The sequence below is a fragment of the Kitasatospora sp. NPDC058170 genome (genome assembly GCF_042883905.1).
In the GTDB taxonomy this organism is placed as follows: Bacteria; Actinomycetota; Actinomycetes; order Streptomycetales; family Streptomycetaceae; genus Kitasatospora.
The window spans coordinates 172476-230146 of the sequence record NZ_JBHVUV010000011.1 but is presented as its reverse complement, the minus strand read 5'-3'; the positions used below and the strand labels follow the sequence as shown (position 1 = coordinate 230146).

Sequence of the window (57671 nt, the reverse complement as noted above, 5' to 3'; positions counted from 1 at the left end):
GGTACAGGCTCTGCTCGGGCTCGTTCGGGACCCAGTTCTGCTCCTGCTGGACGAGCAGCTCGACCGCCTCGACGAAGGTCTCGACCGGCAGCTCGGGCATCGCCAGGCGGCGGGCGGAGGCCTGGAAGCGGGCGGCGTTGGCCTCCGGGCGGAAGGTCGCGATCGAGCCGTCGGTCTGGCGGTACGCCTTGAGGCCCTCGAAGATCGACTGCCCGTAGTGCAGCGTCATGTTCGCCGGGTCGATCTCCAGCGGCGCGTACGGCGTGAGCTGCGCGTCGTGCCAGCCCAGGCCCTCGGTCCAGCGGATGGTGACCATGTGGTCGGTGAAGATCCGCCCGAAGCCGGGGTTGGCCAGCCGGGCCTCGCGCTCCGCGTCGGACAGCGGGTGGGCGGAGGGCTTGAGGTCGAACGGGATGGGCGCCTGGGTGGGCGTGCTCATGGCTGTGTGTCCTTCACCGTGGGGTTGGTCCGGGCCGCCCCCGTCGGAGATTCGTTTCGGCGAACGAACGCACGACGGCACGGCCCACTGTCGATACTCGCATCCAGAGGGCCGTGCCGAACAGCCGTCGGCTCCTTGGGGAGCTGCAAGCTGCGGTTATGCGGTCCGGCCCTGACGGCCGGAACAGCTGTTCCCGGCCGTCAGCCGGATACTCGGGCGGCGAGCGCGTCGCCGACCTGGGACGTCGTACGGGTACCGGTGCGCTCGGTCAGGTCCGCGGCGACCGCGGCCTCGACCACGGCGGCCTCGGCGGCGAAGCCGAGGTGCTCCAGCAGCATGGCGACCGACAGCACGGTGGCGGTCGGGTCGGCCTTGCCCTGGCCCGCGATGTCGGGCGCCGAGCCGTGCACGGGCTCGAACATCGACGGGAAGGCGCCGCTCGGGTTGATGTTGCCGCTGGCGGCCAGGCCGATCCCGCCGGTGACGGCGGCGGCCAGGTCGGTCAGGATGTCGCCGAACAGGTTGTCCGTGACGATCACGTCGAACCGCTCGGGCTGGGTGACGAAGAAGATCGTCGCCGCGTCGACGTGCAGGTAGTCGGTGGTGACCTCGGGGAACTCCCGGCCGACCTGCTCGAAGATCCGGGTCCACAGGTGGCCGGCGTGCACCAGCACGTTGTTCTTGTGGACGAGGGTGAGCTTCTTGCGCGGGCGCGCCTGGGCCCGGGCGTAGGCGTCCCGGACGACCCGCTCGATGCCGTACGCGGTGTTGAGGCTGACCTCGGTGGCCACCTCGTGCTCGGTGCCGGTGCGCAGCGAGCCGCCGTTGCCGACGTACGGGCCCTCGGTGCCCTCGCGGACGACCACGAAGTCGATCTGCGGGTCACCCGCCAGCGGGGACTTCACGCCGGGGAAGAGCCGGCCCGGGCGCAGGTTGATGTGGTGGTCGAAGGCGAAGCGCAGCTTCAGCAGCAGCCCGCGCTCCAGGACGCCGGACGGCACGCTCGGGTCGCCGATGGCGCCGAGCAGGATCGCGTCGTGGGTCTTCAGCTCGTCGAGCACGCTGTCCGGCAGCGTCTCACCGGTCCGGTGGTAGCGCCGGGCGCCGAGGTCGTACTCGGTGGTCTCCAGCTTCACGTCGGCGGGCAGCGCGGCGCCCAGGACCTTGAGGCCTTCGGCCACGACTTCCTGGCCGATGCCGTCGCCGGGGACAACTGCGAGACGAATGGTGCGAGACATGGTCGGACCCTACTCCGGCGTCCCAGGGGCTGACACCTGGCGTCCACTATCCGGACGGGGGATCAGGTGAGGTCGATGTCGACCGGGAACGGGCGGTCGACCTTCATCCGATCGTGGAAGACCGCGCTGGGGATGTACCTGCTGGAGGCCGTGTCCAGTTCGTAGGTGTAGACGACCGGGCGGCCTTCGTCGCACTCCACGCGCCAGAAGTGGGGGATACCCGCTGCCGCGTACTTGCGGGGCTTGATCGCGCGATCTCGATCGCGGGACTCCTGTGAGACGACCTCCACCGCGAGCACCACGTCGTCGGCCGAGAAGCTCGTCTGGAGGTAGCCCGTGTCCGAGCCCCCGCGGACCACGACGATGTCGGGTTCCGGCCGATTCCGGTGGTCCAGTGTCACCGTCATCTCCGGCCAGACCTCCCAGTCGTCCGGAACCGCCAGTTCCAGCGCACGTTCGAGCAGGCGCTTCGTCCTCACATGGAACTTCGTCTGCGGACTCACGAAGATCAGGCTCCCGTCGAGCAGCTGGGTGTGCGGCGGGAGATCAGGCAGCCGGTCGAGGTCCTCGGCGGTGTAGCCGCCGACGGGGGGCCGAAGCCAGTCGGGGTACGGCGCGATGCTCATGGTTCCTCCCATAGGGGAATCCTGGCGGCTGCTCTCAGGCTACTCGGCGCAATCCTCCCGGACGCCACTCGCACGAGGGAGCGCGCGCGTCGCAATTCCACGCCGGGGGCGCGCTTATGCTCGCTGGGTTCCGGTCCGGAAATCCTCGCAGAACGGGGTGAATCGTCCATGGGCTCGCGATGGCGGGAGGCGCGGGTCTGCGCGGTGTCGGGCGGGGCGGCGATGGCCGGGTACACCCTCGCCGCCGGGCTGCGCGGGGCCTGGCCGCCCGGGGCGGCGCAGACCGCGGTGCCGTTCCACGCCCAGCTGTGGGACCTCGCGCACGGGCGTTCGACCGGGGATCTGCTGTTCAACTGGAACAGCGGGTACGGGGCGCCGTTCCTGGCGGACTTCTTCGCCTACCTGATGAACCCGTTCTCCTGGCCGACGCTGCTGCTGCCGCGCTCCCAGGGGCAGCTCGCGGTCTTCCTGGTCGCGCTGCTCAGCATCGGGCTCGGTACCGGCCTGATGGCGCACGTCCTGGGCCGGCTGCACGCCGGGCCGCACTGGCTGCGGGCGGTGACGGCGGTCGGCTACGGGCTCTGCGCCTGGGTGGCGGACAACGGCGGCACCTCGCCGACGTGGCTCTGGGGGCTGGTCTCGCTGCCGCTGCTCTGCCTGGCCGGCGACTGGTGCCTGCACGAGCGGCGCTGGGTGGCCGGCACGCTGTGCGTGACCCTCGCCTGGGCCGGCAACCTGTACACCGCCGCGATGGCCACCATCACGGCCGGCCTGGTGCTGGCCGTGCGGCTGGCGGCAGCGCGGCGGCCGTTCAGACAGCTGGTCCGGGTGACCGGACGGGCGGTGACCACCGCCGCCGTCGGGATCGGGCTGGCCGGGCCGGTGCTGTTCGTCGGGATCCGGGCCGCGCAGGGCGCCCAGCCGGAGTCCCCGCTGTACCCGTTCGGCCCGGCCGGCCTCGGCGAACACCTGGCGCAGCTGCTGCCCGGCCCCCACACCGGCCGGCCCCTGCCGGACGTCTCGGTCGGACTGCTCGGCCTGCTGCTGGTGGCCGGGCTGCCGTTCAACCGGCGGGTGCGGGTGCGCGAGCGGGTCGCCTGGGGCGGGCTGCTGGTGCTGGTGGTGCTGAGCTTCGTCTGGACGCCGACCGTACTGGTCTGGCACGGCCTGGCGATCCCGGCCGGCGGCCCCTACCGGGTGGCGTTCGCCCTCAGCGGCCTGCTGGTGCTGGCCGGCTGGGTCTCGCTGGCGCACCGGCCCGACCCGCTCACCCTGGCCGGCGGTGCGGGCGTGGTGCTGCTGGTGGCGGGCCTCGCCGCGGGCCGGCCGTCCGTGCACGCCTCCACCTGGGTGCTGCTGGCGGTCGGCGGCGCCGTGCTGCTCGCCGCGCTGTGGACGCTTGACCACCGGCACACCGACCGGCGGGCGGGGGCCGCCGCCACCCTGGTGCTGGGCGGCGCGGTGTTCGGCGGCGCGGTCTGGTCCGCGTACGCGGCGATGGGCACCCCCTCCCCCGGCACCGCCTCCGGGCCGCCCGTCCGGGCCGCGTACGCCACGCTGCGGCAGGCCGCGCAGTGGCCGCAGGGCCGGACCGACCCCGGCCCGCACGCCTTCACCCCGAACGACCCGATGCTGCTCGGCGGCCAGGGCGGCGGCTACTCCAGCGGCTACCTGCCCACCGTCACCGCCCTGCTGCTGCACGACCTCGGCGCGGGCTGGACGGCCGGCGGACGGGAGACCGCGAGCGTCACCGACCCGGTCGGGCGGGCGCTGTTCGCCGTCCGGACCTACCTGGACGACGGGCCGCCGCCGGACGGCTTCACACCCGGCCGGACCGTCGGCGCGCCACCGCTGGTGACCGTGCTGCCGCCCGGCGCCGCCACGGACACCTCCTCCGTCTGGTCGCGGCAGGAGTCGCTGCTCGGCGGCCGGGTCTACGACGTCCCCGAGCCCGCCCCGGGCGGCGACCCGCTGCCGACGCTGCACGGCACGAGCGGCTGGTCCGTCCCGGCCACCCCGGCGGGGGCGGCGGGCACCGTGTTCACGGCGGCCTGCACCCCGGGCGGCACGGCCTACTTCCACGGGGTCTGGTTCGCCGGCACGGTGAGCGTCCCCGGCGGCGGCCCCGGCTACCGCAGCGACGGCGCGCAGCCCACCACGGCGGTGCCGATCCACCTGCTGGGGGAGGTGCCGGCCGACGGCCTGGTCCGGGTGGTGCTGCGCGCGGACGCCGTCACCCAGGTGCCGGCCCGGCCGATCGGCTGCCTGCGGCCGGGCGCCCTGGCCGCGGAGCTCGCCCGGCTCGGCGCGACCGGGGCCACCCGGGTCTCGGTCGGCGGGCACACCCTCGCGGCCGACCTGCCGCCGGGCAGCACGGGCACCGCGCTGCTCTCGGCCCCCGCCACCGCGGGCTGGACCTGCTCGGCCGGCGGCGGCCCGTCCGTGGTGCCGGGGTCGGTGCTGGGCATGATCGGCGTCCCGCTCGGCGCCGGCGCGGACCGGGTCGGCTGCTCGTTCCGCCCGCCCGGCCTCACCGAGGGGCTGACCGTCGCCCTGGCGGCCGCCGCCACCACCGTCCTCGTGGTCGTCTTCGGCCACCTGCGCCACCGCCCGGCCCGCCGCCCCCGCTCGGCCCGCCGCGCGGCACAGACCGGGCGGCGCTGGCCCGGGTGGCACGCGTGACCGACGGCACGCACGAACGGGTGGCGCGCATGAGCGAGGGGCCGCCGGCCGGAGTGCTGCTCCGGGCGGCGGCCCCTCGGGCCGGTCCCCTCAGGGGAGGGTGACGATCTGGGCGCGCCGGGCGCCCGGGTTCAGGTGGTGCAGGAGCAGGAGCCGGCTGGTGTCGCCGGCGGCCCGGCGGACGTCCAGCGCGGTGCCCGGCCGGGCGGGGGCCGCGATGGCGGCGGGGCCGCCGGGGGCCGCCCGGACGTCCAGGGCGGGATGCAGGACGTCGATGGCGAGGGTGGGTCGGGTGCCGCGCAGGCCGACGGCGGAGAACGCCTCGGCCGGGTCGGGCTTGCCGGCGGTCGCGATGCCCGTCCAGAGGCCGTAGCGGACGGTGCTGCGGCCCTCCTTCACCCCCGGCAGGGCGCTCAGCCGCACCGGCAGGACCAGCGCCTCGCTGTCCAGCAGGGCGGTGTCGGTGTCGCCCCAGCGCGCGTTGAGCGGCTGGACGTCCAGCTCGGCGCCGGTCCGGGCGTCCACCGTCCGCGCCACCAGGACGTCGCTGCCGCGCTGGCGGTCCGCCTTGACGAAGGCGTCGGTGACGCCGTCCCCGTCGGTGTCCAGCGAGGCCCGGACGGCGAACAGGCCGACCGGGGTGGCGGCGGGGGCCCAGACCTGGGCGGCGAGGTAGAGCATGCCCTGCCCCTCGGCCGCGGCGGGCGCGTCCGAGGCCGCGCCGACCGCCCGCAGGTTGGCGGCCCGGTCGCCGGGTCGTTCCACGCAGACGTCCTGCGGGGCCTGCGGCTCGGTGGCCTCCTCCGGCAGGATGCCCGCGCCGGGGCCGACCGCGGCGCCGCTGCCGGGCGGGCAGTCGGCCCAGCGGGCGCCCTCCCCGCCGAGTGCGAAGGCGCTGACCAGGCCCGGCTGGTCCCCGGGCGCGGCGGCGCCGTCGAGCACGACCAGCGCACCAGCCTGCGGGGTCCGGGCCTGGACGCCCGCGCCCAGGTCGGACGCCGGGCGCGGGGCGGCGAACACCGGGACCCTCAGCTCGGGCAGCGCGGTGTCCTCCGCGGGGGTGAGCAGCAGCCGTCCGGAGAGCTCGCCGCGGTAGCTGCGGGCCCGGCCCCCCTGCCGGGTGTCGATGGTCGGGTCGGGGGTGCGGCCGAGCTGCCCGGGCACGGCCAGGGTGACCTGGACCCGCGCGGTGGCGCCGGCCGGGACGGCGATCCGGTCGGGCGTCACCCGGAAGCCGGCGCCCGGGAGTTCGGTGGCCGCCTGGTAGCCGGTGCGGTAGACCAGGTCCGTACCGGACAGGTTGCGCACCTCGACCTCCCGGGTCGCGGTGAACGGCCCGCCCACCTCGACCGGGCCGAAGGACACCCCGACGGCGCCCTCGACCGCGCCCGCCCCGGCCGCGTACGCGACGGCGGGGGTGCGCACGGCGCGGTCGGCCTGGGCCCGGCCGGCGCCGGTGCGCTCCGGCCCGTAGACCGGGCCGGTGCCGCCGTCCCCGAGCCAGGTGTCCCCGGCGGTGTTCATCAGCGCGGCCTTGACCTGCTCGACCGTCCAGTCCCGGTGGGCGCCGCGGACCAGTGCGGCGAGGCCGACCACGTGCGGGGTGGCCATCGAGGTGCCGTCCTCGCGCTGGCCGCCGCTGCCGCTGCCCACCTTGGCGGACCAGATGGTCTCGCCGGGGGCGGCGAGGTCCGGCTTGACCACGCCGGGCACGCCGATGCCGCGCGAGGTGAAGTCGGTGAGGGTGTCGGTGCGCCGGGGCTGGTCCTGGGCGACGACGCCGTGCAGCGGGTTGCCGGGCTCGGCCAGCCGGACCCGGACCGGGCCGGCGGCGGCGCCGGCCCGGAGCCGTTCGCCGTCGGCGCGGGCGAGCAGGGCGACCGGGACGCGGTCGTTGCCGGAGATCTCGGCGAGGTGGTCGTCGTCGGCGGCGAGCAGGGCGCCGATCGCCCCGGTGTCGGCGACGTGGTCGGCGCGCGGGCCGGAGCCGCAGGCGCGCTCGGACTCCCGGGTGCTCCAGGCGAGGACGGCGATCTTCCCGGTGATCCGCTGCCGGTCGGCCTCGGTGAAGGCCGTGCAGCCGTCCTTCTGGTCGACCGGCAGGGCGAGCTCGCCGGCGACGTCGCCGGTGGCCCAGCCCTGGTAGCGGGCGCTCCAGTGGGCGGGGACCACGGCGGCGAGCGGCTCGGGCGCGAGCACCCGGATGCCGTCGGCGTCGCTGTGCGGGTCGACGGAGGCGGCGACGGCGATCGCCCGGGCGGCGGTGCCGGGGCTGCCGCCGATGCCGTACACGTCGCCCTCGTTGCCGGCCGCGGCGACCACCACGGTGCCGAGTTCGGAGAGGTGGTCGACGGCGATCGCGTCGGCGTCGTCGGTGGCACCGAAGCGGCTGCCGAGCGAGAGGTTGACGACATCGAGGCGGTCGGCGAGGTCGCCGTCGCCGTCGGGGTCGGCGGCCAGGTCGAGGGCCTGGGCGAGCTGGTCGGTGGCGCCCTCGCAGCCGAACACCCGGATCCCGTACAGCTGGGCGCCGGGCGCGGCGCCGGGGCCGACCCGGAAGCCGGCCGGGTCGAGGCCGGGCCGGTACGGGCCGGTGTAGGTGCGGCCGTCGGCGGTGACGCCGAGGCCGGCGGCGGTGCCGGCCACGTGGGTGCCGTGGCCGTTGACCGCGCAGTCGATCGGGTTGTCGTCCGGGTGCGGCACGGGCTGGTGGTGCGGGGCGGCCGGGTCCGGGTTGTAGTCGTCGCCGACCAGGTCGCGGCCGCCGACGACCTTGGCGTTGGGGAAGAGCCCGGCGGGGGCGGGCTTGGCGCCGTCCACCGCCCTGAACGCCTCCTCGGTGCCGGGGCCGCCGAAGTCCGCGTGGGTGTAGTCGATACCGCTGTCGATGATGCCGATCCGCACGCCCTCGCCGGTGGTCCCGCCGCCGCCGTCGCCGGACGGGCCGGCCCAGACCTGCGGGGCGCCGGTGAGCGGGACGGAGTGGGCGTTGTCCCGCTGCTTGCGGACGATCGGGTGGACCGCCCGGACTCCGGGCAGCGCGCGCAGCGCGGGCAGCCGGTCGGCGGGCACGGTGACGGCGAGGCCGGTGAGCAGGGTGCGGGTGCGGTAGAGCTCCCGGGCGGTGGGCGCGGCGCCGTGCACGGCCTCGGCCAGCCGGTCGAGCGCGTCGGCGCCGCGGGCCCGCTGGTCGGCGCCGGCCCGGGCCGCCTCGCGGCGGACGGCCTCCGGCGAGCGCTGGGCCCGCCGGGCCTCGGCGGCGGCGCGCCGCCAGGCGGGACCGGCGGCCTCGGTGCCGAGCTCCAGCAGGACGGAGGCCTCGCGGCCGGGCGGCGCCGTCGGTGGACTGCCGGCCGCCGGGGCGGCGGCGAGCACGACGGGCCCGGCCAGCAGGGCCAGGGTGAGGCCGATCCGGGCGATCGGACGACGGACGGGTGGCTGACGCACTGGGCCCTCTCCCCCGGGAAGGGGGACTGATCCGCACGCCGTGCCGCTGACGCCCGCCCGTGCGGCCGTCGATCACCCCTCCGGTGGCCCCAAATTAGGATGATCGCGCCGGACAGCGCGAGCAACTTCCCTCGGACGGGGGCTACTTGCACTCTCCGGAGTGACTTTGCGTCAGGCCGGGCGGCCTATTCGGCGGATGAACGCCACCGCCCGGCAGCGGACCCTCAGGAGAACGGGGGCGACCATCAGTGGTGGCCCGTCGCGCCGCCGTTGTCACGGCGGTCCAGCGCGCGCTGCAGGGCGGCGGCGGCGAAGGGGCTCCGCTCGGTCGCCCGGCGGCGGCGCGGGCCGCGGACGGGGGTGGCGGCGGGGGCGGGAGTGGCGTGGCGGTCTGCGGTGGGGGGCATACCGGGCTCCTTGGGACAGCGCGCGCAGGCGCGAAGAGGGTGGGGAGGGGTACACGGGGCGGGGATCGCCTGCCCTCGACGCGTACGGGCGCACACGGGCCGCACACCCTGGCTACAGGGGCGGCACACCGTCTGGCCCTTCCACCGTACGACCCGGGCCCTGCCCTGTCTGCACGAATACTTGGATTTCCTAGTATCTGAGACGGGAGTCGCCCGGAGGGCCGAACGGGACTCGAACACGGCAGGGCCCGGACCACCGGGAGTCGGTGGTCCGGGCCCTGCCGGATGCTGCCGGACGCGCCTGACGCGCGCCCCGGGGGCTCAGGCGCCCAGGTCGACCGAACGGGCGAAGCGGGCGCCGATCTCGGCGGCGATCGCGGTCAGCACGTCCTGCGGGATCTGGGTGTCCACGGTGAGGGAGGCGAGCGCGCCGCTGCCGTCCCGGGCCACCTGCATGCCGGCGATGTTGATGCCGGCGTCGCCGAGGTGGCGGCCGAGGACGCCGACCACGCCCGGGCGGTCCTCGTACTTGAAGAACGCCATGTGGTTCGTCAGCGCCACGTCGACGTCGAAGGCGTCCACGCCGACGATCTTCTGGGTCTGCTTCGGGCCGGCCAGCGTGCCGGAGATGGCGATCTCGCTGCCGTCCGCCAGGGTGCCGCGCACGGTGATGACGTTGCGGTGCTCAAGGCTCTCGCTGGAGGTGGTCAGGCGCACCTCGACACCGCGCTCCTGGGCGAACAGCGGGGCGTTGACGTAGGACACCGTCTCGGCCACCACGTCCTCGAACACGCCCTTGAGGGCCGACAGTTCGAGCACCTTGACGTCGTGCTGGGTGATCTCGCCGCGGACCTCGACGTCGAGCCGGACGGCCACCTCGCCGGCCAGCGCGGTGAAGATCCGGCCGAGCTTCTCGGCCAGCGGCAGACCCGGGCGCACGTCCTCGGCGATCACGCCGCCCTGGACGTTGACCGCGTCCGGTACCAGCTCGCCGGCCAGCGCCAGGCGGACCGACTTGGCGACCGCGATACCGGCCTTCTCCTGCGCCTCGTCGGTGGAGGCGCCCAGGTGCGGGGTGGCGACCACGTTGTCGAAGGCGAACAGCGGGGAGTCGGTGCACGGCTCCTTGGCGTACACGTCCAGGCCCGCGCCGGCCACCCGGCCGTCGCGCAGGGCGCTGGCGAGCGCGGCCTCGTCCACGATGCCGCCGCGCGCGGCGTTGACGATGCGCACGGTCGGCTTGACCTTGTGCAGCGCCTCGTCGCCGATCAGGCCGAGGGTCTCCGGGGTCTTCGGGAGGTGGACGGTGATGAAGTCCGAGACCTCCAGCAGCTCCTCCAGCGAGACCAGCTTGACGCCCATCTGGGCCGCGCGGGCGGCCTGGATGTAGGGGTCGTACGCGACGATCTTCATGCCGAAGGCGGACATCCGCTGGGCGACCAGCACGCCGATCCGGCCGAGGCCGACGACGCCGAGGACCTTCTCGCTCAGCTCGACGCCGGTGTACTTGTTGCGCTTCCACTCGCCCTGCTTGAGCGCGGCGTTGGCCGGCGCGATGTTGCGGGCGACCGAGATCAGCAGGCCGCAGGCCAGCTCGGCGGCGGTGACGATGTTGGAGGTCGGCGCGTTGACGACCATCACGCCGGCCTTGGTGGCGGCGGAGACGTCCACGTTGTCCAGGCCGACACCGGCCCGGGCGACGACCTTGAGCTTGCGGGCGGCGGCCAGCGCCTCCGCGTCCACCTTGGTGGCGGAGCGGATCAGGATGGCGTCCACATCGGCGATCGCGGTCAGCAGCTCGGTGCGGTCCGCGCCGTTGCAGTGACGGATCTCGAAGTCGGGCCCGAGGGCGTCGACGGTGGCGGGCGACAGCTCTTCGGCGATCAGAACGACGGATTTGCTCACGACAGTGTTGTCCTTAACTGTCCGGTTCTCCCCGGCACGTAGGTGGCGTGGAAGGCGGGGGGAAGGTGGCATGCCGCGTAGGTAGACGCACGACGCTGTGGGCCTGACGCGCACTCGGAAGTGTATCGACGGGCTGGGTGCCAGGCTGCTCCCGTCCGGCGAAATCACCCGGACGGGAGCAGCCTAGTTGTACAAGGGAGTTACGCGCGGGGGCGTGGTCCCGGGGAGGCTCAGGCCTCTTCCTTGACCCAGCTCATCAGCTTGCGCAGCTTCTTGCCGGTGGTCTCCAGCAGGTGGTCCTCGTCGGCCTTCTTGTACTCGTTGTACTTGGGCAGGCCGGCCTTGTACTCGGCGATCCAGGTGTTGGCGAAGGTGCCGTCCTGGATCTCGGTGAGGACCTTCTTCATCTCGGCCTTGGTGGCGTCGGTGATGATGCGGGGGCCGGTGACGTAGTCGCCCCACTCGGCGGTCTCGGAGACCGACCAGCGCATCTTCTCCAGGCCGCCCTCGTACATCAGGTCGACGATGAGCTTCAGCTCGTGCAGGCACTCGAAGTAGGCGATCTCCGGCTGGTAGCCGGCCTCGACCAGGGTCTCGAAGCCGGCCTTCACCAGGGCGGCGGTGCCACCGCAGAGGACGGCCTGCTCACCGAACAGGTCGGTCTCGGTCTCCTCGGTGAAGGTGGTCTTGATGACGCCGGCCTTGGTGGCGCCGATGCCCTTGGCGTAGGACAGCGCCAGCTCCAGGGCCTTGCCGGAGGCGTCCTGCTCGACGGCGACGATCGCGGGGACGCCGCGACCCTCCTCGTACTGGCGGCGGACGAGGTGGCCCGGGCCCTTCGGGGCGACCATGCAGACGTCGACGTCGGTCGGCGGCTTGATGAAGCCGAAGCGGATGTTCAGGCCGTGGCCGAAGAACAGGGCGTCGCCCGCCTTCAGGTGCGGCGCGATGGACTCCTCGTAGACGTCGGCCTGGATCGGGTCCGGCACCAGGATCATGATGACGTCGGCCTCGGCCGCGGCCTCGGCCGGGGTGACGACGCGCAGGCCGGCCTCCTCCGCCTTGGCACGGGACTTGGAGTCCGCCTTCAGGCCGACCCGGACGTCCGCGCCCGAGTCGCGCAGGGACAGCGCGTGGGCGTGGCCCTGGCTGCCGTAGCCGATGACCGCGACCTTGCGGCCCTGGATGATGGACAGGTCGGCGTCGTCTTCGTAGAACAGCTCGGCCACGGGGGCACATCTCCTTGCGTGGTGGTGTTGCCGGGTACTGCGGTTCCTACCGTAATGCGGACCCGGCGGGGTGTGGGACGTTGCTTCAGGGTGTGAGACGGGCGCGCCGCGTGCGGCGCCGCCGGCGCCTACGCGCTGCGGTCGAGGGCACGCAGCGAGCGGTCGGTGATCGAACGGGCGCCTCGCCCGATGGCGACCAGACCGGACTGGACCAGTTCCTTGATGCCGTACGGCTCCAGCATCCGGAGCATGGCCTCCAGCTTGTCCGAGCTGCCGGTGGCCTCGATGGTCACCGCGTCGGGGGACACGTCGACGGTCTTGGCACGGAACAGCTGGACGATCTCGACGATCTGGGACCGGGTCTCGTTGTCCGCCCGGACCTTCACCAGGACCAGTTCCCGCTGGATCGCAGCGGACTGGTCGAGTTCGACGATCTTTATCACGTTCACGAGCTTGTTGAGCTGCTTGGTGACCTGCTCCAGCGGGAGGTCCTCGACGTTGACCACGATCGTCATCCGGGAGATGTCCGGGTGCTCGGTCGGGCCGACGGCGAGGGAGTCGATGTTGAAGCCCCGTCGGGAGAACAGCGAGGCGATGCGGGCGAGCACGCCGGGCTTGTTCTCGACCAGGACGGAGAGGGTGTGCTTGGACATGGGGTCTCTGTTCCCTTGGTCGTTCTGGAGGGGGGCTTCAGTCGAGGTCGTCGCCGAAGTCGGGCCGGACGCCCTTGGCGAACTGGATCTCGTCGTTGCTGGTGCCGGCCGCGACCATCGGCCAGACCATGGCGTCCTGGTGGACGATGAAGTCGATGACCACCGGGCGGTCGTTGATCTCCATCGCCTGCTTGATCACCGCGTCCAGGTCCTCCGGGCGCTCGCAGCGCAGGCCGACGCAGCCCATCGCCTCGGAGAGCAGCACGAAGTCGGGGATCCGGGTGCCCTGGGCCGGCGGCTCGATGCCGTCGTGGCCCGGGCCGGCGTGCAGCACGGTGTTGGAGTAGCGCTGGTTGTAGAACAGGGTCTGCCACTGGCGGACCATGCCCAGCGAACCGTTGTTGATGACCGCGACCTTGATCGGGATGTCGTTGAGCGCGCAGGTGACCAGCTCCTGGTTGGTCATCTGGAAGCAGCCGTCGCCGTCGATCGCCCAGACCGCCGCCTCCGGGCGGCCCGCCTTGGCGCCCATCGCGGCCGGCACCGCGTAGCCCATGGTGCCCGCGCCGCCCGAGTTCAGCCAGGTGGCCGGCTTCTCGAACTGGATGAACTGCGAGCTCCACATCTGGTGCTGGCCGACGCCCGCGGCGTAGATCGCCTCCGGGCCGACCAGCTGGCCGATCCGCTCGATGACCTGCTGCGGGGAGAGCTCCCCGGCGGGGGCCGGCTCGTAGCCCAGCGGGTAGGTCTTCTTCCACTCGTTGAGCTTGACCCACCAGTCCGCGTAGTCGCCCTTGTGGCCGGCGTCGAACTCGGCCTGGACGGCGACGATCAGGTCGGCCAGCACCTCGCGTGCGTCGCCGACGATCGGCACGTCGGCCGGGCGGTTCTTGCCGATCTCGGCCGGGTCGATGTCGGCGTGGACGATCTTGGCGTACGGGGCGAAGCTGTCCAGCTTGCCGGTGACGCGGTCGTCGAAGCGGGCACCGAGGGTGAACAGCAGGTCGGACTTCTGCAGCGCGGTGACGGCCGGGACGGTGCCGTGCATGCCGGGCATGCCCAGGTGCTGCGGGTGGCTGTCGGGGAAGGCGCCGAGCGCCATCAGGGTGGTGACCACCGGGGCGCCGGTCAGCTCGGCCAGGATCCGCAGCTCGGCCGTGGCGTTCGCCTTGAGCACGCCGCCGCCGACGTACAGCACCGGGCGCTTGGCGCCCACCAGCATCTTCGCGGCCTCGCGGATCTGCTTGGCGTGCGGCTTGGTGACCGGGCGGTAGCCGGGCAGCGAGGTCTCCGCCGGCCAACGGAAGGTGGTGGTGGCCTGCAGCGCGTCCTTGGCGATGTCGACCAGGACCGGGCCGGGGCGGCCGGTGGCGGCGATGTGGAAGGCCTCGGCGATCACCCGGGGGATCTCGGCCGGGTCGGTCACCAGGAAGTTGTGCTTGGTGATCGGCATCGTGATGCCGCAGATGTCCGCCTCCTGGAAGGCGTCGGTGCCGATCGCCTTGGAGGAGACCTGGCCGGTGATGGCCACCAGCGGGACCGAGTCCATGTAGGCGTCGGCGATCGGGGTCACCAGGTTGGTCGCGCCGGGGCCGGAGGTGGCCATGCAGACGCCGACCCGGCCGGTCGCCTGGGCGAAGCCGGTGGCGGCGTGGCCGGCGCCCTGCTCGTGGCGGACCAGGATGTGGCGCACCTTGGTCGAGTCCATCAGCGGGTCGTACGCGGGAAGGATGGCCCCGCCCGGGATGCCGAAGACGGTGTCCGCGCCCACGGCCTCCAGCGAGCGGATGAGCGACTGGGCGCCGGTCATGGTCTCGACGACGTGCTGGGGAGCGGGAGCGTGGGCGGCCGGGGTGTCCCCGCGGCGGGGGGATGCGGCGTGCTCAGTCATCTGCCTGTCTCTTCTCGGGTTCTGCCGGCCCGGGGTAGCGAGGGTTCTATCCGGTTCGGGCCGATCGCCGGCTCTGCCCCAATCGTCCCCCTTTTCCCACGAGATCGGGGCGGTGAGGGCGGCTGGAGCCAGGGGTCTTGCGGTGGTGGAACAGCGTCAGTGCAACAAAAAACCCCTCGTGCCAAGGGCATGCGAGGGGTGGCGCGTCGGTCTGTCACAAGCGGGACGTTCAGGCCCGCTCAGCCGACGCGCCCGCCAAGTACGAGAATTCGGGTGCGCATGGCAACGACCTTCCTCCCGTGCGGGGGCGACTGTCAAGCAGGTGGGACGACAGTCTCGCCATGCGGACCGTGGCCCGGACCTGCCACGGCGCGGTGTTCCGGCAGGTCGGAGGCCCCGTGGTGATGTGCGACACGCGTCGGCCCGCCCTCCCCGCGGCCACTCGTCCGGGTGTCGGCGGCGAGGTACGCCCGGCGGGCCGAGAGCGAGCCGAGCGGTCTCGGCAGGGGGTACACCCGGCGGGCCAGGGCGCGGCGCAGCCGGGTCTCGTCGAGCGGCGGGGCGAAGGCCGAACCCTGGCCCTGGCGGCAGCCCAGCTCCTGGAGGGCGGAGAGCTGGCGCGGCAGGTCGACCCCCTCGGCGGCGGTCACCAGCCCGAGGTCGCGGCCCAGGCGCAGGGCGTGCCCGGCGAGCGTCCGGCTGAGGGCGGACTCCCCCAGGTCCTGGACGAGCGTGCGGTCCAGCTTGAGCCCGTCGAAGGGCAGCCGGGCCAGTGCGCCGAGCGAGCCGCTGCCCGCGCCGAAGCCGGCCAGCGCGGTGGAGACGCCGAGCCTGCGCAGGGCCGCCAGCCGGCGGCCGAGCTCGTCCGCCAGCGTGTCCGGGCCCATCCGGGCCACCTCGATCACCAGCTGGGTGGCGGGCAGGCCGGTGTCGCGCAGCGCCGCCACCACGGCCTCGTACATGCCGGGCGAGCAGAGCCGCTCGGCGGAGAGCCGGACCGAGACCGGGACGGGCGCCGGTGCCGGTGCCGGGCGGACCCGGCCCGCCGCCGCGCGCCGCAGCACCGCCGCCGACACCGCCTCGTGGATCAGCCAACGGGAGAACCGGGTGGCCGCGTCGCCGAACTCGGCCGAGCGCAGGAACTCGGCGGGGGTGAGCAGCAGGCCCTGCGCGGAGCGCCAGCGGGCCTGCGCCTCGACGGTGGCCACGGCGCCGTTGACGAGGTCCACCACCGGCTGGTGGAGCAGCGTGAAGCCGCCCTCGCGGACGGCCACCCGCAGCCGCTCCTCCAGTTCGGTGCGGCGCTCCAGGTCGGCGCGCATGGCCGGGGTGTAGAGCACCACCCGGCCCTTGCCCTCGGACTTGGCCCGGTACATCGCGAGGTCGGCGTTGCGCATCAGCTCGTCGGTGGCGGCTCTCGGGTCGGCCGCGGGGCCGCGCTCGGGGGTGCCGAAGGCGATGCCGATGCTGGCCGCGACGCTGAGTTCGGCGCCGCCGATCCAGTACGGCTCGGAGAGTGCGACCCGCAGCCGCTCGGCGAGCTCCTGGACCTGCAGCCGGCCGAGCGGGCCGCAGACCAGGGCGGCGAACTCGTCGCCGCCGAAGCGGGCGACGGTGTCCCCGCAGCGCACCGCGCCCTGGAGCCGGCGGGCGGCCTGCACCAGCAGCTCGTCGCCGACCTGGTGGCCGGCGCTGTCGTTGACGGCCTTGAAGCCGTCCAGGTCGAGGAAGAGCACCGCGACCCCGGTGCCGCTCCCGCCCTGCTGTCCGCGCGCGCCGAGTGCGGCCCGCACCCGCTGCGAGAACAGCGCCCGGTTGGGCAGGTCGGTGAGCGGGTCGTGGAAGGCGTTGTGCTGCAACTGGGCCTGGAGTATCACGCGTTCGGTGACGTCCCGGCTGTTGAGGATCAGGCCGTCGCGGTACCGGTTGACGGTGGACTCGACGTGCAGCCACTCACCGCCGCCGGAGCTGATCCGGCACTCCACCCGGGCGGAGGGCTCGGCGGCGCCCGGGTTGCGGTGGGCCGCGCGCCGGCCGCGGGCGAGGAAGCGGCGGACCTCCAGCAGCACCCGGTCCACGTCCTCGGGGTGGACCAGGTCGAGCAGGTTCCCGCCAACCAGCTCCTCCGGGTCGCGGCCGTAGACGCCGAGCGCGGCCGGGGAGACGTAGGAGAGCACGCCGTTGGCGCCGGCGATCATGATGACGTCACTGGAGCCCTGCACCAGGGAGCGGAAGTGCGCCTCCTTGTGGGCGAGTTCCTGCGCCAGCGAGAGGTTGTCGAGCAGCATCACGCCCTGCCGCAGGATCAGCGCGAGGCCGACGGTGCAGGCGGCGGCGGCCACCACGCGGTCCAGCGTCCGCCCGCCGAGGGCGTTGTAGAGGATCCCGGCGGTGCAGACCGCGGCCGCCGCGTACGGGGTGAGCGCGCTGAAGGTGGTGGCCACCCGGCGGCGCGGCAGGCCGCCGACCGAGGGGTGCTCGCGCAGCGGGCGGCGCCAGCGCGGCGACCACGGCGCCCAGGCCAGCAGCAGGCTGCCGGCGAACCAGCCGGCGTCCAGCAGCTCGCCCGAGTGGTAGCTGACCCGCAGCTCGGGCGAGGTGAACAGGGCGTCGCAGAGCACGGTGACGGCCAGGCCCACCATCGCGGTGTGCACCGCCGCCCGGTTGCCGTCCCGGCCGCCGAAGCGCAGCCCGACGACCAGGCTGACCAGCAGGATGTCGAGGACGGGGTAGGCCAGGTTGAGGGCCAGGCGCAGCGGGGAGCCGACCTCGCCGGCGGCGGTGCGCCCGAGCGCCAGGCTCCAGCTCAGGGTGAACAGCGAGCCGGCCACCAGCCAGCCGTCGAGCAGCAGGCAGAGCCAGCCGGCCGCGCTGCGCGGGCGCTGGGCGAGCACCAGCACGCCGGTGATGGCGAGCGGGGCGAACAGCAGGAAGGCGTACTCGGCGAGCGAGTCCTGGGGCAGCGGGGTGCCCTCCACCAGCTCGTACCAGCCCCAGGTGCCGTTGCCGAAGGAGACCATCAGCGAGGAGAGGCCGAACAGCAGCCAGGCCGGGCGGGCGTGGCCGCCGACCGCGCAGCCGTAGGCGAGGCAGGACAGCGCGGCCGCGAGGGCGGCCGCGGCCAGGCCGAAGTCCCCCATGAAGACCGAGAGTTGGGGGGATCCCCAGCCGAGGGACGCGCCCAGCGCGTAGGTCAGGCAGAGCGCGCCGAGCGCGACTCCGGGCAGGCCGCGGCTGTGCAGCAGCCTGCGGACCGGGCCGCCCGGCCCGCCCGGGTCGGTCGTGGACGCGTCGGATTCCGGTACGCCGGGCCGTCCGGCTCCGGGCAGCACCGCATCGGTGGAGCTCACTCGGCCTCTCCCCCTCCGGCCCGGGGCCTCGCGCCCCGGCCACGGTCCACCGGCCGCGCACCAGGTGGCCGTACGCGGTGACCTGGCGCCCCGTCAGGGCGGTGGCCCAGGGGGTGGGCGGCCTTCCGACCGCCGCACCGCACCGATGTTCCCTGGTGGGACCCTACACCACTTCGGTCACTCAATGACACGCACACTCAACTTAGAGTAATGGTGCGGGGGTGGGGAATTGCACCCGATTCCGCCGGATCGGCCCGGTTGGCGGCGGCGCGTGGGCGGGGGCTCACGCGGCGCGCACGGGAGCACGCGGCGGCGCCCGGCGCCGGACCGCAGCGGGGGCGCGGTCCGGCGGCGTGCCGGCGGATCAGCGCCCGGCCGGGGCGAGGTCCTCCGGGAAGAGCCGCAGGCGGTGGGCCAGCGCGGCCGCCTCGCCCCGGCCGGCCACCTCCAACTTGCCGAGGATGTTGGAGACGTGCACGCTCGCGGTCTTCGGCGAGATGTACAGCTCCTCGGCGATCTGCCGGTTGGTACGGCCCCGGGCGAGCAGTCGGAGCACGTCCCGCTCACGGGGGGTGAGGCCGAGGGACTCCCCCGCGAGGGGGGCCTTGGCGGGGGCGGCGCGGCGCGCGGTGAGCGCCAGGCCGGCCCGGTCGGCCAGGGCGGCGATCTCGGCCAGCAGCGGGGCGTCGCCCCTGGCCTTGGCCAGCTTCCGTGCCTCGCGCAGCAGTTCGCCGGCCTCCTCGCGGCGGCCGGCCAGCACCTCGGCCTCGGCGGCCCGCAGCAGCGCCCAGGCCAGCGGGTACGCCAGTGCGGTCGGGCGCAGCGCCTCGACCGCGGCCGCCCACTGCGCCGGGGTGTCGGCGCCCTCGGCGCGGGCCAGTTCGGCCTCCAGCAGCCGGGCCCAGCCGCGGTGCAGCGGCGCCTTGGGGGTCAGCCCGGCGGCCGCCGCGGCGATCCTGGCCAGCACGTCGGCGCGGCCCGCCTCGGCCTCCGGCAGGCCCCGGCAGTCGGCCTCCACCGAGGCGCCCTCCACCAGCAGCGGGTAGAGGTCGGCCTCGTACCCGATCGGGAGCTCCAGCGCCGCCAGCAGCTCGGCCCGGGCCTCCAGCGGGCGCCCGCTCAGGGCGGCGATCCGCACGGCCAGCCGGCTGATCGGCACCGAGTGCTGGAGCTGGCCGATCCGGTTGGCCGCCCGGGCCTGCGCCAGCATCCCGGTCGCGGCGGCCAGGTCCCCGCCCAGCAGGGCGAGTTCGCCGCGCATCCGGTCCAGGAACTCCGCGTGGGTGCCGTGCGGGCGGGTCGCCTCGGAGTCGGCCAGCACCCGGGCGGCCTCCTCGGTGCGGCCGAGGTCGATCAGCGCCTCGGCCAGGTTGCCGATCAGGATGGTGCCGGTGTTGCGCAGCAGCCCGGTGCTGTCGGCCGCCTCCAGCCCCTCCCTGGCGAGGGCCACGGCCTCCTCGGACCGGCCCAGCCCGCGCAGCATGCTGGCCAGGTTGTTGATCCCGCGCAGCAGGACGTCGGGCACCCCGAGCCGGCGGGTGGCCTCCACCGCCGCGGTCAGTTCGGCGACGGCCGCGTCCGGGTCGTTGCCGAGGTCGTTGTGCAGGCTGGAGAGGGTCATCCGGGCGTGCTGCTCGACCGAGTGGGCGCCGACCTGCCGGGCGATCGCGGCGGCCCGCTCGGCGAGTTCGATGTGCTCCGGCCCGGGGTTCTTGAGCATCGCGACGCCGGCGCCGAGCGCGAACACCTCGGCCTGGACGGCGGACGGCGCGAGGTTCTCGACCAGCCGGTGGGCGTGCGCGATCTCCTCGTCGTCGCCGGAGCGGCGCAGATGGCCGAGCATCCGGGCCCGGTTGATCCGGAACCAGGCGGCGCGGGCCGGGTTCTCCTGCTCGTCGACCAGCTTCAGTGCGCGCCGGGACAGGCTCAGCCCGCGCTCGCGGTCCCCGCTGCGGCGGGCCGCGACCACCGCCTCGGCCAGTACGTCGATCAGCTGCAGCCGGGCGCAGGACGCGTCGTGCGTGTCGTGGTCGCAGCCGCAGGGCGGGTAGGTCTCGGCCCAGTCGTAGGGGCGCAGGGTGTGCTCCAGGACGTCCTCGGACACCTGGTCCCACAGCTCCAGGGCGCGCTCCAGCATGCCCAGCTGCTCGGCGAAGGCGTTGCGCCGCCGGGCGGCCCGGGCGGCGTCCAGGGCGGTCGGCAGGGCCCTCGCCGGATCGTGCGCGTGGTACCAGTAGTTGGCCAGCCGGGCCGGGCGCACGTCGCAGGCGACCAGGTGGGGCTGCGCCTCCAGGGCGGTGGCGAAGTGGCGGTTGATCCGGTGCCGCTCGCCGGGCAGCAGGTCGTCCGAGACGGCCTCGCGGACCAGCGCGTGCCGGAAGCGGTAGCCGTCGCCGTCCGTGTCCGGGCGCAGGATGTTGGCGCCGACGGCGGTCCGCAGCGACTCGATCAGCTCCTCCTCGTCGTCCAGGACGGCGGCGAGCAGCGCGTGTTCGACGTAGGAGCCGCCCTCCGCGGCGATCCGCAGGACCCGCTGGGTCTCCTCGTCCAGCCCCTCGACCCGGACCAGCAGGATGTCGCGCAGCGAGTCGGTCAGTCCGGAGAAGCAGCCGTCCTGGAAGGCGGTGGCGAGCTCCTCCACGAAGAACGGGTTGCCCTCGGAGCGGCGGTGGATGCGGTCGACCAGCTGGCTGTCGGGCGCGGTGGTGCCGAGGATGCCGGCCAGCTGCGCGGCGACCTCGTCGTGGCGGAAGCGCTCCAGCTCCAGCCGCTGGACGGTGCGCAGCCGTTCGAGCTCGGCGAGGAAGGGCCGCAGCGGGTGGCGGCGGTGCAGGTCGTCGGTGCGGTAGGTGGCGACCAGCAGGACCCGGGCCCGGTGCAGGGTGCGGACCAGGTACGCGAACAGCTCGCGGGTGGAGCGGTCGGACCAGTGCAGGTCCTCGACGGCGAGGACGAGGGTACGGTCCACGCCGAGTCGCTCGAACAGCCTCGCGGTGTGCTCGAACAGCCGGGCTCGGCCGTACTCGTCGTTGGGCTCGCCGTCGGCCTCGCCGAAGTCGGGCAGCAGCCGGGCGAGGTGACCCTCGCTGCCCTCGGCGGCGGCCTCCAGCTCGGCGCCCAGGGCTCGGTGCAGCCGGCGCAGCGCGGTGGACAGCGGCGCGTACGGCAGGCCCTCGGCCCCGACCTCCAGGCAGCCGCCGACGGTGGTGACGACCCGTCCGCCGCCGTCGCCGGCCTGTTGCAGGAACTCCTCCAGCAGCCGGGTCTTGCCGACGCCCGCCTCGCCGCCGATCAGCACGGCCTGCGGGCTGCCCGCCCCGGCGCGCCGCAGCGCCTCCCCCAGTGCGGTGATCTCGGTGCCACGGCCGACGAAGACGGGACTCACCGATATCTGCTGCATGGATGCGAGCATGCCATAGGCCCACTCGGCAGGCCGAGCGGATATCCCGTCCCCCGGACGGCCGGAAGGGGAGGCGCCGGTGGGCACCTCCCCTTCCTTCTCCCGCTCGGCACCCGAGGGGTGCCGGTCTGTCAGCACTCGCGGAGGTGAGCGGCGCGCCGCTCGGTGCGGGTGGTGACCAGGCGGCGCAGTCCGCGCCCGGCCCGCGGGGCCCTGGCCTGGAGGACCAGCCGTTCCTGCTCGGCGCGGTGGCGCAGCTCCCGCTGGTGCTGCTGGATGAGCTCGTACTCGATCACGGTGTTTCCCCTCGTGGTGTTCTCTCGTTCTGAGGTAAAGATTCCTCTCCCAGCGGGGGGTGCCGCATCGGCAGCCTGCCGGATCTTGCGGGCGGCCTTCGGCTTAGACCCGGTACCCCGGGTACGGCAAAGGCCCGGATCCACCCCACTTACGAGGTGAATCCGGGCCCTGAGTCGGCCTAAGGTGCCTTAGAAGGCCTTAGATGCCTTAGAACCATAGGCAGAACCGCGGTTCTGCGGACAGTTCCTACTGATCGGCGTCGACGCCGAGGCGCTCCAAAATCAGGTCCTTGACGCGCGCCGCGTCGGCCTGGCCCCGGGTGGCCTTCATGACCGCGCCGACCAGCGCGCCCACGGCCGCGACCTTGCCGTCGCGGATCTTGGCGGCGATCGCCTCGTTGCCGGCGATGGCCTCGTCGACGGCGGCACCGAGCGCGGAGTCGTCCGAGACCACGGCCAGGCCGCGCTTCTCGACGACCTCGTCCGGCTCGCCCTCGCCGGCCAGCACGGCCTCGATGACCTGGCGGGCCAGCTTGTCGTTCAGCTTGCCCTCGGCGACCAGCGCGGTGACCCGGGCGACCTGCGCCGGGGTGATCGGCTGCTCGCTCAGCTCGGTGCCGGTCTCGTTGGCCCGGCGGGCCAGCTCGCCCATCCACCACTTGCGGGCCTGGTCGGCCGGGGCGCCGGCGGCGATGGTCTCCAGGATCGGCTCGACCGCACCGGCGTTCAGCACCGACTGCATGTCCTTGTCCGACAGGCCCCAGTCGGCCTGCAGCCGGGCGCGGCGCACCCGCGGCAGCTCGGGCAGCCCGGCGCGCAGCTCCTCGACCCACTCCCGCGCGGGCGCGATCGGCACCAGGTCGGGCTCGGGGAAGTAGCGGTAGTCCTCGGCGTTGTCCTTGATCCGGCCGGAGGTGGTGGAGCCGTCCTCCTCGTGGAAGTGCCGGGTCTCCTGGATGATCGTGCCGCCGTCGGTCAGCACGGTGGCGTGCCGCTGGATCTCGAACCGGGCGGCCCGCTCGACGCTGCGCAGCGAGTTGACGTTCTTGGTCTCGGAGCGGGTGCCGAAGGTCGTGGTGCCGTTGGGGCGCAGCGACAGGTTGACGTCGCAGCGCATCTGGCCCTTGTCCATCCGGGCCTCGGAGACGCCCAGCGCCTTGATCAGCTCGCGCAGCTCGGCCACGTACGCCTTGGCGACCTCGGGGGCGCGCTCGCCGGCGCCCTCGATCGGCTTGGTGACGATCTCGATCAGCGGGATGCCGGCCCGGTTGTAGTCCAGCAGCGAGTGCGAGGCGCCGTGGATGCGGCCGGTGGCACCGCCGACGTGGGTGGACTTGCCGGTGTCCTCCTCCATGTGGGCGCGCTCGATCTCCACCCGGAAGGTCGAGCCGTCCTCCAGCTGCACGTCGAGGTAGCCGTTGAAGGCGATCGGCTCGTCGTACTGCGAGGTCTGGAAGTTCTTCGGCATGTCCGGGTAGAAGTAGTTCTTCCGCGCGAACCGGCACCACTCGGCGATCTCGCAGTTCAGCGCCAGGCCGATCTTGACGGCCGACTCCACACCGATCGCGTTGACCACCGGCAGCGAGCCGGGCAGGCCGAGGCAGGTCGGGCAGACCTGGCTGTTCGGCTCGGCGCCCAGCTCGGTCGAGCAACCGCAGAACATCTTGGTCTTGGTGCCCAGCTCGACGTGGACCTCCAGGCCCATCACCGGGTCGTACGACGCGAGAGCGTCCTCGTAGGAGACCAGGTTCTTGACGCTCACAGCGTCCCCTTCACTAAAAAGTCTTTGGGAGGTACGGGCCCGGCCGCCGCTCGCGCGGGGCCGGGCCGGGGCGCTCAGCCCAGCAGGACGTCGTCGTCGCCGAGGCGGCGCAGCTCGCGCACCAGCAGGGCCGTACCGGTGACCAGGGCGGCGGCGCCGACCAGGGCGTTGATCAGCTTGAGCGTGTCGTTCTCGCCGCGGGCGCGCTTGACGTCCTTGACGATCGACACCGCGCCGAAGGCGCTGGTGCCGATGGACAGCCACAGGCCGGGCTTGCTGTGCTTGAAGCCCTTGGCCTTCTCGATCTTGCTCACAGTGCCGGTGCCTCCTCCAGCAGGGTGTGCCCCCACTTGTCGTTGAGTGCGGCCTCGACGGCGCCGCCCACGCGGTACAGGCGGTCGTCCGCCATCGCGGGTGCGATGATCTGCAGGCCGACCGGGAGATTGTCCTCCGGGGCGAGCCCGCAGGGCAGCGACATGGCCGCGTTGCCCGCGAGGTTCGACGGAATCGTGCAGAGGTCGGCCAGGTACATCGCCATCGGGTCGTCGGCGCGCTCGCCGATCGGGAAGGCGGTGGTCGGGGTGGTCGGGGAGACCAGCACGTCCACGCCGGCGAAGGCGGCGTCGAAGTCGCGCGAGATGAGCGTGCGGACCTTCTGGGCCGAGCCGTAGTAGGCGTCGTAGTAGCCCGAGGAGAGGGCGTAGGTGCCCAGGATGATGCGGCGCTTCACCTCGGGGCCGAAGCCGGCCTCGCGGGTGAGGGCGGTGACGTCCTCGGCGGAGCGGGTGCCGTCGTCGCCGACCCGCAGGCCGTAGCGCATCGCGTCGAAGCGGGCCAGGTTGGAGGAGGCCTCGCTGGGCGCGATCAGGTAGTACGCCGGCAGCGCCAGGGTGAAGGACGGGCAGGAGACCTCGACGACCTCGGCGCCCAGCTCGCGCAGCAGCTCCACGGACTCGTTGAAGCGCTGCATCACGCCGGCCTGGTAGCCCTCGCCGGCGAACTCCTTGACCACGCCGATCCGCATGCCGCGCACGTCGCGCAGCTTGGCGGCCTCGACCACGGCCGGGACGGGCGCGTTGATCGAGGTGGAGTCCAGCGGGTCGTGCCCGGCGATCGCCTCGTGCAGCAGCGCCGCGTCCAGCACGGTGCGGGCGCAGGGGCCGCCCTGGTCCAGCGAGGACGAGAACGCGACCAGGCCGTAGCGGGAGACCGAGCCGTAGGTCGGCTTGACGCCGACCGTGCCGGTGACGGCGCCGGGCTGGCGGATCGAGCCGCCGGTGTCGGTGCCGATCGCCAGCGGGGCCTCGAAGGCGGCCAGCGCGGCGGCCGAACCGCCGCCCGAGCCGCCGGGGATCCGGGAGAGGTCCCACGGGTTGCCGGTCACGCCGTAGGCGGAGTTCTCGGTGGAGGAGCCCATCGCGAACTCGTCCATGTTGGTCTTGCCGAGGATCACGACGCCGGCGTCCTTGAGACGCGTGGTCAGCGTGGCGTCGTACGGCGGGATCCAGCCCTCGAGGATCTTGGAGCCGCAGGTGGTCGGCACGCCCTTGGTGGTGAAGACGTCCTTCAGCGCGAGCGGGACGCCGGCCAGCGGGCCCAGCTCCTCGCCCTTGGCGCGCTTCTCGTCGACGGCGCGGGCGGCGCTCAGCGCGCCCTCGGTGTCGACGTGCAGGAAGGCGTTGACCTTCTGGTCGACGGCGCCGATGCGGTCCAGGTGGGCCTGGGCGACCTCGACGGCGGAGACCTCGCCCTTGGAGATCGCGGAGGCGGTCTCGGCGGCGGTGTAGTGGATCAGGTCGGTCATGGTGGGTCAGTCCTCCCCGAGGATCTGCGGCACACGGAAACGCTGCTCCTCGGCGGCCGGGGCGCCGGCCAGCGCCTGGTCCGGGGTGAGCGACGGCCGCACCTCGTCCGCGCGCATGACGTTGGTCAGCGGCAGCGGGTGGGAGGTCGGCGGGACGTCCTGTCCGGCGACCTCGGAAACGCGGGCGACCGCGCCGATGATCACGTCGAGCTGCTCGGCGAAGTGGTCCAACTCTTCGGCCTGCAACTCAAGACGCGACAGCCGAGCGAGGTGGGCGACCTCCTCGCGCGTGATGCCAGGCATGCAGCGATCCTCAAGGGTGAGTTCTGGTGAGGCCCGGCGACGCGCTCAGGCGGTGCCGGGCCCGGGCAGGAGCAGCCGGCTCGGCGCTCCCGTCCTCTTGGTCTGTGGACCCATCCTATGGGGCGCGGCCCGGCCACCGGCCAACGAGTAACCGCCGGGCCCGGTCACCGCGGCGCCTGCGGGGGCCGCCGCGGCCCGGTCGGGGCCCGGTCACCGTGTTGCCGGCGGGTGCTACTGCGGCCTGGTCGGCGCCCAACTCGGCGCGGCGGGGGCCTGGATCTCCATGTGCGCGGCCTGGACGGCCTGGATCGCCGGCGGCAGGACGGGCGGCATGGCCGGGGGGATCGCCGGCTTGATGACCGACGGCAGCTGCGGGGGCGACGCCAGCCGTTCCACCGGCGGGGCTCCGGTGCGGTGCACCCGCAGCCAGGCGGTGGCCTGCTCGGCCGGCAGCGCCGCGGAGACCAGCCAGCCCTGGACGGCGTCCACGCCCATGCCGTGCAGCCGCTCCCAGGTCTCGTCGTCCTCGACGCCCTCGGCGACGACGGTCAGGCCCAGCGAGTGGGCGAGCTCCACCGAGCAGCGGACCACGGCCGCGTCGTGGTCGTCGGCGACCATCCGGGAGACGAAGGAGCGGTCGATCTTCAGCTCGCCGACCGGCAGGCTGCGCAGCCGCACCAGCGAGGAGTGGCCGGTGCCGAAGTCGTCCAGGGACATCCCGACGCCGTAGCCGCGCAGCTCGGCGAGGGTGTCGGCGGCCCGCCGGGAGTCGTCCAGCAGCAGCCGCTCGGTGATCTCCAGCTGGAGCGCGTGGGCCGGCACCTGGTGGCGCACCAGGTGCCCGGCGACCCGCTGGGCGAAGCCGGGGTTGAGCACGTCGCGCGGCGAGACGTTCACCGCGACCTGCACCTGGAGGCCCTGCTCGCGCCAGTAGGCGAGCTGGCCGACCGCCGCCTCCAGCACGTAGTCGGTCAGCCGGGGCATCAGGCCGCTGGACTCCGCCAGCCCGACGAACTCGTCCGGGGAGACCTTGCCCTGGCCGGGCCGCTCCCAGCGCAGCAGCGCCTCCAGGCCGACCACCCGGCCGTCGAAGGCCACCTTCGGCTGGTAGTGCAGCTGCACCTCGCCGGTCTCCAGGGCCCGCCGCAGATCGCCGAGCAGCCCGATCCGGTACGGCGTGTCGGCGTCCTGCGCCTCGTCGTACTGCTCGACGCAGGTCCGGCCGCGCTGGGCGTGGCCCATCGCGACGTCGGCCCGGCGCAGCAGCGCCTCGGCGTCCTGGGCGTGCTGCGGGTAGACGCAGACGCCCGCGCTGGCCTCCAGCACGAGCAGCAGGCCGTCCAGCCGGATCGGTGCGGCCAGCTCGGCGATCAGCGCCTTGGCGACCCGTTCCAGGGTGTCCGGGCAGCCGATGCCGGGCAGCAGGACGGCGAACTCGTCCCCGCCCATCCGGGCGACCAGCGGTCGGCCACGCCGGTAGTGCCGGGGCAGCCCGGCGAAGACGTCGTCGATCGACTCCCGGGTCGCACTGCCCGCGTGGCCGCCGGAGCGCAGTGCCCGGTGCAGTCGGCGGGCGATGTGAACCAGCAGCCGGTCCCCGGCCGTATGTCCGAGTGTGTCGTTGAGCGACCGGAAGCGGTCGAGGTCGAGGAGGATGAGACCGACGCTGTAGCCGTCCTCCTGTTCCGCGATCGCCTCCTGGGCGGCCAGGAGTAAGGCCTGGCGGTTGGGCAGATCCGTGAGCGGGTCGGTCAGCTGGTCACGGGCGCGGTCCCGGGCGATCCGCCAGGCCGCGAAGAGCACGGCCAGCGGCACCGCGAACAGCGGCAGCAGCTCGGGTTCGTACCGGTAGACCAGGACGGCCAGCGGGATGAGCGGCGCGGCGCCGGCCAGCAGCACGCCGAGCAGCAGGACCGCACCTGCCACCCCCTGCGGCGGGCGTGTGGGCGCACCGCCGGTCGTACGATCCATAAGCCCTGTCCTCCGTCGGGCCCGCCCCGTCAGGCCGCCTTACGGTGAGGCACCGTACTGGTACCGGCAGCTGCCGGGCATGGAGCGACCCCGCGGAGACCGGCTCAGCCGGTGCCCCCACCCCTGCTGACACTCTGTTGCGCTCCAGGGTATTCCCGGGCCCACCCGGCGGGCAGACTTTCGGACAACCGGGAACGCGCCACCGCGTTCCGGTGCCGCACGGTGACACAATGCCCGCTCTCACCGTGCGGCACCCGATGACGTTGCATCAGGACGATAACAAGCCCGGACCGGCCCTCCCGCGCGCGGGTCAGCCTTCGGCCGGGGCCTCCTCGGGCGCCTGCTCCAAGGCCTGCTCAGAGGCCTCTTCGGCGGCCTCGGGAGCCGCGATCCCGAGGTGGGTGCGGGCCGCCTGCGGGCCCTGCTCCAGCAGCACGGTGAAGCCCGCGTCGTCGAGGACGGGCAGCCCGAGCTGAACGGCCTTGTCGTACTTGGAACCCGGGTTGTCACCGGCGACGACAAAATCGGTCTTTTTGGAGACCGACCCCGTCACCTTGGCACCGCGCGAGGTCAGCGCCTCCTTGGCGCCGTCCCGGGTGTGCCCGGCCAGCGTGCCGGTCACCACGACCGTCAGGCCCTCCAGCGGGCGCTCGCCCTCCTCCTCGGTGCGCTCCTCGACGAAGCGGACGCCGGCGGCGCGCCACTTCTCCAGGATCTCCCGGTGCCAGTCCTCCTGGTACCACTCGATGATCGAGCGGGCCGTGCCGGATCCGACGCCCTCGGTGGCGGCCAGCCGCTCCTCGTCGGCCGCGAAGATCGCGTCCAGGTCCCGGAACTCGCGCGCCAGCGCGTCGGCGGCCACCGGCCCGACGTGGCGGATCGACAGGCCGTTGAGGAAGCGCCAGAGCGGCTGCCGCTTGGCCTTGTCGAGGTTCTCCAGCAGCAGCCCGGTGGTCTTCTTCGGCGCGCCCGTGGTGGTGGCGAAGAAGAAGACCTCCTTCTCCTCGCCGGTGGTGTCGTCCAGCTTGGGCATGCCCGTCTTCGGGTCGCGCACCAGCACCCTGATCGGCAGCAGCTGATCCTCGGTGAGCCCGAAGATGTCGCCCTCGTCCCGGACGGGCGCCTCGGCCGGCTCCAGCGGCTGGGTCAGCGCGGTGGCCGCGACGTAGCCCAGGCCCTCGATGTCCAGCGAGGACCGGCCGCCGAGGAAGGCGATCCGCTCGCGGATCTGCGCCGGGCAGAACTGCGCGTTCGGGCACCGCAGGTCGATGTCGCCCTCGGCCATCGCGCGCAGTTCGGCGCCGCACTCGTGGCAGTGCGAGGGCATCACGAACTCCACCTCGGTGCCGTCCCGCAGGTCGTACACCGGCCCGAGGATCTCGGGGATGACGTCCCCCGCCTTGCGCAGCACCACGGTGTCCCCGAGCAGGACGTCCTTGGCCTTCACCACCTGCTGGTTGTGCAGCGTCGCGTACTGGACCATCGAGCCGGCCACCTTCACCGGCTCCGCCAGCACCGCGTACGGGGTGGCCCGGCCGGTGCGGCCGATGCCGACCTTGATGGCGGCCAGCCGGCCGGTCACCTCCTCCGGCGGGTACTTCCACGCGATCGCCCAGCGCGGGGACTTCGAGGTGGCGCCGAGCCGGCCCTGGAGGGCGATCTCGTCCACCTTGACCACGACGCCGTCGATCTCGTGCTCGACGGAGTGCCGCTCCTCGCCGAAGTGCTTGATGAAGGCGCGGACCTCCGCCAGCGTGCCGACCACCCGGTTGTGCCGGGCGGTGGGCAGGCCCCACTCGTGCAGCAGCCGGTAGGCGTGGGACTGGCAGTCGATGTCGAAGCCGGAGCGCGCGCCGATGCCGTGCACCACCATGTGCAGCGGACGGGAGGCGGTGACGTGCGGGTCCTTCTGGCGCAGCGAACCGGCCGCGGCGTTGCGCGGGTTCATGAACAGCCGGATCATCGCCCGGGGCCGCTTGCCCTCCGCGGCCCGCTCCTCGTTCTCCTGCCGGCGGCGCTCGTTCTCCTGCGCGAACGAGGCGTTCAGCGCGTCGAACTCCTCGGTGGGGAAGTAGACCTCGCCCCGGATCTCCACCAGCTCGGGGATGTTCTCGCCCTTGAGCTGGTGCGGGATCTCCTTGATGGTGCGGACGTTGGCGGTGATGTCCTCGCCGACCCGGCCGTCGCCGCGGGTCGCCGCCTGCACCAACTGGCCGTTCTCGTAGGTGAGGTTGACGGCCAGGCCGTCCACCTTGAGCTCGCACAGGTAGTGGTAGTCGATGCCGTGCAGCTCGGTGGCGACGCGCTCGGCCCAGGCGGCGAGCTCCTCGTCGTCCATCGCGTTGTCCAGGCTGAGCAGCCGCTCGCGGTGCTCGACCGGGGCGAACAGCTCGGTGGGCGCCCCGCCGACCCGCTGGGTCGGCGAGTCCGGCGTGACCAGCGCCGGGTGCTCCGCCTCGATCGCCTCCAACTCGCGCATCAGCACGTCGAACTCGGCGTCGCTGACGACCGGCGCATCCTGCTCGTAGTACCGCGACCGGTGGTCCTCGATCTCGGCCGCCAGCTCGGCGTGCCGCCTGCGCACCTCCGCCGGGATCTCCTCCCAGCCCTCGACAGCCACCACCGCAAGCCCTCCTACGTTCTCATTCCGGGTTGTCCACCAGGCTCTGGGCCGCCCTCACGCTCAGTGACAGCGCCTGGCGCGCGTACGCCGGGGAGGCCCCGGCGAGCCCGCAGGTGGGTGTCACCAGCACACGGCGGCCCAGCAGCTCCGGGGCGAACCCGAGCCTGCGCCACAACGTCCTGACACCCTGGACACTACCGGCCGGGTCGGACACTGCCGTTGATTGAGCGGGCGCCTGGTCGGCGGACGGCACGACCCCGGCGAGGATCACGGTGCCCGCCTCGACGGCCTCGCCGAGGTCCTCGTCGCTACGGTCCGTCAGGAGCGAGAAGTCCAGCGAGACTCCGGCCACCCCGGCCCGGCGCAGCAGCGGGATCGGCACGGAGGGGGCGCAGCAGTGCACCACCACGGGCGCGTCCAGGCCCAGGACGACCTCCCGCAGCACCTCCTCGGCGACCTGGCGGTCCACCGAGCGCAGCCGCTGGAAGCCGCTGGCGGTCTTCACCGCGCCGGTCAGGACGGCGGGCAGCGAGGGCTCGTCGAGCTGGAGCACCACCTGCGCGCCGGGGATGCGCGTGCGGACGTCGTCGAGGTGGCGGCGCAGGCCCTCGGTGAGCGAGCCGGCGATGTCGCGGCAGGCGCCGCGGTCGGCGAGCGCCTTCTCCCCGTGCTTGAGCTCGATCGAGGCGGCCAGCGTCCACGGCCCGACGGCCTGCACCTTGAGCGCGCCCCGGTACCCCTGGGTGAACTCCTCCAGTGCGTCCAGGTCCTCGCCGAGCCAGGAGCGGGCGCGCCGGGTGTCCCGGCCGGGCCGGTCGGTGAACCGCCAGCCGCTCGGCTCGGTCTGCGCGAACAGCTCGACCAGCAGGCCGGCCCCGCGTCCGATCATGTCGGCGCCCGGCCCGCGGGCGGGCAGCTCGGGCAGGAACGGCAGCTGCTCCAGGGCACCGGTGGAGGTCTTGGCGGCCTCCCGCGCGTCGGTGCCGGGCAGCGAGCCGACGCCGGTGGCGGCGCCGCGCAGGTCGGGGAAGGACTGTCCGTTGGTCACCCCGGAAGCGTACGAGATCGCGGGTGCGCCGGCGGACGGCCGCGGCCCCGGTCCGAGCGCGGGGCTCGGGCCGGGGCCGCGGGGGGTGCGGGCGGAGCCGCGGGGGGGGTGCGGGCGGGCGGTCAGTAGACCTGGAGGCCGGAGACGTCGACCACGAGGTGCACCGGTGCGTTGCTCGCGTTGTAGAGGGAGATCCGCCCGTCCTTCACCGGGACCACGACCTGGTTGGCGATGGTCTCGCCGGACAGGAAGTTGAGGTTCGAGGCGTTCGGCGCCGCGTCGCCGTGCGGGTACACGGTGAGGTGGCCCTCGTCCCCCGGCTCGGTGACGGTGACGTTCAGGACGACGGCGGCCAGGTTCGGCACGTCGCCGACGTACACGTCCAGGGTGCCCCAGGCCGCGACGGCGCCCGCCGGGCGCTCGCCGCCCTCGCTGTGGGTGACCTCGCGGGTGTCCATGATCCGCGAAGGCCCGACGGCGTAGTAGGTCAGCCGCCCCTCGGCGGCGTAGTAGCCGGCCAGGTCGGCGATCAGGTGCACCGTGCCGCCGGAGGCGTTGTAGAACGACACCTTGCCGTCCTTCACCGGTACCGTCACCAGGTTCGGGATCGTGCGGCCCGCTGGCCAGTTGAGGTTCGACGCGTCCGGCGCCGCGCCGCCGTGCGGGTACACCGTGAGGTGGCCCTCCTGCTGCGGGTCGACCGCCGTCACGTTCATCGTCACCGCCGTCACCCCGGTGGCCGGGATCCCGGCCGCGCCCGCGACCTGCAGGTCCACCGTCCCCCAGGCCGGGACGGCCTGCGCCGACGGGACCCCGATCGGCGCCCGGGTGTCCAGCAGCCTGGCCGGGCCCTGCGGGTGGAAGAGGTCGCCCTTCGGGCCGTAGTAGCCGGCCAGGTCGGCGATCAGGTGCACCGTGCCACCGGAGGCGTTGAAGAAGGACACCTTGCCGTCGTTCACCGGCACCGTCACCAGGTTCGGGATGGTCCGGCCGGCGGTCCAGTTGAGGTTCGACGCCTCCGGCGTGACGTCACCGTGCGGGTAGACCGTGAGGTGGCCCTCCTGCTGCGGATCCGTGACGGTCACGTTCATCGTCACCGCCGTCACCCCGCTCGCGGGGATCCCGGCCGCACCCGCGACCTGCAGATCGACCGTCCCCCAGGCCGGAACGGCCTGCGCCGACGGCACCCCGACCGCGGAGCGCGTGTCCAGCAGCCGGGTCGGACCGGCCGGGGTGAAGAGGCTTCCGAAGTTCAGGGACTCGTACGCGCCCCGGTCCCGGGTGCCGCTGCCGGTACCGGTGTTGGGCACGGTCGGGTCGTCGGTGGCCGGGGTGCCCCAGTTGTCGGCCGCCAGCATCCCCGGCGCGGTCTCGTCCGCCGAGTCGACCATGTGGTAGACGGGCGCGTCGGGGCCCTTGCGGGTCAGGGTCGTCGGCTCGACGAAGTCGTGCGCGCCCTGGCCGGTCGCCGCCGTGAACGCCGGCTGGCCCGCGTACGGGGCACCGGCCCAGGAGTAGGCGCTGCCGCCGCTGGTCGGGTCGGCGAGGTTGTAGTCCGCCTTGGTGGCGCCGGTGGCGCTCTGGGCCACGGTGAGGGCGGTGGCGCGCGCGGCGTTGCCGCCGCAGGCCTGGGTGGCGGACTGCGCCGTGTTCACCGTGTTGTTCTCGACGACCGCGCCGCCGGAGGCGCCGCTCAGCACGATGCCGGGGAAGCACTCCGTCTGCACGGAGTTGCTCACGACCACGGTGTTCGGGGCGCCGTCGACCACGATCCCGGTGCCGTCGGCGCTGCTGCCGGGAGTGACCAGGTTCGTGGTCAGCACCGTCCCGGTGGAGCCGCCGTCGACCCGGAAGGCCGGACCGCCCAGGTGGTGCAGGTTGCCGGTGGCGAAGACGACCCGGTCGGAGCCGTTGGTGATGTGCACACCGCTGCCGCCGGAGCCCTGGACGCCCGTGAAGGACACGTCGTGCCCGCCGTCGACCACCACGACCGGCTTGAAGTACGACCCGACGGTCAGGTTCTCGAACCTGATGTGCTCGGCGCCCTGGACCACGATCGCGCTGGTCGGGAAGTTCGGCGCACCGCCGGTGATGTTGGCGTTGCCGTGGTTCCTGGCCGGGCCGCGGAAGGTGATCGGCGCCTCGGCCGTACCCGAGCGGGTCACCGTCACCGCGGTCTCGACGTAGCCGCCCGCCGCGATCTCCACCGTCTGTCCGGGGAGCACGACCGCGGCTGCGGCGCCGACGTGGCAGAACGGCGCCGTCCGGGCACCCGTGCCGCTGTCGGTGCAGTTGGCGCCCGCGGAGTTGTCGACGTAGAGCGTGGTGGCCGCGGCGGCCGCGCTGCCCGCTCCGAGGGCCGGCAGGCCGATCGTGCCGAGCAGTGTCGCGCCGACGGCCAGCGCTGTGCGAAGTCTGGAAATGGGATTCCCCCCTGGGAGTTCGAAGCACGGTTGGCACCCTGTGGCCCGGCCCGTTCGAGCTGGTCGAACAGCGGGCGGAGCGGATCCTTCCACAGCGGACACGTCCCCGCCAACGCGGTTTCGGCGCCCCGCCGACGCCCCGTCAACAGACCGGCCGACGACCCGTAGGCGGGCTCTCGGCGACCCGCCGCGGCCGTCCCGGAAGGCCCCTCGGGCAGCGCACGGAACGGCCCCGGCACCGAGCGCGGGGCTCGGTGCCGGGGCCGCGGCCGTGCGACGGGGTCCGGTCAGTACTGCTCGGACCCGAACTGGTCGATCACCAGGTGCACGGGGGCGTTGCTCGCGTTGTAGAAGGACACCGTGCCGTCCTTCACCGGGACGACGACCTGGTTGGCGATGGTCTCGCCGGACAGGAAGTTGAGGTTGGACGCGTCCGGCGCGGCGCCGCCGTGCGGGTAGACGGTGAGGTGGCCCTCGGCGCCGGGCTCGGTGACCGTGACGTTCAGCGTCACCGCGGCCGTCCCGGAGTACTGGCTGACGATGACGTCCAGCGTGCCCCAGGCCGGGACGGTGCCCGCCGGGCGGTAGTTGGGCCGGCCGGTCGAGACCCGGGTGTCCATCACCCGGGCCGGCGTGGACGACGGGGCGTAGGCGGTGCGGCCCTCGGCGGCGTAGTAGCCGGCCAGGTCGGCGATCAGGTGCACCGTGCCGCCGGAGGCGTTGTAGAAGGACACCTTGCCGTCCTTCACCGGCACCGTCACCAGGTTCGGGATCGTGCGGCCCGCGGGCCAGTTGAGGTTCGACGCGTCCGGCGCGGCGCCGCCGTGCGGGTACACCGTGAGATGCCCGCCCTGCTGCGGGTCGACCGCCGTCACGTTCATCGTCACCGCCGTCACCCCGGTGGTCGGCACCCCGGCCGCACCCGCGACCTGCAGATCGACCGTCCCCCAGGCGGGGACCGCCTGCGAGCCCGGCACCCCGACCGCGGACCGCGTGTCCAGCAGCCGGGCCGGGCCCTGGGCGTGGAAGAGGTCGCCCTTCGGGCTGTGGTAGCCGGCCAGGTCGGCGATCAGGTGCACCGTGCCGCCGGAGGCGTTGAAGAACGACACCTTGCCGTCCTTCACCGGCACCGTCACCAGGTTCGGGATCGTCTGCCCGGCCGACCAGTTGAGGTTCGACGAGGTCGGTGCGGAGGCGCCGTGCGGGTACACCGTGAGGTGGCCCTCCTGCTGCGGATCCGTGACGGTCACGTTCATCGTCACCGCCGTCACCCCGCTCACGGGGATCCCGGCCACACCGGCGACCTGCAGGTCCACCGTCCCCCACGCCGGGACGGCCTGCGCCGACGGGACGCCGACGGCCTCCCGCGTGTCCAGCAGCCGCACCGGACCGGCCGGGGTGAACGCGCTGCCCACGGTCGTGTACTCCGCGGCGCCGCGGTCCCGGGTACCGCTGCCGGTACCGGTGTTGGGCACGGTCGGGTCCTCCCGGGGCGCCTGACCGGAGCGGTCCGTCGCCAGCATCCCGGGGGCGTTCTCGTCGGCCGAGTCGATGAGGTGGCTGACCGGCCGGTCCGGGCCCTTCCAGAACGTGGTGGGCGCCACGAAGTCGTGCGCGCCCTGGCCGGTCGCCGCCGTGAACGCCGGCTGCCCGGTGTACCGGACGCCGGCCCACTCGTAGGCCGCGCCGCCGCTGCGGGAGTCGACGACGTTGTAGTCCACCTTGGTGCCCGCGGTGGCGCTCTGGGCCACGGTGATGCCCGTGGCCCAGTCGGCCCACTCGCCGGAGCAGGCCGCGTCGTTGAAGTCGTGGCCGGAGTTGACCGCGTTGTTCTCCACCGTGGCGCCGCCCGAGGCGCCGGTCAGCACGATGCCGGGCGAGCAGGACCCCAGCGTGCTGTTGCTCACCACCACGGTGTTCGGGGCGCCGTCGACCAGGATGGCCGCGCGGTCCGCACCGGCACTGGAGATGACGTAGTTCGTCGTCAGGACCGTCCCGGTGGAGCCGCCGTCCACGGTGACGGACGGGCCCTGGGCGCCGAAGAGGCTGCCGCGGGCGAAGCGGACCTGGCCGGAGCCGTTGGTGATGTGCACACCGGCGGCGCTGGATGTGCTGATCCCGGTGAACGAGACGTCGTGTGCGCCGTCCACCAGCACGGCCGGCTTCTGCGGGACGGTGGCCACCGCCAGGTACTCGAACCTGACGTTCTCGGCGCCCCTGACGGTGATGCCGCCGCCCGGACGGGCCGAGGAGCCGATCTCGGCGCTCCCGCCGTACCCGGGCTCGTAGGGCGAGGGACCGCGGAAGGTGATCGGCGCGGCGGCCGTACCGGAGCGGGTGATCGTCAGGTCGCCCTCGTCGTAGGCGCCCTGGGCGATCTGCACGGTCTGCCCGGGCTGGACGACGGCGGCCGCGGCGGCCACATGGCAGAACGGGGCGGCCGCGGTACCGGTGCCGCCGTCGGTGCAGTGGGCACCGGCGGCGTTGTCGACGTGGAGCGTGGTGGCCTCGGCGACGGCGCCGCTCGCACCGACGGCCGGCAGGCCGACCGTGCCGAGCAGCGTGGCACCCACGGCCAGCGCTATGCGGGTTCGAGAAATGTGGTCCCCCTGGTGATGTGCGGCATGACACCGGATCGTTCCCTCGCCGAGCGGCCTCCGGCCACAGGGCAACGGGATCATGCCACACCCAGGTTGACGGCTACACCCGGGTTCCGGCAGCCGTCCGCACCCGCCCGGAACGGGAAGTCGGCCACTCCGACTTCCCACTCCGGGCGGGCCGGGGGGCTACCGCCCCGGGCGGACGGTGATGTCGGTGATCTCGGCGTCGCGCGGCAGGTCGAGGGCGGTGAGCAGGGCCTTCACCACGGACTCCGGGTCGATCCAGCGGTCGCCGTCGTACTCCTTGCCCTCCTGCTGGTGGACCTTCACCTGCATCGCGGTGGCGACCCGGCCCGGGTAGACCGAGGTGACCCGCACGCCGTTGCCGTGCTCCTCCTGGCGCAGCGCGTCGGCGAGGGCCTTCAGGCCGTGCTTGCTCGCCGCGTACGCCGACCAGTCGCCGTGGGCGTTGAGGCCCGCGCCGGAGTTGACGAACACCACCTGGCCCTTGACCAGCCGCAGCGAGGGCAGCAGGAGGCGGGTGAGCTCGGCGGGGGCGACCAGGTTGACGTTGAGGGTCTCCTGCCAGGCCTTGACCGGCAGTTCGCCGACCGGGCCCAGCTCGACCACGCCCGCGATGTGCAGCAGGGAGTCCAGCTCGACGGGCAGCGCCTGGTGGCCGAAGGCCCAGGAGAGCTTGGCCGGGTCCCCGAGGTCGCCGACCAGGGTGCGGGCGTCGGGGAACCGCTCGCGCAGCTGGGCGGCCCGGCGGGCGTCGCGGGCCAACAGCCAGAGTTCGTCCCCGCGTTCGGCGAGTCGCTCGGCGAGGACGGCGCCGATGCCGGAGCCCGCGCCGGTGATCAGATGTGCAGCCATGGTCCTGATCCTCTCAGGCCGCGGTCTTGAGCTGCTCGAACACCTCGGCGGGAGTCTGCGCGAAGCCGATCAGCTCGCCGAGCGGGCGCGGCAGGAAGCCCTCCGCGTCCATCCGCTCCAGCTGCGTGCGCAGGCCCGCGTAGAAGCCCTCGGTGTCGAGGACGATCACCGGCTTGTCGTGCAGCGCGTGCTTCTTGAGCTCCAGCACCTCGGTGACCTCGTCCAGCGTGCCGAGGCCGCCGACCAGCACGACGACGGCGTCGGCCCGCATCAGCAGCTGCGCCTTGCGCTCGGCGAGGTCCCGGGTGGTGATCAGCTCGTCGGCGCCCTGGTAGGCCTTGTGCCTCAGCAGCTCGACGGACACCCCGACCAGCCGTCCGCCCGCCGCCTTCACCCCGTCCGCGAGCAGCCCCATCAGCCCGGCGTGCGAGCCGCCCCACACCAGCGTGTGCCCACCCTCCCCGAGCAGCCGGGCGAACTCGGCGGCGGGGGCGGTGTAGCGGTCGTCGAGCGAGTACGCGGAGCAGAAGACAGAGATATTCATAGTGCTCCCCGGTCTATCACGGACCCGCGGCGGACGAGGACCGGATTTACGCCGGGACGGCCGGGCGCTCGGTGGTGGCGATGGTGGCGGAGCCGACGACGCGGGTGCCGTCGTAGAGGACGACGGCCTGGCCGGGGGCGATGCCGCGTACCGCGGAGTCGAGGTCGACCCGCAGCTCGCCGTCGACGACCGAGGCGGTGACCGGGACCTCCTCGCCGTGGGCGCGCAGCTGGGCGGTGTAGCGGCCGTCGGCCGCCGGGGACCCGCCGCACCAGCGCGGGCGGATGGCGGTCAGCGCGGTGACGTCCAGGCCCTCGACCGGGCCGACCGTGACGGTGTTGTTCACCGGCGAGATGTCCAGCACGTACCGCGGCTTGCCGTCGGCGGCCGGGCGGCCGATCCGCAGGCCCTTGCGCTGGCCGATGGTGAAGCCGTACGCGCCGTCGTGCTCGCCGAGCTTGGTGCCGTCCGCGTCGAGGATGTCGCCGGTGGCGGTGCCGAGGTGCTTGGCCAGGAAGCCCTGGGTGTCGCCGTCCGCGATGAAGCAGATGTCGTGGCTGTCCGGCTTCTTGGCGACGGCCAGGCCGCGCCGCTCGGCCTCCTCGCGGATGACGTCCTTGGTGGTGTCGCCCAGCGGGAACAGCGAGTGGGCGAGCTGGTCGGCGTCGAGCACGCCGAGGACGTAGGACTGGTCCTTGGCGGCGTCCGCGGCCCGGTGCAGCTGGCGCTCCCCGGAGGGCAGGTCGACGATCCGGGCGTAGTGGCCGGTGCAGACGGCGTCGAAGCCGAGTGCGATCGCCTTGTCCAGCAGCGCGGCGAACTTGATCTTCTCGTTGCAGCGCAGGCAGGGGTTGGGGGTGCGGCCGGCCGCGTACTCGGCGACGAAGTCGTCGATCACGTCCTCGCGGAAGCGCTCGGCGAGGTCCCAGACGTAGAACGGGATGCCGATCACGTCGGCGGCGCGGCGGGCGTCCCGGGAGTCCTCGATGGTGCAGCAGCCGCGGGCGCCGGTGCGGAAGGACTGCGGGTTGGCGGACAGCGCCAGGTGCACGCCGGTCACCTCGTGCCCCGCTTCGGCCGCGCGGGCGGCGGCGACGGCGGAGTCCACCCCGCCGGACATCGCCGCGAGCACGCGCAGGCGGCCAGTGGACGGAGCGGTCGGGGCACCGGGGAAGTCAGTCATGATGCCAACAAGAGTACGTGGTCGCGACGGACGCCCGGCCGGGTTTACCGGGCGCGGGCGGCTGCCGCGAGGCCGGCCCTGCGGGCCCGCTGGACGGCCGGCTCGATGGCCGCGGCGAGCGCCGCGACGTCCTCCCGGGTGGAGGTGTGGCCGAGCGAGAACCGCAGCGAGGCACGGGCCAGCAGCGGGTCGACGCCCATCGCCAGCAGCACGTGGCTGGGCTGCGGCACCCCGGCCGAGCAGGCCGAGCCGGTGGAGCACTCGATGCCCTGGGCGTCGAGCAGCATGAGCAGCGCGTCGCCCTCGCAGCCGGGGAAGGAGAAGTGCGCGTTGGCGGGCAGCCGGCCCCCGGGCGCCGGGTCCCCGTTGAGCACCGCGTCGGGGACGGCGGCCAGCACCGAGGCGACCAGCTCGTCGCGCAGCAGCCCCGACCCGGCGGCGTGCTCGGCCCGCCGCTCGACGGCGAGCGCCGCGGCGGCCGCGAAGCCCGCGGCGGCGGGTGCGTCCAGGGTGCCGGAGCGCACGTCGCGCTCCTGGCCGCCGCCGTGCAGCAGTGGGACGGGGGTGGCGCCGCGGGACAGCAGCAGGGCGCCGATGCCGTAGGGGCCGCCGATCTTGTGCCCGGTGACGGTGAGTGCGGTGAGCCCCGACTCGGCGAAGGAGACCGGCACCTGACCGAGCGCCTGCACCGCGTCGGCGTGCATCGGGATGCCGTACTCGGCGGCCACGGCGGCGAGTTCGACGACCGGCTGGACCGTTCCGACCTCGTTGTTGGCCCACATCACGGTGACCAGCGCGACCGTGGACGGGTCCCGTTCGACGGCTTCGCGCAGCGCCGCCGGGTGCACCCGGCCGAGGCCGTCGACCGGCAGGTACTCGACCGTGGCGCCCTCGTGCTCGGAGAGCCAGTGCACCGCGTCCAGCACCGCGTGGTGCTCGACCGGGCTGCACAGCACCCTGGTCCGGGCCGGATCGGCGTCGCGCCGGGCCCAGTACAGGCCCTTGACGGCGAGGTTGTCGGACTCGGTGCCGCCGCCGGTGAGGACGATCTCGCTGGGTCGGGCGCCCAGCGAGTCGGCCAGTGACTCGCGGGACTCCTCGACCACCCGGCGGGCCCGGCGGCCGGACGCGTGCAGGGAGGAGGCGTTGCCGACGACCCCGAGGTGCGCCGTCATCGCGGCGATCGCCTCGGGCAGCATCGGCGTGGTCGCCGCATGGTCCAGGTATGGCATAACCATCCGATTGTAGAGGGCCGCCGACGGGAGCCACGGCCATCGCACCGATCCGGCCATTGCACCGACTGCAACGCGCCGTTGGCCGGGAGGCACCCCGCCGTTGGCCTGCCGCCCGGGGAAGCGGTTAGCCTGACGCCCCACCGCAAATCGGCCGCAGAGGACAGGACTGGGGGCGGAATGTCGCAGTCGGTCGACCGCGCACTCACCATCCTCGGCTCGCTCGGCGACGGCCCGGTCACGCTGGAACAGGCGGCGACCCGGATCGGTGTGCACAAGTCCACGGCGCTGCGGCTGCTGCGCACGCTGGAGGAGCACGGTTTCGTCCACCGGCAGTCCGACCGGCGCTACCGGCTCGGCGGCCGGCTGCTCTCGCTCGCCCACCGGGCGCTGGAGGAGATCGACGTCCGCCAGGTCGCGGCGCCCTACCTGGCCTCGCTCAGCGAGCGCTGCGGCCACACCGTGCAGCTGGCCGTGCTGCAGGACGGCGAGGTGCTGTACCTGGACGAGCTGGCCGGCCGGGGTTCGCCCGCCCGGCCGTCCCGGATCGGGCGGCGCGCCCCGGCGACGGGTACCGCGATCGGCCGGGTGCTGCTGGCCGGCCTGCCGGACGGGGAGGCCGGCCCGGAGGCCCTGAGCGCGGAGCTGGCGGCCGTCCGCCGCCAGGGCTGGGCGGCCGAGTCGGCCGAGCACCGGGAGGCGGTGACCTGCGTGGCGGCCCCGGTGGCGGGCAGCGGCGGGCGGACCATCGCGGCCTGCGCGATCAGCGCCCCGGCGGACCGGGTGGCCCCGGTCGAGCTGGCCCGGCTGCTGCCGGAGCTGCTCTGCACCGCCGAGGCGGTCTCGCTGGCGTACGGCGGCTCGCCTACTCCTCGCTGGTGCGAGAACCGTTGCGGTGCCAGGCCCGCGGCGCGCGCCAGCCGTACTTGAGGGCGAGCATCCGCAGCACGAAGGCGGTCAGCGCTGCCGCTGTCCCGGTGACGGCGGTCAGGTGGTCCAGGCCGATGAGCAGGGCCACCAGGGCCGAGCCGACCAGGGCGGGTACCGCGTAGATCTCCCGGTCCCAGCGCAGCAGCGAGGGGATCTCGCCGGCCAGCACGTCGCGCATCACGCCGCCGCCGGCCGCCGTCACCATGCCGAGCGCCACCGAGGAGACCGCGCCGAGCCCGTAGTCGTGGGCCTTCGCCGTGCCGGTGACGCAGAAGAGGCCGAGGCCGAGTGCGTCGAGGGTCTGCACGGCGCGGTTGATCCGCTCGACCTCCGGGTGCAGGAAGAAGACCACCAGGCCGGCCACCAGCGGCGTGCTGAAGTAGCCGAGGTTGCTGAAGGCCGCCACCGGCGTGGCCCCGATGACCAGGTCGCGCATCACCCCGCCGCCCAGCGCGGTCACCTCGGCCAGCACGCAGATGCCGAAGATGTCCATGTTCTTGCGCACGGCGAGCAGCCCCCCGGAGAGGGCGAAGACGAAGATTCCGACCAGGTCCAGGGTCTGCTGCACGTCGGAGGGGAAGATCTGCGAGGTCACCGGACAACTATGGACCCCGCGGAACCCTCCCCTCCGCCTGCGTCACGCGGACGTCACGTCACGCCACCCACAGTCACCTGGCGTCACCCGGGGTCGCACGACCGCCACCCCGGGCCGCGGGAGCACCACACCGCCGCCACCCCGCCGTCACACCGCCGCGAGCGGCTTCCCGTCCCCGGGCGCGCCCTGCGGCGCGTTCTCCGGGAAGTGGCAGGCCACCTGGTGGCCGCTCTTCAGGGCGGTCAGCGGCGGCTCCTGGCTCGCGCAGACGTCCTGGGCCTTCCAGCAGCGGGTGCGGAAGCGGCAGCCGCTGGGCGGGTTGATCGGGGACGGCACGTCGCCCTTGAGCAGGATCCGCTCGCGCTGCAGCCGCTGCTTGCGGCGCGGGTCGGGCACCGGCACCGCGGACATCAGGGCGTTGGTGTACGGGTGCATCGGCGTCGTGTAGAGCGAGTCCCGGTCGGCGATCTCGACGATCTTGCCGAGGTACATCACCGCGACCCGGTCGGAGACGTGCCGGACCACCGAGAGGTCGTGCGCGATGATCAGGTAGGTGAGGCCCAGCTCGCGCTGGAGGTCGTCGAGCAGGTTGACCACCTGCGCCTGGATGGAGACGTCCAGGGCCGAGACCGGCTCGTCCGCGACGATCATCTTGGGCCGCAGGGCGAGCGCCCGGGCGATGCCGATGCGCTGGCGCTGGCCGCCGGAGAACTCGTGCGGGTAGCGGTTGTAGTGCTCGGGGCTGAGCCCGCACAGCTCCAGCAGCTCCTGGACGGCCTTCTTCACGCCGCCCTCGGTCTTCACCTTCTGCAGCCGGAACGGCGCCCCGACGATGGTGCCCACGGTGTGCCGCGGGTTCAGCGAGGAGTACGGGTCCTGGAAGATCATCTGGATGTCGCGGCGCAGCGGCCGCATCGCACCGGCGCCCAGGTGGGTGATGTCGGTGCCCTCGAACTCGATCCTCCCGCCGGTCGGCTCGTCGAGCCGGGTGACCAGTCGGCCCATGGTCGACTTGCCGCAGCCGGACTCGCCGACGACGCCCAGGGTCTCCCCGGGGTTGACCGTGAAGTCGATGCCGTCGACCGCCCGGACCGCGCCGCTCTGGCGCCGCAGCAGTCCGCTGCGGATCGGGAAGTGCCGGGTCAGACCGGTCACCCGGAGCAGCGGCTCGCGGTCGGGGGCGGGTGCCGGCGCGGGCACCTTCTTCATGGGCTGGGGGGCCGCCGCCTGAGTGTCCGTCATCGGTTCTCTCCAGAATGGTGGTACGAAACCGGGCTCACAGCCGGGGCGCGATCTCTTCGGTGAAGATGCGGTGCCGGTCGGCGGCGGCGAGGTGGCACGCCGCGTGGTGCCCGGGGGCGGCCTCGGTCAGGACGGGGACGTCGCTGGTCGAGCGCCCGCCGGTCAGCTCGGCGTACGGGCAGCGCGGGTGGAAGGCGCAGCCGGACGGCACGTTGATCAGGCTGGGCGGGGTGCCCTTGACCGGCAGCAGCCGGTCCTGGAGCTCCCGGTCGAGGCGCGGCATCGAGCCCAGCAGGCCCCAGGTGTAGGGGTGTTCGGGCGCGTCGAAGAGGGTCTCGGCGGGCCCGCGCTCGATGCACTTGCCGCCGTACATGACGAGGATGTCGTCGGCGAGCTCGGCGACCACCCCGAGGTCGTGGGTGATGATGATGACGGCCGAGCCGAACTCCTGCTGGAGGTCGCGGATGAGGTCCAGGATCTGCGCCTGGACGGTGACGTCCAGCGCGGTGGTGGGCTCGTCGGCGATCAGCAGCGAGGGGTCGTTGACCAGCGCCATGGCGATCATGGCGCGCTGGCGCATGCCGCCGGAGAACTGGTGCGGGTAGTCGTCGACCCGGCGGTCGGGCTGCGGGATGCCGACCCGGTCGAGCATCTCGATCGCGCGGGCCCGGGCCTGCTTCTTGGTGGCCTGCGGGTGGTGCACCCGGTAGGCCTCGACGATCTGCGCCCCGACGGAGTAGTACGGGTGCATCGCGGTGAGCGGGTCCTGGAAGATCATCGCCAGCTGGCGGCCGCGCAGTTGCCGGACCCGCTCGGGGCCGGCCGCGATGAGCTCCTCGCCGTCCAGGTGGATCTCGCCGCTGATCCGGGCCCGCTTGGAGCGGTGCAGGCCCATGATGCCGAGCGAGGTGACGGACTTGCCGGAGCCGGACTCGCCGACGATGCCGAGCGTCCTGCCCTTGTGCAGGTCGAAGCTGACCCCGTCGACCGAGCGGACCAGGCCGTCGTCGGTGTCGAAGTGGATCCGCAGGTCCCGTACGGAGAGGAACGGGTCCCCCGCCGGGGCGGCCACGGGCGCCGGGGTCTTCTGGAGCTCGGTCACGACAGCCTCACCCGGGGGTCGACAGCGGCGTACAGGAGGTCGACCACGAGGTTGCAGACGACGATGAAGCAGGCGGCGAGCAGGGTGACGCCGAGGATCTTCGGCAGGTCGTTGTCGGCGATCGCGGAGACCGCGAAGGCGCCGACACCCTGGAGCGAGAACACCTGTTCGGTGATCAGGGCGCCGCCGAGCAGCAGGCCGAGGTCCATGCCGAAGATGGTGACGACCGGGGTGAGCGCGGAGCGCAGCCCGTGCCGCACGACCACCTTGCGTTCGACCAGGCCCTTGGCCCGGGCGGTGCGGATGTAGTCCTCGCTCATCGTCTCCAGCATTCCGGCGCGGGTGAGCCGGGCGTAGAGGGCGGAGTAGAGGAAGGCCAGCGAGATCCACGGGAGGATCAGGTTGCGGGCCCACATCAGCGGGTCGTCGGTGAAGTTGACGTACTGGAGGTTGTCCAGGATCGGCCACTCGTAGCTGAAGAGCGTGAGCAGCAGCGCGCCGGTGAAGAAGACCGGCAGCGAGACGCCGGCCAGCGCGATGCCCATGGAGAGCCGGTCGAAGATCGACTTCGGCTTGAGCGCGGAGACCACGCCGGTGGCGACGCCGGAGACCAGCCACAGCACCGCGGCACCGGTGGCCAGCGACAGCGTGATCGGGATGCGCTTGGTCAGCTCGGGCCAGACCTCCAGGTGGTTCTTGAAGGAGTAGCCGAAGCAGGGCACGTGGCAGGTGGCGGCGTCCGGGCCGAACTTGTACTCGGCCCCGCTGACCAGCGCCTTCAGGAAGCGCCCGTACTGGACGTAGATCGGCTGGTCGAAGCCGAGGTTCTTCTTGATCGCCGCGATCGCCTCGGGGGACGGGTTCTTCCCGATGTACTGCGTGGCCAGCTGGTCGGTCGTCTCGCCGGCCAGGCGCGGCAGCAGGAAGAAGATCGCGAAGGTGACCGCGCTGACCACCAGCAGCAGCACCACGGCCGCGAGCGTCCTGCGGAGGATGTAGGCAAACACAGTTGGGCGGCTCCGGCGGCCCGCCGTCGTCCGGGATCTTCCGGACGGCGGCGGGCGCCGCTGCCTTCACCTGCCTTCAGGGATACGGAGCCAGGCTCTTACTTGGTCGTACCGATGTTCAGGTAGTCGTACTCGCCCGAGAAGGCCGAGGTGGAAACGACGTTGGTGGCGGTGTCCGAGCGGTACAGGAACACCTTGAAGTAGGTCAGCGGGACGTAGACCGCGCTCTCCATGACCTTCTTGTCGATCTCCGCGTAGATCTTCTCGCGGGCCGCCTTGTCGGTGTTGACCGCGGCGTCGTCGATCAGCTTGTTGATCGCGGGGTCGTTCAGCGAGGCCAGGTTGTTGTTGCCGGCCTCCTTGATGGCGCGGCCGTCGACGATCTGCTGCAGGAAGCCGTAGCCGGTCGGCCAGTCGGCGCCCCACTGCATCATCATCAGGCCGATGTTCTTCTCCTTGTTCTTCGCCGGCACGCCGACGTTGTCGGAGAGGTACTTGCCCTGCGGGAACTGCTGGATCTCGGCGTTGATGCCGACCTTCTTCAGCGCGGCCTGGATCGAGGTCGCGGCGGCGATCTCGGTGGCGCGCTCGGTACGGGCGGACAGGACGGTGGAGAAGCCCTCCGGCTTGCCACAGGCCTTGAGGGCCTCCTTGGCCTTGGCCTCGTCGCCCTTGTTGTCCTTGGTCTCGTACAGGTTGGTGTCCTGGTGGCCCGGGATGTCCGCCGGGAGCACCGAGTTGGCGATCTGGCCGCGGATCGGGCCGCCGATCGCGGTCTGCACCGAGACCTTGTCGATCGCGTACTGGACGGCCTTGCGGCAGTCGACGTTGTCGAACGGCGCGACGTGGCTGTCGATCGCGGTGTAGACCAGGCGGCCGCCGTACGCGTTGTCGGTCTTGGCCTTGAGCTTCGGGTTCTGCAGGATCTGCGCCTGGGTCTGCGGGTCGACACCGCCGCCGACGAGGTCCACCTGGGCGTTGCCGGCCAGCAGGTCCTTGTCGATGGTGGACTGCTCGATGTTCATCTTGAGCAGGATCTTGTCCGCGAGCTGCTTGCGGATCGGGTCGGTCTTCGCGTCCCAGTTGGTGTTCGGCACCAGCGTGAGCTGCTTGCCGTCCTCGTAGGACTCGAACTTGTACGAGCCCGAGGCGATCGGGTGCTTGACGTAGTCGGCGCCCTTGTCCTTGTCCTTCGGGACCGGGACGGTCTGCGGGGCGGAGACCAGGTAGTCGAAGTCCGCGAAGGCGTGCTTCAGGTGGAAGACGACGGTCAGGTCGTCCGGCGTCTCGATCGACTTCAGGTCGCCGGTCGCGTCCTTGTACGGACCCGCGTACGGGGTCTCGTTGTCGACCAGCAGCTCCTTGAAGTACGTCGGGCCGTTGGAGAACACGTCGGGCGCCCAGTTGGAGCGCTCCACCGCGTACTTGACGTCCTTGGACGTGATCGCGCTGCCGTCCTCGTACTTCAGGCCCGCGCGCAGCTTGTACGTCCAGGTCAGGCCGTCCGCGCTGGGCTTGCCCATCGACTCGGCGAGGTCCGGGACCAGCTTGTTGCCCTCGTCGCCGGGGCCCGGCGCGAAGGTGGTCAGCGGACGCCCGTACAGACGCGAGAAGTTGTAGATGTACGCGTAGTACGTGTTGCCGGGGTCGAGCGAGTCCGGCGTGCCCTTCATCTCGTAGGTGACCGTCCCGCCCTTCTTGTCCGAGGCGTTGACGATGCCCTTGGTGGCTGCGTCGGCGCCGCCGGCGGAGGCGGCGGAGGAGGACGAGTTGCTGTCCCCGCTCTTGGACGAGCTGGACGAACAGCCGGTGACGACCAGGACAGTGGCGGCGGCCACTGCGGTCAGCGCGACGGTACGGGACCTGCGCATGGTGGGATCAACCCCTTGAGGAGTGGTGGCGGATCGGAGGGTCCTGACCGGAGGTCAGTTGCTCTTGGGATCGAGGGCGTCACGCAGCCCGTCGCCGAGCAGGTTGAAGGCGAGCACCGTGAGGAAGATCGCCATACCGGGGACCACCATGTACTGGGGGTCCACCTGGTAGTACTTGATCGCGTCGTTGAGCATCCCGCCCCAGGAGGCCTGCGGGGCCTGGATGCCGACGCCGAGGAAGGAGAGGCCCGCCTCGAAGAGGATGTTGGTCGGGATCAGCAGGGTCGAGTAGACCAGGATCGGACCGACCAGGTTGGGCAGCAGCTCCTTGAACAGGATGAACGGGCCGCGGGCACCCAGGCTGCGTGCGGCGTAGACGAACTCCCGCTCACGCAGCGAGAGGGTCTGTCCGCGCACGATCCGGCCCATGTAGGGCCAGTTGAAGAAGCCGATCACGAAGATCAGCACACCGATGTGCAGCGGGAGGCCGTGCAGTCCGAAGGCGCCGCCCTGCAGCGAGGCGGAGATCGCGATGGCGAAGAGCAGCAGCGGGAACGCCAGGAAGACGTCCATCACCCGGCTGATCAGGTTGTCCACCCAGCCGCCGTAGTAGCCGGCCATCACGCCGAGCACGGTGCCGAGGGTGTTGGAGAGCAGCGTCGCGCCGAAGGCGACGAGCAGGGAGACCCAGGAGCCCTCGATGATCCGGGAGAGCAGGTCACGGCCCTGCAGCGGGTCCACGCCGAGCGGGTGGTCCGCGCTCATCCCGCCCCAGTCGCCCATCGGCAGGCCGCCGAGGTTGGCGTCCAGCAGGTCCTGGTTGAGTGCGTCGGGGTCCAGGTCGAAGAGCGACTCGATCGGCCTGGCCAGCACGGCGAGCACGATCAGCAGGATCACCACGATGCCGCCGGCGACGGCGGCCTTGTCCCGCTTGAAGCGGATCCAGGCGATCTGGCCGAGCGAACGGCCCTCGATCTTCTTGGCCGGGATCGCGGCGGCTGCTGCCCCCGGTTCGGTTCCGGCGGTCTTGATGGGTGCGGTCATGGTCAGTTCGGTCCCCTCGCCGACGGTGGCCGGCCCACGGGTGCCGGTCGCCGGTTCGGCGGTACGGCTGGTGCGGACGTGCGGAGGTGCAGATGCGGAGGTGCAGGTGCGAGTACGGGTTGTTCACAGCGGTACGGCGTGCTGGGTACGGCGTGCTGGGTACTGCGGCCGCGCGGGATGGGCGTCACGAGGCTCAAGCGGTCCGCCTGCGCGTTCACCTTCGTGGGGCTGCAAGTACGCGCGGTGCGTTGCGCAGAACTCTCTGCCATCCGAACTGGCTTGCGCCAGCCCTGACAACCGAGAGAAACGCAACTGTGATCTGTCGGCATGCACCTCCTGATCTCCGGTATATCCCTCTTCACACAGCTGTTACATGCATGTCAAGAGGGAGGACGGTACCGACTGGAAAATCGTCCGGAAAAACGCGGAAGCCGATCCGACATGTCGTCAGATCGGCTTCTCCGATGGGATTACAGCCCTATCGGCCTGGATATCCCGGCCAGGGCTGCTGCTGCTGCGGCGGCTGCTGGCCCGGCCAGCCCGGGCCGGGCGGCTGGGTGCCGTAGCCGTAGCCCGGCCCCGCCTGCGAGGCGTACGGCGGCGGCGGCACCGGCGGGTAGGGAGCCTGCGGGTGGCCCTGTACGGGCGCCTCACGGTCGTAGAACGGCCGCGCGTTGGCCCGCATCCAGAGCGCCACCGGGTCGTACTCGTCCCCCATCGCCACCGTCGAGACCGCCAGCCCCTCCGGGGCCACCGCGATCGCCCGCTGCATCAGCGCCCGGACGGCCTCCACGGTCGGGGGCGAACTCTCGTACAGCTCAAGACCGATGGCCAGGTACGGTTCGCCCACGGACGGCTGCACCCAGGCCCGGCGCAGCGCCTTGACCGCGCGCACCTCGCCCGCCTGCCGCTCCAGCAGCGCGAAGAACTGCTGGGCCGGCACCTGCGGTTCACTCAGCCTCAGCGGCCCGGCCGGCAGCCGGTCCAGACCCGCCGCGATCCGCCGCAGGTCCGCCCAGGGCACCCCGACCCCGCCGCCCGGCGCGTGCGGATTCAGCCACAGGCCCCAGCGGGTGCGGTACAGCGAGGCGGCGATCTCCCGGCCGGAGATCACCTCGTGCGCCCGCGCCCAGCCGGACGCGGCCAGCTGCTCGGGCGAGGTGACGGCCGGCGCGTAGCCGTGGCCGCTGATCTCCATGTTCCCGTACTGGGCGTCCTGGCTGCCGGGTGTGCCGTGCCAGAGCAGCATCCAGACCTGGCCCGCGGCGAGCGCCTGGAGCAGCGCCTCGTACGCCTCGTAGCGCTCCGGCCCGACCTCGCGCAGGGCACGCTCCAGCGCACCCGGATCCGCGCCGGGGCGCCCGGCGGAGGACTGGCCCCAGGGCCCCGGTGCACCGCCCGCTACCGCTCCCGCACTCATGCGCCCACCTCGCTGCGCCTCTTCTTCTCTCACCTGCCGCCGGCCCGGCGGGTGTCTGCACGCACCCTATGGGGCGCCACCGACCGCCGCCACGCCGACGTGCCTACAAGGGGCCCTCCTCCCCCGTGGCGGGTGAGGAGGGACGCGTCACATCCGGGTGTAGAACGGCTGGACCCGGTTGAGGAACCACTCGACGACGGGATCGTCCGCGAGGTCGAGCAGTACGAGGTGGACGCCCCCGGGCAGCGGCGCGGTTCCCAGCGCCCGGCCCAGCGCCTCGTTCACGGCCGCCGGGGAGACCGGGGCGCCCTGGTCCAGCTGGACGCCGATGAACATCACGGTCGGCTCGCCCTCGACGCTGGCCAGCGCGCGGCGGGCGGTCAGCACTCCGGGCAGGGCGGCCAGCTCGGCCCGGCAGACCGCCAGGAAGGCCTCCGGGTCCTCGCCCGGCACCGGCTCGCGCAGCGCCACCCGGCCGCCGGTCGGCCCGTCCTGGGCGTCCCAGCGGTCCTCGCGCGGGCCCCGCCGCAGCTCGGCCACGCCCTGCGGCGGCACCGGGATGCCGACCGGCGCCTCGGGGTTCACCGCGATGCCCACGCCGAGCGGCAGGCCCCGGGCGAACTCCCAGACCGGAGCGACCGCGAAGGCCATCCCGGGCGCCTGCTGCAGGAACACCTCCTGCGAGGAGAACACCGGCACGTAGGGGTCGCCGGCCAGCTCGATCGTCGGCAGGTCCAGCGCCCGGCCCTGCGGGTCGGCCCCGGACGGCAGCGGGATCCACACCTGGCTGCGGGCGAGCACCTCGAACACCCGGGGGGTCGCACCCGGCTCGCCGAGCGCGGCACTGAGCACCTGCTCCAGCTCGTTGGCCGGCCATCCGCCGCCCTGCGGGGCCGCCTCCGGGCCGCCCCACCCCTGCTGCTGCTCCACCGGGTACCCCATGCGCCCTGTACCGCCCTACTGGCTCGTCGACGCGTGCAGCCTAGCGCCCCGCGAGCGAGCCGAAGGGGCGCGCCGGTGCCGAGAGCGAAGAGCGACAAGCGACCGACGAAGGAGGGAGTGCCGCAGCGATGAGCGTCGGCGCCGGGTCCGAGCGCCCCGGAGGCGAGCCGAGCGGCAGACAGTGGGGCCCCACCCCCTCTCCCCTCCGGGGCACAGACGTGCCATGATGTGCGCGTCTCCGCGTGTTTCCCGCCGGAGGCCCCTAACTCCATACCGGCCGCTCGAACCCGCGCGGGAGAGCCCGGAGTACCCCGAGAGGCGGTACAGCCGGCGCCGAAGGAGCAAGTCCTCCCCGGAATCTCTCAGGCACCCCTACCGCACGGGTTAGGCACATCTGGAAAGCGGAACACGGCCCTGCCGTGCTCCCACCCACGGTGCAAGCCGCCATGCTGTCCTGTTAGCTGTAAGAGCTGCGGGCACGTGGGCGGTGAAGCTCTCAGGTTCGACGACAGATGGGGAGGCCCTGCCGCCGCATGCCCGCGCGCAGGCCGTGCCCCCGAGCGGGACCGGTCCGGCATGCGCACCCCTGAGTGCCCAGACCGAGGAGTTCCAGGCCATGTCGTCCCTCCGCCTCACCGCGCTCGACGCGCTGCACCGCGCCCTCGGCGCGACGATGACCGACTTCGCCGGCTGGGACATGCCGCTGCGCTACGGCAGCGAGCGCGAGGAGCACCTCGCCGTCCGCACCAAGGCCGGTCTGTTCGACCTCTCCCACATGGGCGAGATCACCATCACCGGCCCGCAGGCCGGCGAGATGCTGGACCACGCGCTGGTCGGCTTCGTCTCCGCGCTCGGCGTGCTGCGCGCCCGCTACACCATGATCTGCGCCGAGGACGGCGGCATCCTGGACGACCTGATCGTCTACCGCCTGCGCGAGGACGCCTTCCTGGTCGTCGCCAACGCCTCCAACGCCCAGCTGGTCCTGGACGAGCTGATCGCCCGCGCCAAGGGCTTCGACGCCGTCGTCACCGACGACCGCGACACCTACTCGCTGGTCGCGGTCCAGGGCCCCGAGGCCACCGCGATCCTGGCCGCCACCACCGACGCCGACCTGGCCGGCCTCAAGTACTACGCGATCCTCCCGGCCCGGGTGGCCGGCCGCGAGGTGCTGCTGGCCCGCACCGGCTACACCGGCGAGGACGGCTTCGAGATCTTCTGCGCCCCCGGCGACGCCGAGCAGATCTGGACGGCGCTGACCGAGGCCGGCTCGGACCGCGGCCTGATCGCCTGCGGCTTGTCCTGCCGCGACACGCTGCGCCTGGAGGCGGGCATGCCGCTGTACGGGCACGAGCTCTCCACCGAGCTGACCCCGTTCGACGCGGGTCTGGGCCGGGTGGTGCGCTTCGACAAGACCACCAACGAGGGCGCGTTCATCGGCCGCAAGGCGCTGGAGAAGGCCGCCGCCGAGGCCGAGGCCAACCCGCCGCGGGTGCTGGTCGGCCTGGTCTCCGAGGGCAAGCGCGTCCCGCGCGCCGAGTACACCGTGGTCTCCGCGGACGGCGAGCCGATCGGCCGGATCACCTCCGGCGCGCCCTCCCCCACCCTGGGCAAGCCGATCGCGATCGCCTACGTGGACGCGGCGCACGCCGCCCCGGGCACCACCGTCGCGGTGGACGTGCGCGGCCGGCACGAGCCGGTCCAGGTCGTGGCGCTGCCGTTCTACAAGCGCGCCCGCTGATCCGACCGGCGCGTCCGCCGGGGCGTGCTTCCCGGCCCGCCCGTTTCCACAGATCATCGTCGAAGCCGTCCGCCCGGCGGCCCGCTTCGCCGTACCCGCTTCCCATCCTGGAGAATGACGCCATGAGCAACCCCCAGCACCTGCAGTACACCAAGGAGCACGAGTGGCTGACCGCCGCCGAGGACGGTGTCTCGACGATCGGCATCACCAAGCACGCGGCCGACGCCCTCGGTGACATCGTCTACGTGCAGCTCCCCGAGGTCGGCGAGACGGTGACCGCGGGTGAGACCTGTGGCGAGCTCGAGTCCACCAAGTCGGTCAGCGACCTGTACTCGCCGGTCACCGGTGAGGTCGTCGAGGCCAACCAGGCCGTGCTCGACGACTTCGCCCTGGTCAACAGTGACCCCTTCGAGGGCGGCTGGCTGTTCAAGGTGCGCGTCGAGGCGACCGACGAGCTGCTGAGCGCCGACGAGTACGACGCCATCATCAACCCGGCCTGAGCCACCGCCGGGGCGGCCGCAGCGCGGCGGCCGCCCCGCACCGCCGGCCCGCCCTCCCTCCTCCCCTGGGAAGACCACACCATGACGGTTCTGAACCAGTCCCTGCACGCTCTCGACCCCGAGATCGCCGCCGCGGTCGACGCCGAGCTGCACCGCCAGCAGACCACCCTGGAAATGATCGCCTCCGAGAACTTCGCCCCGGTGGCGGTCATGGAGGCCCAGGGCTCGGTGCTGACCAACAAGTACGCCGAGGGCTACCCCGGCCGCCGCTACTACGGCGGCTGTGAGCACGTCGACGTGGCCGAGCAGATCGCCATCGACCGGATCAAGGCCCTGTTCGGCGCCGAGTACGCCAACGTCCAGCCGCACTCCGGCGCGCAGGCCAACGCCGCCGCGATGTTCGCGCTGATCCAGCCGGGCGACACCATCCTGGGCCTGAGCCTGGCCCACGGCGGCCACCTGACCCACGGCATGAAGATCAACTTCTCCGGCAAGCTCTACAACGTGGCCGCGTACCACGTCGACGAGAAGACCAACCGGGTCGACATGGACGAGGTCGAGCGCCTCGCCAAGGAGCACCAGCCGAAGCTGATCATCGCCGGCTGGTCCGCCTACCCGCGCCAGCTCGACTTCGCCGCGTTCCGCCGGATCGCCGACGAGGTCGGCGCCCTGCTGATGGTCGACATGGCGCACTTCGCCGGTCTGGTCGCCGCCGGTCTGCACCCCAACCCGGTGCCGTACGCGGACGTGGTCACCACCACCACCCACAAGACCCTGGGCGGCCCGCGCGGCGGCGTCATCCTCGCCAAGGCCGAGTACGCCAAGAAGATCAACTCCGCGGTCTTCCCCGGCCAGCAGGGCGGCCCGCTGGAGCACGTGATCGCCGCCAAGGCCGTGGCCTTCAAGGTCGCCGCCTCGGAGGAGTTCAAGGAGCGCCAGCAGCGCACCCTGGACGGCGCCCGGATCCTGGCCGAGCGCCTGCTGCAGGCCGACGTCGCCGAGGCCGGCGCCTCGGTGCTGTCCGGCGGCACCGACGTCCACCTCGTCCTGGTCGACCTGCGCAACAGCGAGCTGGACGGCCAGCAGGCCGAGGACCGCCTCCACGAGGTCGGCATCACGGTCAACCGCAACGCCATCCCGAACGACCCGCGCCCGCCGATGGTCACCTCCGGCCTGCGGATCGGCACCCCGGCCCTCGCCACCCGCGGCTTCCAGGCCGAGGACTTCCGCGAGGTCGCCGACGTCATCGCCGAGGCCCTCAAGCCGGCCTTCGACGAGACCGTCGCCGCCGCGCTGAAGGCCCGGGTCTCCGCGCTCGCCGCGAAGTACCCGCTCTACCCGAACCTGTAGTTCGGCCACAGGTGACCGGGCTCACCCCGCCGGGCCACCTGGGATTCCGGGGCACCGCGCACACTGGACAGTGCGCGCGGTGCCCCGATCCGTGTCCACCCCGCTTGTCCTTCCACGAGACCAGACAAGGACGTCCCCCGTGGCCATCAGCGTCTTCGACCTCTTCTCCATCGGCATCGGCCCCTCGAGCTCCCACACCGTCGGCCCGATGCGCGCCGCCCGGATGTTCGCCCGTCGGCTGAAGTCGGAGGGCCTGCTGACCGGGGTCACCGCCGTCCGCGCCGAGCTGTTCGGCTCGCTCGGCGCCACCGGCCACGGCCACGGCACCCCGAAGGCCGTCCTGCTGGGCCTGGAGAACAACTCGCCGCGCACGGTCGACGTCGACCAGGCCGACGTGGACGTCGAGCGGATCACCGCCGAGAAGCGCCTGCGGCTGCTGGGCACCCACGCCATCGACTTCGACCCCGACACCCAGCTGATCCTGCACCGCCGCCGCTCGCTGCCGTACCACGCCAACGGCATGACCATCTGGGCGTTCGGCGCCGACGGCTCGACGCTGCTGGAGAAGACCTACTACTCGGTCGGCGGCGGCTTCGTGGTGGACGAGGACGCGCTGGGCGCGGACCGGGTCAAGCCCGACGACACCGCCCTGAAGTACCCCTTCCGCACCGGCGACGAGCTGCTGCGGCTCAGCCGGGAGACCGGCCTGTCCATCTCCGGCCTGATGCTGGAGAACGAGAAGGCCTGGCGCTCCGAGGAGGAGATCCGGACCGGCCTGCTGGAGATCTGGCGGGTCATGCAGGAGTGCGTCCGGGCCGGCATGTCCCGCGAGGGCATCCTCCCCGGCGGCCTGAAGGTGCGCCGCCGGGCGGCCTCGGGCGCCCGCGCCCTGCGCGCGGAGGGCATCGGCCCGGCCAACGCCATGGAGTGGGTCACCCTCTACGCGATGGCCGTCAACGAGGAGAACGCCTCTGGCCGCCGCGTGGTCACCGCCCCCACCAACGGCGCGGCCGGCATCATCCCCGCCGTCCTGCACTACTACCTGAACTTCATCCCGGGCGCCGACGACGACGGCATCGTCCGCTTCCTGCTCGCCGCCGGGGCGATCGGCATGCTCTTCAAGGAGAACGCCTCCATCTCCGGCGCCGAGGTCGGCTGCCAGGGCGAGGTCGGCTCCGCCTGCTCGATGGCCGCGGGCGGCCTCGCCGAGGTCCTCGGCGGCAGCCCCGAGCAGGTCGAGAACGCCGCCGAGATCGGCATCGAGCACAACCTCGGCCTCACCTGCGACCCGGTCGGCGGCCTGGTCCAGATCCCCTGCATCGAGCGCAACGGCATGGCCTCCGTGAAGGCCGTCACCGCCGCCCGGATGGCCCTGCGCGGCGACGGCCGCCACCACGTCTCCCTCGACAAGGCGATCAAGACCATGAAGGAGACCGGCGCCGACATGAAGATCAAGTACAAGGAGACCTCACGCGGCGGCCTCGCCGTCAACGTCATCGAGTGCTGACCCGGCCGACGCCGTGCGCCTGAGCCCCCGGACGGGATTCCGTCCGGGGGCTCAGGCGTTGCGGCGGGCGGACTCGTTCTCCTGGGCCAGGCGGCGCAGGGCGAGCAGGGCGGGCTCCATCAGGACGGTGAGCAGCAGGGCGCGCTCGGCCTGGGCGAGCAGGTCGTCGGAGGGGTGGATCTGGTCGAGGTCGAGGACGGCGGTGCGCTCGGCGAGTTCGGCGTAGGGCAGCAGGGTGTGCCAGTCGATCGGCTCGCCCAGGGAGCGGAGGGTCTCCAGGGTCTCGGCCAGGACGGCGCGGGCGGGGGCGTGCGGCGAGACGTCCCAGCCCAGCTCGGCGACCAGGGCGTCCACGTCGGCGCCGCCGGGGACGGCGGGCGGCTCCTCGCCCTCGCCCACCGGCCGGGCGCCGAGGACGAGGCCGAGCACCTGGTGCTGCTCGCCCTGGTGGGCGGAGACGGCTCCCAGCACCTCCCTGGTGGCGCTCACGCTGAGCCCCCGGACCCCGATCAGCGCCCGGACCAGCCGGAGCCGGCGCAGGTGCGCCTCGTCGTACTCGGCCTGGGTGGCGGCCGTGGCACGGCCCGGCTGGAGCAGCCCCTCCCGCAGGTAGTACTTGATGGTCGCGATCGGCACCCCGCTCTGGCGGCTCAACTCGGAGATTCGCACGGCATCCCTGCTTTCGGAATCGGACTGACCTGTGGACTGGCCATTGGATACCCCTACTGTCTAACATAGATAGTGCCACTACCCAGTAAGTCCGACCTCGCCACGGAGGCGTATCAGCCATGCCCACGCTCCCCTGGACCACCCCGAATCCGGCCACTGCGGGCACCGAGGCCCTCGTCATGGCCTCCCGCTTCGAGCTCCACTCGCTCAGGGACGTCCCGCGCTTCTTCCTGAAGTCGCTCGCCGTCTGGCGCCAGCTGCGCACCGCCCCCGGCGCGCTCGGCGGCTCGCTGATCGCCCAGCCGCTGAAGCGCACCTTCTACACGCTCTCCGCCTGGGAGAGCCGCGAGACCCTGAACGCCTTCGCCGGCGCCCAGCCGCACCGCTCGACCATGACCAGCCTGCGGTCGACGATGAAGACCTCCACCTTCACCTTCTGGGAGGTCCCGGTCGAGCAGCTCCCGATCCCCTGGGCGGAGGCCCGGACCAGACTCGCCCGCGCCGCGTCCGAGAAGGCCGCGTCCGAGCAGGCCGCCACCCAGGACGCGCCGAGACCGGCCTGACCGGCCGGACGCGCGGGCACGGCCGGTCCGACGGCGGCGGCGTTCGGGCCGGACCGGCCCGGTACGGTGACCCCATGGCTGTCGATCACGCGCACAACTCCCTTCCGCCGAGCGGCAATGCGCTCCTCCACGACACCTCGCGGCCGTTCGCGGAGCGGCTCGGCCGACTGGTCCGCGCCTGGGCGGAGTCCGGCCAGGAGGCGGACTGGCTGGTGAACGGCCGCGCCTACTTCGCCCTGTGGTGCTGGCACCTGACGGACGCCCGCCGAGCCGGACGGTACGACGAGGAGACGACCGCCTACCTCCGCGGCGCCCACGCGGCGAACGGCGGCGCACCCGGCTGGGACGCCCTGCTCCGCCGGCGGGACTTCTGCTCCTGCCACGGCGAGCAGTGGCGGTTGGAGAACATCTCGATCTGCCTCGGCTGCATGGACCACGTCTGCTACCAGCTCGGCGGCCGCTGCCCCTGCGGCCGCACGGAGGTCGTCGGCTGAGCCCGGCGCGCCACCGGGACCTCGTGGCACGCCCGGCCGTCGCCAGGCGCCCGCCCGAAAAATAGTAGCCATGGACATAGTAGCCATGTACTGTATTCACCATGAGCAAGGGTTCACCGGGTCCCACGCCCGGCTTCCTGGTATGGCGACTCGCCAACAAGTGGCGCGTCGCAGTCGACCGCGCGCTGGCCCCGCTGGGCCTCACCCACGCGCAGTACTCGCTGGTCGCGTCGCTGCACGGCATGCAGCGCGCCGGCGAGCGGCCCAGTCAACGCCGACTCGCCGACCACACCGGGCTGGAGGCGCTGTACGTCTCGAAGCTGGCGCGCGCCCTGGAGTCGGCCGGCCTGATCGAGCGCACCCGCGACCCCCGCGACCCCCGCGCCGTACAGCTCGCCCTCACCGAGCAGGGCCAGGCCGTCACCCGGCAGGCCGTCGCGGCGGTCCAGGAGCTGCTCCAACAGCTGACGGAGCCGCTCGGCGGCCTGGACGCCCCGCGGACGCACGCCTTCACCGCCGAGCTGACGGCCCTGCTCGACGTACCTCTCGCTCCATCCCTACCGCCCGACGAGAGCACTCAGGGGACAACACCGTGACCACCACCGGCACAGCCACCACCAGCACAGTCACCGGCACCGCACCCACCGGCACCGCCCCGCTCGCCGACGCCCGCGCGCTCGGCCTGGCCCACTACGCCGCCCGCGCCGTCCTGGAGCACGTCCTGGCCCGGCACGGCCTCACCTTCCAGGAGCAGGTCGCCCTGCG

43 protein-coding genes, 1 pseudogene and 1 riboswitch (2 of these 45 cut by a window edge) are annotated in these 57671 nt (G+C 73.0%); of the genes and pseudogenes, 10 read left to right on the top strand and 34 right to left on the bottom strand.

All coding sequences use genetic code 11. The features are described 5' to 3' along the window. From ACFVVX_RS15020 to ACFVVX_RS15010, 3 genes are all read right to left on the bottom strand, one after another. Nucleotides 1–439: the 5' portion of a branched-chain amino acid aminotransferase gene (locus ACFVVX_RS15020; RefSeq protein ID WP_387945376.1), read on the bottom strand. It extends 674 nt beyond the left edge of the window; only the first 439 of its 1113 coding nucleotides appear in the window; its start codon is at nucleotides 437–439; its stop codon lies beyond the left edge, outside the window. Between the two features lie 200 nt (nucleotides 440–639). Beyond that, nucleotides 640–1677, bottom strand: coding sequence for a 3-isopropylmalate dehydrogenase (locus ACFVVX_RS15015; RefSeq protein WP_387945374.1), 1038 nt, complete (start codon nucleotides 1675–1677; stop codon nucleotides 640–642). Between the two features lie 62 nt (nucleotides 1678–1739). After that, complete coding sequence (locus ACFVVX_RS15010) at nucleotides 1740–2303, bottom strand: Uma2 family endonuclease (protein WP_387945372.1); 564 nt, start codon at nucleotides 2301–2303, stop codon at nucleotides 1740–1742. A gap of 168 nt (nucleotides 2304–2471) precedes the next feature. On the opposite strand from ACFVVX_RS15010, the gene ACFVVX_RS15005 reads away from it, so the two are divergent. After that, entirely contained in the window at nucleotides 2472–4985 is a 2514-nt protein-coding gene (locus ACFVVX_RS15005) for a YfhO family protein (protein ID WP_387945370.1), read from the top strand. A gap of 90 nt (nucleotides 4986–5075) precedes the next feature. Here the strand turns inward: ACFVVX_RS15005 and ACFVVX_RS15000 are convergent, their stop codons facing one another. The 22 genes and pseudogenes from ACFVVX_RS15000 to ACFVVX_RS14895 all read right to left on the bottom strand — a co-directional run bounded on the left by ACFVVX_RS15000 (nucleotide 5076) and on the right by ACFVVX_RS14895 (nucleotide 39932). Then, complete coding sequence (locus tag ACFVVX_RS15000) at nucleotides 5076–8432, bottom strand: S8 family serine peptidase (RefSeq protein ID WP_387945368.1); 3357 nt, start codon at nucleotides 8430–8432, stop codon at nucleotides 5076–5078. Between the two features lie 245 nt (nucleotides 8433–8677). Beyond that, a complete protein-coding gene (locus tag ACFVVX_RS14995; protein WP_387945366.1) occupies nucleotides 8678–8839 on the bottom strand; it encodes a hypothetical protein in 162 nt (53 codons plus the stop codon). A gap of 321 nt (nucleotides 8840–9160) precedes the next feature. Next, nucleotides 9161–10744, bottom strand: coding sequence for a phosphoglycerate dehydrogenase (serA, locus tag ACFVVX_RS14990; protein WP_387945364.1), 1584 nt, complete (start codon nucleotides 10742–10744; stop codon nucleotides 9161–9163). 230 nt (nucleotides 10745–10974) lie between these two features. Next, a complete protein-coding gene (gene ilvC, locus ACFVVX_RS14985) occupies nucleotides 10975–11973 on the bottom strand; it encodes a ketol-acid reductoisomerase (protein ID WP_387945362.1) in 999 nt (332 codons plus the stop codon). Nucleotides 11974–12101: 128 nt separating this feature from the next. Further along, a complete protein-coding gene (gene ilvN / locus ACFVVX_RS14980) occupies nucleotides 12102–12626 on the bottom strand; it encodes an acetolactate synthase small subunit (protein ID WP_360183991.1) in 525 nt (174 codons plus the stop codon). Nucleotides 12627–12663: 37 nt separating this feature from the next. Then, nucleotides 12664–14517: an acetolactate synthase large subunit gene (locus ACFVVX_RS14975; RefSeq protein ID WP_387945359.1), complete on the bottom strand. Its 1854-nt coding sequence runs from the start codon at nucleotides 14515–14517 to the stop codon at nucleotides 12664–12666. Nucleotides 14518–14831: 314 nt separating this feature from the next. Next, nucleotides 14832–17762: a putative bifunctional diguanylate cyclase/phosphodiesterase gene (locus ACFVVX_RS14970; RefSeq protein ID WP_387945408.1), complete on the bottom strand. Its 2931-nt coding sequence runs from the start codon at nucleotides 17760–17762 to the stop codon at nucleotides 14832–14834. Between the two features lie 469 nt (nucleotides 17763–18231). Then, nucleotides 18232–21267 carry an AAA family ATPase gene (locus tag ACFVVX_RS14965; RefSeq protein ID WP_387945357.1) on the bottom strand — a complete coding sequence of 1012 codons (3036 nt, stop codon included), beginning with the start codon at nucleotides 21265–21267 and terminating at the stop codon, nucleotides 18232–18234. A 131-nt stretch (nucleotides 21268–21398) separates the two neighbouring features. Continuing rightward, entirely contained in the window at nucleotides 21399–21563 is a 165-nt protein-coding gene (locus ACFVVX_RS14960; protein WP_387945355.1) for a hypothetical protein, read from the bottom strand. 247 nt (nucleotides 21564–21810) lie between these two features. Beyond that, the gene (gene gatB / locus ACFVVX_RS14955; protein WP_387945353.1) at nucleotides 21811–23325 is read right to left on the bottom strand and encodes an Asp-tRNA(Asn)/Glu-tRNA(Gln) amidotransferase subunit GatB; all 1515 of its coding nucleotides are present in this window, start codon (nucleotides 23323–23325) and stop codon (nucleotides 21811–21813) included. 74 nt (nucleotides 23326–23399) lie between these two features. Then, nucleotides 23400–23639, bottom strand: coding sequence for a hypothetical protein (locus tag ACFVVX_RS14950; protein ID WP_387945351.1), 240 nt, complete (start codon nucleotides 23637–23639; stop codon nucleotides 23400–23402). Then, nucleotides 23636–25129 carry an Asp-tRNA(Asn)/Glu-tRNA(Gln) amidotransferase subunit GatA gene (gene gatA, locus ACFVVX_RS14945; RefSeq protein WP_387945350.1) on the bottom strand — a complete coding sequence of 498 codons (1494 nt, stop codon included), beginning with the start codon at nucleotides 25127–25129 and terminating at the stop codon, nucleotides 23636–23638. Before gatA ends, ACFVVX_RS14950 begins: the two co-directional genes overlap by 4 nt. Nucleotides 25130–25135: 6 nt before the next feature. After that, nucleotides 25136–25432, bottom strand: a complete 297-nt coding sequence (gene gatC, locus ACFVVX_RS14940; protein WP_030302932.1) for an Asp-tRNA(Asn)/Glu-tRNA(Gln) amidotransferase subunit GatC — start codon at nucleotides 25430–25432, stop codon at nucleotides 25136–25138. Between the two features lie 231 nt (nucleotides 25433–25663). Further along, nucleotides 25664–27340, bottom strand: a pseudogene (locus ACFVVX_RS14935) (putative bifunctional diguanylate cyclase/phosphodiesterase); the annotation flags it as partial. Between the two features lie 373 nt (nucleotides 27341–27713). Then, complete coding sequence (gene ligA / locus ACFVVX_RS14930) at nucleotides 27714–30023, bottom strand: NAD-dependent DNA ligase LigA (protein WP_387945406.1); 2310 nt, start codon at nucleotides 30021–30023, stop codon at nucleotides 27714–27716. Between the two features lie 22 nt (nucleotides 30024–30045). Then, a complete protein-coding gene (locus tag ACFVVX_RS14925) occupies nucleotides 30046–31074 on the bottom strand; it encodes a methionine synthase (RefSeq protein WP_387945348.1) in 1029 nt (342 codons plus the stop codon). A gap of 122 nt (nucleotides 31075–31196) precedes the next feature. After that, entirely contained in the window at nucleotides 31197–33299 is a 2103-nt protein-coding gene (locus ACFVVX_RS14920) for a right-handed parallel beta-helix repeat-containing protein (protein WP_387945346.1), read from the bottom strand. Between the two features lie 485 nt (nucleotides 33300–33784). Further along, a complete protein-coding gene (locus ACFVVX_RS14915) occupies nucleotides 33785–36070 on the bottom strand; it encodes a right-handed parallel beta-helix repeat-containing protein (RefSeq protein WP_387945344.1) in 2286 nt (761 codons plus the stop codon). A 213-nt stretch (nucleotides 36071–36283) separates the two neighbouring features. Then, nucleotides 36284–36973, bottom strand: a complete 690-nt coding sequence (locus ACFVVX_RS14910; protein WP_387945342.1) for an SDR family oxidoreductase — start codon at nucleotides 36971–36973, stop codon at nucleotides 36284–36286. 13 nt (nucleotides 36974–36986) lie between these two features. Further along, complete coding sequence (locus ACFVVX_RS14905) at nucleotides 36987–37517, bottom strand: TIGR00730 family Rossman fold protein (protein ID WP_387945340.1); 531 nt, start codon at nucleotides 37515–37517, stop codon at nucleotides 36987–36989. A gap of 46 nt (nucleotides 37518–37563) precedes the next feature. Further along, complete coding sequence (gene mnmA / locus ACFVVX_RS14900) at nucleotides 37564–38700, bottom strand: tRNA 2-thiouridine(34) synthase MnmA (RefSeq protein WP_387945338.1); 1137 nt, start codon at nucleotides 38698–38700, stop codon at nucleotides 37564–37566. 44 nt (nucleotides 38701–38744) lie between these two features. Then, nucleotides 38745–39932, bottom strand: coding sequence for a cysteine desulfurase family protein (locus ACFVVX_RS14895; protein ID WP_387945336.1), 1188 nt, complete (start codon nucleotides 39930–39932; stop codon nucleotides 38745–38747). 180 nt (nucleotides 39933–40112) lie between these two features. On the opposite strand from ACFVVX_RS14895, the gene ACFVVX_RS14890 reads away from it, so the two are divergent. After that, a complete protein-coding gene (locus ACFVVX_RS14890) occupies nucleotides 40113–40862 on the top strand; it encodes an IclR family transcriptional regulator (RefSeq protein ID WP_387945334.1) in 750 nt (249 codons plus the stop codon). On the opposite strand, the gene ACFVVX_RS14885 is transcribed toward ACFVVX_RS14890, so the two are convergent. From ACFVVX_RS14885 to ACFVVX_RS14850, 8 genes are all read right to left on the bottom strand, one after another. Continuing rightward, the gene (locus tag ACFVVX_RS14885) at nucleotides 40798–41457 is read right to left on the bottom strand and encodes a trimeric intracellular cation channel family protein (RefSeq protein ID WP_387945332.1); all 660 of its coding nucleotides are present in this window, start codon (nucleotides 41455–41457) and stop codon (nucleotides 40798–40800) included. The genes ACFVVX_RS14890 and ACFVVX_RS14885 overlap by 65 nt on opposite strands. Before the next feature lie 147 nt (nucleotides 41458–41604). Further along, complete coding sequence (locus ACFVVX_RS14880) at nucleotides 41605–42699, bottom strand: ABC transporter ATP-binding protein (RefSeq protein WP_387945330.1); 1095 nt, start codon at nucleotides 42697–42699, stop codon at nucleotides 41605–41607. 34 nt (nucleotides 42700–42733) lie between these two features. Then, the gene (locus ACFVVX_RS14875; RefSeq protein ID WP_387945328.1) at nucleotides 42734–43801 is read right to left on the bottom strand and encodes an ABC transporter ATP-binding protein; all 1068 of its coding nucleotides are present in this window, start codon (nucleotides 43799–43801) and stop codon (nucleotides 42734–42736) included. Beyond that, nucleotides 43798–44808, bottom strand: a complete 1011-nt coding sequence (locus tag ACFVVX_RS14870) for an ABC transporter permease (RefSeq protein WP_387945326.1) — start codon at nucleotides 44806–44808, stop codon at nucleotides 43798–43800. Before ACFVVX_RS14870 ends, ACFVVX_RS14875 begins: the two co-directional genes overlap by 4 nt. Before the next feature lie 98 nt (nucleotides 44809–44906). Continuing rightward, the gene (locus ACFVVX_RS14865; protein WP_387945324.1) at nucleotides 44907–46679 is read right to left on the bottom strand and encodes an ABC transporter substrate-binding protein; all 1773 of its coding nucleotides are present in this window, start codon (nucleotides 46677–46679) and stop codon (nucleotides 44907–44909) included. Nucleotides 46680–46733: 54 nt separating this feature from the next. Next, complete coding sequence (locus tag ACFVVX_RS14860) at nucleotides 46734–47723, bottom strand: ABC transporter permease (protein ID WP_387945322.1); 990 nt, start codon at nucleotides 47721–47723, stop codon at nucleotides 46734–46736. A gap of 478 nt (nucleotides 47724–48201) precedes the next feature. Continuing rightward, nucleotides 48202–49143, bottom strand: a complete 942-nt coding sequence (locus ACFVVX_RS14855; RefSeq protein WP_387945320.1) for an enhanced serine sensitivity protein SseB C-terminal domain-containing protein — start codon at nucleotides 49141–49143, stop codon at nucleotides 48202–48204. A 147-nt stretch (nucleotides 49144–49290) separates the two neighbouring features. Continuing rightward, on the bottom strand, nucleotides 49291–50073 hold the full coding sequence (locus ACFVVX_RS14850; protein WP_387945318.1) for an enhanced serine sensitivity protein SseB: 783 nt from the start codon (nucleotides 50071–50073) through the stop codon (nucleotides 49291–49293). Nucleotides 50074–50367: 294 nt separating this feature from the next. Then, a riboswitch (glycine riboswitch) is annotated at nucleotides 50368–50473 on the top strand. Nucleotides 50474–50701: 228 nt separating this feature from the next. Here ACFVVX_RS14850 and gcvT point away from each other — a divergent pair. The 4 genes from gcvT to ACFVVX_RS14830 all read left to right on the top strand — a co-directional run bounded on the left by gcvT (nucleotide 50702) and on the right by ACFVVX_RS14830 (nucleotide 55180). Next, nucleotides 50702–51823, top strand: coding sequence for a glycine cleavage system aminomethyltransferase GcvT (gene gcvT, locus ACFVVX_RS14845; protein ID WP_387945316.1), 1122 nt, complete (start codon nucleotides 50702–50704; stop codon nucleotides 51821–51823). Between the two features lie 122 nt (nucleotides 51824–51945). Next, nucleotides 51946–52323 (top strand): glycine cleavage system protein GcvH, encoded by a 378-nt coding sequence (gene gcvH / locus ACFVVX_RS14840; RefSeq protein ID WP_387945314.1) that lies wholly within the window; start codon nucleotides 51946–51948, stop codon nucleotides 52321–52323. 81 nt (nucleotides 52324–52404) lie between these two features. Then, complete coding sequence (glyA, locus tag ACFVVX_RS14835; protein WP_387945312.1) at nucleotides 52405–53673, top strand: serine hydroxymethyltransferase; 1269 nt, start codon at nucleotides 52405–52407, stop codon at nucleotides 53671–53673. 139 nt (nucleotides 53674–53812) lie between these two features. Further along, nucleotides 53813–55180, top strand: coding sequence for an L-serine ammonia-lyase (locus ACFVVX_RS14830; RefSeq protein WP_387945310.1), 1368 nt, complete (start codon nucleotides 53813–53815; stop codon nucleotides 55178–55180). Between the two features lie 51 nt (nucleotides 55181–55231). Here the strand turns inward: ACFVVX_RS14830 and ACFVVX_RS14825 are convergent, their stop codons facing one another. After that, the gene (locus tag ACFVVX_RS14825) at nucleotides 55232–55849 is read right to left on the bottom strand and encodes a MerR family transcriptional regulator (protein WP_387945308.1); all 618 of its coding nucleotides are present in this window, start codon (nucleotides 55847–55849) and stop codon (nucleotides 55232–55234) included. A gap of 119 nt (nucleotides 55850–55968) precedes the next feature. Here ACFVVX_RS14825 and ACFVVX_RS14820 point away from each other — a divergent pair, with 119 nt between their 5' ends. The 4 genes from ACFVVX_RS14820 to ACFVVX_RS14805 form a co-directional block, all read left to right on the top strand. Beyond that, nucleotides 55969–56412 (top strand): DUF3291 domain-containing protein, encoded by a 444-nt coding sequence (locus ACFVVX_RS14820; RefSeq protein WP_387945306.1) that lies wholly within the window; start codon nucleotides 55969–55971, stop codon nucleotides 56410–56412. A 74-nt stretch (nucleotides 56413–56486) separates the two neighbouring features. Then, complete coding sequence (locus ACFVVX_RS14815; protein WP_387945304.1) at nucleotides 56487–56906, top strand: hypothetical protein; 420 nt, start codon at nucleotides 56487–56489, stop codon at nucleotides 56904–56906. 101 nt (nucleotides 56907–57007) lie between these two features. Beyond that, nucleotides 57008–57502, top strand: a complete 495-nt coding sequence (locus tag ACFVVX_RS14810; RefSeq protein ID WP_387945302.1) for a MarR family winged helix-turn-helix transcriptional regulator — start codon at nucleotides 57008–57010, stop codon at nucleotides 57500–57502. Continuing rightward, on the top strand, nucleotides 57499–57671 hold the beginning of the coding sequence (locus ACFVVX_RS14805; protein WP_387945300.1) for a MarR family transcriptional regulator. The gene runs 319 nt beyond the window's last position; 173 of the gene's 492 nt are visible here — the first part of the coding sequence; it begins with the start codon at nucleotides 57499–57501; its stop codon lies beyond the right edge, outside the window. The genes ACFVVX_RS14810 and ACFVVX_RS14805 overlap by 4 nt, the downstream gene beginning before the upstream one ends.

Coding starts and splice junctions, on each gene's coding strand:
- ACFVVX_RS15015 (WP_387945374.1), bottom strand. CDS start 1,677: ATGTCTCGCACCATTCGTCTCGCAGTTGTCCCCGGCGACGGCATCGGC.
- ACFVVX_RS15010 (WP_387945372.1), bottom strand. CDS start 2,303: ATGAGCATCGCGCCGTACCCCGACTGGCTTCGGCCCCCCGTCGGCGGC.
- ACFVVX_RS15005 (WP_387945370.1), top strand. CDS start 2,472: ATGGGCTCGCGATGGCGGGAGGCGCGGGTCTGCGCGGTGTCGGGCGGG.
- ACFVVX_RS14995 (WP_387945366.1), bottom strand. CDS start 8,839: ATGCCCCCCACCGCAGACCGCCACGCCACTCCCGCCCCCGCCGCCACC.
- ilvN (WP_360183991.1), bottom strand. CDS start 12,626: ATGTCCAAGCACACCCTCTCCGTCCTGGTCGAGAACAAGCCCGGCGTG.
- ACFVVX_RS14975 (WP_387945359.1), bottom strand. CDS start 14,517: ATGACTGAGCACGCCGCATCCCCCCGCCGCGGGGACACCCCGGCCGCC.
- ACFVVX_RS14965 (WP_387945357.1), bottom strand. CDS start 21,267: ATGCAGCAGATATCGGTGAGTCCCGTCTTCGTCGGCCGTGGCACCGAG.
- gatA (WP_387945350.1), bottom strand. CDS start 25,129: ATGACCGACCTGATCCACTACACCGCCGCCGAGACCGCCTCCGCGATC.
- gatC (WP_030302932.1), bottom strand. CDS start 25,432: ATGCCTGGCATCACGCGCGAGGAGGTCGCCCACCTCGCTCGGCTGTCG.
- ACFVVX_RS14910 (WP_387945342.1), bottom strand. CDS start 36,973: ATGGCTGCACATCTGATCACCGGCGCGGGCTCCGGCATCGGCGCCGTC.
- ACFVVX_RS14905 (WP_387945340.1), bottom strand. CDS start 37,517: ATGAATATCTCTGTCTTCTGCTCCGCGTACTCGCTCGACGACCGCTAC.
- mnmA (WP_387945338.1), bottom strand. CDS start 38,700: ATGACTGACTTCCCCGGTGCCCCGACCGCTCCGTCCACTGGCCGCCTG.
- ACFVVX_RS14895 (WP_387945336.1), bottom strand. CDS start 39,932: ATGCCATACCTGGACCATGCGGCGACCACGCCGATGCTGCCCGAGGCG.
- ACFVVX_RS14890 (WP_387945334.1), top strand. CDS start 40,113: ATGTCGCAGTCGGTCGACCGCGCACTCACCATCCTCGGCTCGCTCGGC.
- ACFVVX_RS14880 (WP_387945330.1), bottom strand. CDS start 42,699: ATGACGGACACTCAGGCGGCGGCCCCCCAGCCCATGAAGAAGGTGCCC.
- ACFVVX_RS14865 (WP_387945324.1), bottom strand. CDS start 46,679: ATGCGCAGGTCCCGTACCGTCGCGCTGACCGCAGTGGCCGCCGCCACT.
- ACFVVX_RS14860 (WP_387945322.1), bottom strand. CDS start 47,723: ATGACCGCACCCATCAAGACCGCCGGAACCGAACCGGGGGCAGCAGCC.
- ACFVVX_RS14855 (WP_387945320.1), bottom strand. CDS start 49,143: ATGAGTGCGGGAGCGGTAGCGGGCGGTGCACCGGGGCCCTGGGGCCAG.
- gcvT (WP_387945316.1), top strand. CDS start 50,702: ATGTCGTCCCTCCGCCTCACCGCGCTCGACGCGCTGCACCGCGCCCTC.
- gcvH (WP_387945314.1), top strand. CDS start 51,946: ATGAGCAACCCCCAGCACCTGCAGTACACCAAGGAGCACGAGTGGCTG.
- glyA (WP_387945312.1), top strand. CDS start 52,405: ATGACGGTTCTGAACCAGTCCCTGCACGCTCTCGACCCCGAGATCGCC.
- ACFVVX_RS14820 (WP_387945306.1), top strand. CDS start 55,969: ATGCCCACGCTCCCCTGGACCACCCCGAATCCGGCCACTGCGGGCACC.
- ACFVVX_RS14815 (WP_387945304.1), top strand. CDS start 56,487: ATGGCTGTCGATCACGCGCACAACTCCCTTCCGCCGAGCGGCAATGCG.
- ACFVVX_RS14810 (WP_387945302.1), top strand. CDS start 57,008: ATGAGCAAGGGTTCACCGGGTCCCACGCCCGGCTTCCTGGTATGGCGA.